Here is a 57,671-nt window from a genome sequence, read left to right on the forward strand (position 1 = left end):
GGTATTAAGTCCCATGGACTCCTGTATCAGCATCCGGTTACTTAAGCTGATTCTTTTTCCTAACAAAAAAAACATTCCTGCAGTAATGGTAACTACACCTAATCCTCCGATCTGGATCAGCACTGCAATGACCAGCTGACCGAAAAAACTCCAATGGGTCATGGTGGTTTCTACAACCAGTCCTGTTACACAGACAGATGTTGTTGCTGTAAAAAGTGAGTCGATATATGGTGTCATCTGACCGCTTTTTGAAGAAACAGGGAGCATTAAAAGTACGGATCCAATCAAAATCGTCAATAAAAATCCCAGTAAGATTATCTGTACCGGTTTCAAACGTTTCATTCTTAAACCCCTTTCTTACCTTCTTTTGTATTCTTACAGAAAATCCACCCAAATTTCCTGTAAGAATACAAAAGAAAAGCAGACTCCTTCTCTGCAAAGGAGCCGTACTTTTCTCTTAATTTTTCTTTTCTTTTATTTTCCTAACAGATGTGCAATCTGTAACTGATAATCATCAATATGTTTTTCCATAGAAAGACCTTCCATGATATCCATATCCATGAATTTACCATTCTGGTATCCTACGACACGATTTGTTTTTCCTGCACAAAGAAGATCCACGGCATAGGCACCCATCATAGATGCATATACACGGTCTTTTGCAGTTGGGCTTCCACCACGCTGCATATGTCCCAGAATTGTTGCTCTTGTCTCGATACCTGTTGCAGACTCGATTCTCTTAGCCATGCTGTAAGAATGTCCAACACCTTCTGCATTGATAACCATATGGTGTGTTTTACCACGAGCTCTGTTACGAAGCAGATGTTCAATGATCTGCTGTTCAACTTTAGGAAGATTTCCATCAAAACTTTCAGGAATCAGAATATCTTCCGCACCTGTTGCAATACCGCACCATAATGCGATATATCCTGCACCACGTCCCATAACCTCTACGATACTGCATCGTTCATGAGATGTAGATGTATCACGAATCTTATCGATTGCTGACATGGCTGTATTGACAGCTGTATCAAAACCAATGGTATATTCTGTGCAGGCAATATCCAGGTCAATGGTTCCCGGAACACCGATTGTGTTAATTCCAAGCTCAGCTAATTTTTTAGCTCCCTGGAAAGAACCGTCTCCACCGATTACTACCAGACCTTCAATACCATGTGCCTTACAAATTTCAGCACCTCTTTTTTGTCCTTCTTCTGTTTTAAATTCTTCACAACGAGCTGTGAAAAGGATTGTACCACCTCTTGAAATACTATCGGCAGTTTCTCTTGGTGTCAGATCAATAATATCTTCATTTAACAATCCATTATATCCCTTACGGATACCTTTAACTTTCAGTCCTCTTTCCAGACCGATTCTTGCAACTGCACGTACTGCTGCGTTCATTGCTGGTGCATCTCCACCACTGGTCAATACACCAATTGTTTTAATTTTTGGTTTTCCCATACGAAATATCCTCCAAATTTTACTCACACAATTCCTAACTAGGCTTATTCTAATCTATTTAGTCAAGTTTTTCAATAGTCTTTATTATAATCCTAACGAACGAAGTCGAATATTTTCTTTTCCATACCTTTTTTCCAGCTGATAGATCATATCCTGATCTGTTTCCACCATCCAGTCATGTCCAAGACGGTTCACCGCCTTTTCTGCCTTACAATATACAATGACCGGACTTTTTCCCGGATAAACCTTTAATTCTTCTTTTAGCCACTGTTCTTCCCGGAAATAAGTGTTTTTATCAGGAAACTGTATCCACAGCTCTTTTGCCACTTCATAAAAAGGTACAATCTGATTGCATATCAATTTGCTTTCTTCTTCAGATACAGAAGCAATTCCTTTTATAAAAACTTTTGCATCTTCCTTTAAGATTGACTGACAGGATGCATACTGACGCGGAAAAACAATAACTTCCACAGTTCCTCTTAGATCTTCCAGTGTTAAAAATGCCATATTCTGATTCTTTCTTGTCAATTTAACATTAATATCACTGATGATTCCACCAATGATACAGCTTTGCTGATCATGAATCACAGTTTTTCCTGTTTCCTCATCTATAACAAAATCAGCAGTACTTGCATTGGTGTTTCTCTCCAGCATTTCCATATCATCATCCAAAGGGTGTCCGCTTACATAAATACCAAGGACTTCTTTCTCCATCGCCAGCAACTGTTCTTTTTCATATTCACCTACATCAGGATAATGAATCTGGAAAGTCTCCTGATCCTCTTCTGACAGCAGATCCATCAGACTCATCTGACCGGCAATTTCATTTTTGCGTTCCTTTTGTATATTGTCCAGTACTCCGGCATAAACAAACATCTGTTGTTTTCTTGTGACACCAAAACCATCTAAAGCTCCTGATTTTATGAGATTTTCCATAGTTCGTTTATTCATCTCCCTGCTGGATAATCTTTCTACCAGGTCATTAAGATCTCTGAAAGTCCCATGTTCCCTGCGTTCTTTTATAATAGCTTCAATAACAGGCTTTCCAAGACTTTTTATAGCTGTCAGTCCATATCTGATATTTCCATGATCAACAGAAAAAGAACCTTCTCCCCTGTTAATATCCGGTGGCAGAATCTGTATTCCCATTTTTCTGCAGGCATAACTATATTCTGCGATTTTTGAAGTATTTCCAAGAACAGAAGTCAGCAATGCTGCCATAAATTCCACCGGATAATGACATTTTAAATACGCTGTACGGTAAGAAACCACCGCATATGCTGCTGCATGGGATTTGTTAAATGCGTATTTTGCAAAATCCAGCATTTCATCCCAGATATGGTTAGCAGTTTTTTCATCGATTCCATTATGAATGCAGCCGGGAATTCCTTCTTCTTCATTTCCATAAACGAAATTCTGACGTTCCTTCATCATAACGTCACCTTTTTTCTTGGACATGGCACGCCTTACAAGGTCACTTCGTCCTAAAGTATATCCAGCCAGTTTCATTACGATCTGCATAACCTGTTCCTGATAAACAATACATCCATAGGTCGGTTCCAGAATCTCTTCCATTTCCTCACATTCATAATGTATGCTCTCTGTACTGTTTTTTCCTTCAATATAACGAGGAATAAAATCCATTGGACCTGGACGGTAAAGAGAAATCCCAGCTATGATATCCTCCATATTGGTTGGCTTTAATTCCTTCATGAAACTTTTCATTCCGGAACTTTCCAGCTGAAATACCCCCTCTGTATGACCGTTTCCAATCATCTCATATACTTTTCTGTCATTTGGATCAATGGTACTGATATCAAAATCCGGTTTTGACCTTTTGACCAGTTCCACTGCATCCTGAATAACCGTCAAAGTTCTCAGCCCAAGAAAGTCCATTTTTAAAAGCCCCAGTTCTTCGATGGTGGTCATGGTAAACTGGGTAGTCACTGCATTATCTGCTCCTGTCGCCAACGGTACATATTCATCAATAGCACGTTTTCCAATAACGACACCAGCTGCATGCATGGATGCATGTCTTGGCAGTCCTTCCAAACGTCTGGACATCTCAATCAAATGTCTGGTTTCCTCATCTTCCTCATACACCTTCTTCAGATCTGAACTGATTTTTAACGCCTTATCAATGGTAATATTCAATTCATTAGGAATCATTTTGGCGATACTGTCAACCTTGGCATATGGAATGTCCAGTACTCTTCCTACATCACGAATAACCATTCTTGCCGCCATGGTTCCAAAAGTAATGATCTGTACAACCTGATCTTTACCATACTTCTTAACCACATAGTTAATAACTTCCTGTCGTCTTTCATAACAAAAATCCACATCAATATCTGGCATAGATACACGTTCCGGGTTTAGAAAACGTTCAAAGAGAAGCTGATATCGTATAGGATCAATATCTGTTATCTCCAGGCAATAGGCGACTATACTTCCTGCAGCAGAACCTCGTCCCGGACCCACTGCAATTCCATGCTCTTTGGCATAATGAATAAAATCCCAGACAATCAGAAAGTAATCTACATATCCCATATTTTCAATGGTTGTCAGCTCATAATCCAGACGTTCTCTCAACTCATCTGTAACCTGATGATATCTCTGCTGAATTCCTTCCTGACATAGATGCTTCAGATATGATACTGCCGTAAATCCTTCAGGAACATCATATTTAGGTACTTTCTGTTCTCCAAATACGATTTCAACATTACAGCGTCCGGCAATCTTTTCTGTATTTTCAAGGGCCTTTGCAGCATACGGAAACAATCGTTTCATTTCCTCTGGTGATTTCAGATAATACTGTCCTCCCTCATACCTCATTCTATCTTCATCCTGAACTTTTTTACCTGTCTGGATACATAAGAGAATATCATGAGCTTCCACATCATCCTTGTATGTGTAATGTATATCATTGGTAGCTACCAGATCAATTCCTGTTTCCTGAGACATTTTCAGTAAAGCAGTATTTACTTTTGTCTGCTGGCTGATTCCATGATCCTGAAGTTCCAAAAAGAAGTTACCTTCTCCAAAAATCTCCTGAAGTCCTAAAGCAGCTTTTTTTGCTTTTTCATAATCATCCTGACAAATATAGGATGCCACTTCTCCTGCCAGACATGCACTTAATGCAATTAATCCTTCACTATATTTTCTCAGAACCTCATAATCCACTCTTGGCTTATAATAAAATCCTTCTGTAAATCCTCTGGATACGATTTTCATCAGATTATGATACCCTTGATCATTTTCTGCCAGAAGGACCAGATGATAGTAACGATTCTCTCCCTGCTTTGTGTCCTTATCAAACCTTGAACCTGTGGTTACATATATCTCGCATCCAATGATTGGCTTAATTCCTTCTGCTCTGGCTGCCTTGTAAAAATCAATCACTCCGTACATGGCACCATGATCTGTAATTGCAATACTGTCCATTCCCAGTTCTTTGGTCTGATGGACAAGTTCCTTAATCTTACTGGACCCATCCAGCAGACTGTATTCTGTATGAACATGTAAATGTGTAAAACTCATGAAACTATTTAACTCCTATCGGCTGATCATAAACTTGGGGTCCTGCTTCCCTTTCTTATCTTTTGATTCTATTTACCCTCCTGATTCTTCTTATGATAATTTTAACATATTCCTTATTCTTATGCTATAATCTCATTATAGAACAATCTGAAGAAAAAAGAAAAAAAGCATTTTGCTTGGAATTGAGGTTTTAAATGGAAAATATGACAATAAAAGACATTTTAACTGCTACCGGTGGCACACTTTTGTGCGGTGATCCTTCTATGGTTATTGACAGAATCAGCACAAATTCTATGGAAATGGGCCCTAACACCTTATTTGTTCCAATTATCGGTGAACGGGTAGATGCACACATTTTTATATCCAGTGCCCTGAAAAACGGAGGTGCTGCCCTGACTCAGGAACATGAAGAAGCCTCAGGTGAAGCCCCTTATATTAAAGTTCCTGATACATTAACAGCTATGCAGCAGATTGCCGCTTATTATCGTAACAAAATGTCTCTTCCAATTGTGGGGGTAACCGGAAGCGTTGGTAAAACAACAACCAGAGAAATGATTGCCCATGTCCTTCGCGGCAGCTTCAAAGTATTTGAGACCATTGGAAATCAGAACAGCCAGGTAGGAGTTCCTTTAACTTTAGATCACCTTTCCTCAAACGATGAAATTGGTGTTCTTGAAATGGGAATGAGCGAACCGGGACAGATTACGATTCTCGGAAATATCATTCATCCTAATGTTGGCGTAGTGACAAATGTGGGGGTATCTCATATTGAAATGATGGGCTCCAGAGATAATATCTGCCGTGAAAAACTGGATATACAAAACGGTCTTCCTGAAGATGGTATTTTATTCCTGAATGGAGACAATGACATGATCCGGAAACACCTGGATTACGTGAAAAAACCTTATGAATTCTATGGTTTTGCACCTGATTGTACCTATCGTGCAGAAAATATTACAGAAAAAGACGGACAGACCATTTTTGATTTTTGTTATGATAAAATACGTGAAACAGTTACATTGAATGTCCTGGGTGAACACAATGTTTCCAATGCTTTGGCTGCCATGGCAATTGGTCTTCGCTATCATGTACCAATGGAAAAAATCAAACAGCAGTTATCCACATTTTCCGGTCAGCGTCAGAACATTATCAACAAAAACGGTTATACCGTCATTGATGATGCTTATAATGCAAGTCCTGATTCCATGAAAGCAAGCCTTAAAATCCTGTCCAGCTTCCAGACAACAGGAAGAAAAATTGCTGTTTTATCGGACATGCTGGAGCTTGGACCTGATTCACCAAAATATCACCGGGAAGTAGGAGATTTCCTTGTTACAACCTCTGTTACCGATCTTCTTATCACCGGAAATTTATCTCTGGAATTTATAAAAGCAGTGGAAGAAAGTGATTCTCCTATTCATGCAAAACATTTTGCATCCAACCAGGATTTAATTGCATATCTGAAAGAAAATCTAAAAGAAAATGATGTGATTCTTGTAAAAGGATCCAATGGCATGAAATTAAAAGAAGTATCTGCCGCACTGATTTAAGAAACAATCTGATATAGCCGATTTGTATCAGCCGTGTACAAAAAAATGTACACGGCTTTCTATTGACAATTAAAAATCACTGGATTAAACTAAGTTTCAACAAAATACAGTATGCAATGAGCAGGACACATTGATGAATGTACACTTCTTCCAGAGAGCTGCGTTTGGTGTGAAACAGCAGAAGCCATTCATGAACATCCCCTGTGAGCAGTCAACTGAACATGGACTTACCATTAGTAAGTGAGACCGGATTTCTACCGTTATCAGGAAACACATTCACAGGATGTGATAGAGAGATTATAATTTATGTAATAACATGAAGTGGTACCGCGGAATATTTTTCGTCTTCTAAAATGCAAAAGCATTTTGGAAGACGTTTTTTTATTTCAATCAAAAAATGTTCTATTGTATAAGATTGTATTTTGTGTTTTGAATTGTAGTTATATTTTTAGAGGAGTGATTAAAATGAATAGTTTAACAATCGTAGCTATCGCTATCGTTGCACTGGCTGCCGGATATGTTCTTTATGGACGCTGGCTTGCTAAATCATGGGGTATTGATCCAAAAGCAAAAACCCCTGCTTATACACATGAAGATGGGGAAGATTATATTCCAACACCAAAACTGGTTGTTTTCTCACATCAGTTTTCATCTATCGCTGGTGCAGGACCTGTTACCGGACCGATCATCGCAGCAATGTTCGGATGGGTTCCAGTCCTTTTATGGCTGATTATCGGAGGAATTTTCTTCGGAGCTGTTCAGGACTTTACCGCCTTATATGCTTCTGTAAAGAACGAAGGAAAATCCATGGGTATTTTGATTGAAAAATATATCGGAAAAACAGGAAGAAAATTATTTCTCCTATTTTCATGGTTATTTACACTGCTGGTAATTGCTGCATTTACCGATATGGTTGCCAGTACATTTAACGGATTTACCGATACAGGTGTAAAAAGCTCACCAAATGCAGCTGCCGCTTCTATTTCTATGCTGTTTATCGTAGGTGCCATTGTATTCGGTCTCTTTACAAAATACTTTAAGCCAAATCAGGTTGTAGAATTTGTGATTGGTATTGTTTTATTGATTGCCATGCTTGCATTGGGAATTGCTTTTCCACTGTATTTTGGAAAGGCCACATGGACTGGTGTAGTTATGGTTTACTTATTCCTGGCATCTGTAATGCCAATGTGGTTATTAATGCAGCCTCGTGATTATTTAAGTACTTTCTTGTTGGTCGGTATGATTGCCGGTGCTGTTCTTGGTGTTTTTGTTGCTCACCCTGCAATGAATTTACCTGCTTTCAACGGATTTAATGTGGCTGGAAAGAGCTTATTCCCAACATTGTTTATTACCATTGCCTGCGGCGCTGTTTCAGGATTCCACAGTCTGGTATCTTCTGGAACATCATCTAAAACAATTAGCAATGAAAAAGACATGCTTTTTGTCGGATATGGTTCAATGATGGTAGAATCTCTGCTTGGTGTCATCGCTTTAGTTGTTGTTGGAGCAGCCGCAGTCGGTGGAAAAATGCCTGCCGGAACTCCTTTTCAGATTTTCTCTGGAAATGTTGCAGGATTTCTGACATTACTTGGTATTCCAAAACATGTGGCTGTATGCTTTATGACAATGTGCGTTTCCGCACTGGCATTAACATCTTTAGACTCTGTTGCACGAATTGGACGTATGTCTTTCCAGGAATTGTTCCTTGGTGAATCAGCAGATGGATCTGACCTGTCAGGATTCAGAAAACTCTGTACTAACAAATATTTTGCTACTGTTATTACCTTATTCTTCGGATTCCTGTTATGTCTTGGTGGATACAATAACATCTGGCCTTTATTTGGCGCTGCCAACCAGCTGTTAGCTTCATTAGTTCTGATTGCATTATCTGTCTTCTTATTGACAACAGGAAGAAAAGGATGGACACTTTACGCTCCAATGTGCATTATGCTGATCGTTACATTCACTGCATTAATCCAGGCAGTTATTGGTATCTTTACAAAGATCTTCGTAACTGGAGGATTTGTATTTATGATTGACGGACTCCAGCTGATCGTTGCCTTACTGTTAATGGCACTTGGATTTATGGTTGCCGTCTCCTGCTTTAAAAAGCTGATTCATAAAAAGGAGAAAGATACAACTCATACAAACTTCCATAAAACAGCTGATGCAAAATAAATTTTATTCCATAGAAAAAAGTGTGTAAGCTCTGATTCGCTTACACACTTTTATTTTTTTAAAAGAACTTATCAATATATCCCTGTACAAAAATAAACACTACGATCAATGGCAAAATATATGTCACATAAATTCTTGTCCATTCCGGGAATCTGATTCCTTCTCCTTCATTGGCTTCTTTTGTAAAGTTCTTCCAGCCCCATCCATACTTTGTTACACAAAACAGAAGATATATCAAAGATCCCAAAGGAAGAATATTATTGCTGACAATAAAATCTTCCAGATCCTGTATAGTAGTTCCTGATCCAAGAGGCTCTATAAAGCTCCACACATTGAATCCTAACGCACAAGGCAAAGATAATACAACAATTGCCACTGCATTAAAGGCAATTGATTTCTTTAGACTCCATCCCCACAAATCCTGTGCAAAGGAAATAATATTCTGAAATACTGCAATAATCGTTGATAATGCTGCAAAACTCATAAACAGGAAGAATAAAGCACCCCATAAACGGCTTCCAGGCATTTCATTAAAAACATTTGGTAAAGTAATAAATACCAGATTAGGACCACTGTCCGGTCTTACACCAAATGCTGAACATGCAGGAAAAATAATTAACCCAGCCATCAATGCTACCAATGTATCCAGTATAGCTACATTGATTGCCTCTCCCGTCAATCGACGGCTTTTATCAATATAACTTCCGAAAATCGCAATGGCACCTATTCCAAGACTCAATGTAAAAAAGGCCTGTCCCATTGCTGCAGACACAACAGTCATTATCCCCTGTTTTTTCATTGCGCCAAAATCAGGAACCAGATAAAATTTTAATCCTTTAGCTGCTCCAGTTAAGGTTACACTTCTTACAATTAATATAAGGATTACCACAAACAGACATGACATCATTACAGTAGTGATCTTTTCCACACCCTTTTCAAGTCCCATGGAACATACAAGAAATCCCAGTACAATTACCACCAGCATCCAGAAAATCTGAGTCCCAGGTTTTGAAAGCATAGTAGCAAAAATCCCTTCTACCTGTGCTGGCGTTTTTGCAACGAATTCACCTTTTATCATCTTAATGAAATAACAGATCATCCACCCTGCAACAGTTGTATAAAACATCATGAGAAGATAATTTCCTGCCATTCCAATATAACTGTACCAATGCCATTTACTGCCCTTTGGTTCCAGTTTCTGAAAAGATGCAGCAATACTTCTCTGACTGGCTCGTCCTACAGCATACTCCATTACCATAATCGGCAGTCCCAATACAAAAAGAAAAAACAAGTAGACCAATACAAATGCCGCACCTCCGTATTGCCCTGCAATAAACGGAAATCTCCAGACATTACCCAATCCTATGGCACATCCGGCAGAAATCAGAATAAATCCGATTCTTGATGAAAACTTTTCTCTCTTTTCCACAATTCTCTCCTTACATTTTCATTATAATTCATAAAGCCATATTATACTCTATCTCACATAGACCGTCCAGTATCATTCCCATAACTTCCAGATGTTTACAATGCCGGAAGCCAAAAAGAAAATACTGTACCTTCTCCGAAGGTACTTTCTACTTTTATTTCTCCACCATGAAGTCTTACGATCCATTTTACCATAGACAATCCCAGTCCGGTTCCCTGAGAACTACTTCTGCTTTTATCTACCCGATAGAATCGATTCCATATTTTATCTAAAAACTCAGGTTGTATACCGATACCATCATCTGCAATCTGTCCTTCCACCCGATTTTCATTTCTTCTTAAATCAATCCATATATGTCCTTTTTCTTTTCCATATGAGACAGCATTTTGAATCAAATTCATCATCATTCGCATTAATAGTGTCTGGTCACCCTGCACCATAAGCTGTTCTTCCCCATGAACGGAAATAGATATACATTTCTGCTGTGCCTGTCCTTCCATCTCTTCTGCTACTATCTCTGTCAGCATACTAAAATCCACAGTTTCAAACTGACTGGCATTCACAGTTTTTTCTTCTCTTGCAATCATCAGCATTTGAGAAACCAGACGTGACATTTTCTGCGCCTGCCGTAAAAGAATCTCTACCTCTTCTCTTTGTTCCTGACTGAGATCTTGATTATCTAAAAGATATTCACACTCAGAAATCATCACCGCCACCGGAGTCCGCAATTCATGAGATGCATCAGCAGTAAATTGTTTTTCATTTTCAAATGATTCTTGAAGTCTCTCAAACATCTGATTAAAACGCTCTGTCAAATGGTATATTTCATCCCTTGCCTTAGGTAAAGATAATCTCTGGGATAAGTCATCTCCACTGCTTATCCTATCTGCCTCCCCGCAAATAACATCTACTGACTTTAGTGCATGTTTTGTCATAAAATATCCAATCAGACCAATGATAAAAATTAATCCTGGAAACAGAAAAATGATAATATGCTTTGCTGTCTCCACAAATGTTTCCATGTTATGAATAGAAGTTATCCCTCGGATCCATAGAGCCTTCCCCTGTCCATAAGTTTGAATACTGTCATATACCATCCACTGCTTCTGCCCCGTTTTTACAATTCTTGGCTGGCTGGATATCAAAGTCGTCTGTTTAGGAAAATCAACCGGCATGCTTCCATATAAAAGCCTTCCAGTTTCATCATACACACAAAACATAACTCCATCGTTATAAAATTCTGCATCACTGCTCATATAGTAGGTATCATCCTGAAACTTTATGTTTCCTGTAAATCCGGTCACCGCTCCCTGTACTTCTTCCTCTGTCGCAGACAAACCTGTTTTATTAACAAAAACTAGCGTCACAGAAAAAACAATCCCAAGAATTACCGCCACAATTCCTGTATACCACAATGTGACTTTCATTTTAATTGAACATCTTTTCATTCCACATCCCTCAGCACATATCCGGCTCCTCTGACTGTATGAATCAGTTTCCTTTCAAATCCTTCATCAATTTTTTTCCTAAGATACCGAATATAAACATCTATCACATTGGAACTGCCTTCAAAGTTAAAATCCCATGCATTTTGCTCAATCTGATTTCTGGATAACACAACATTTTTATTTCTCATAAGACATTCTAATATCATAAACTCTTTGGCAGAAAGAAAAATCTCTTTTCCATTTCTCCAGACCTGTTTTGTATCACGATCCAATATAAGATCTGCTACTTCCAGCCGATTAGAAGTAAAACTAGGTTTCCGCCGCATCATGACCCGGATTCTTGCCAAAAGCTCATCAAAAGCAAAAGGTTTCACCAGATAATCATCAGCCCCCAGATCCAGTCCTTTTACTCTGTCTTCAATCCCGTCTTTCGCTGTCAGCATCAGAATCGGTGTGTCCTTTCCCTGATTTCGAACTTCCTTTAAAATCGATAAACCATCCTTTCCCGGCACCATAATATCCAGAATCATTCCGTCATAAGAAGTCATGTCAATATAATCCATGGCTTCCAGTCCGTTTCCACAGGCATCCACACTGTATTTTTCTTTCACCAGCCTCTTTTTCAATATTTCCCTTAAATCTTTTTCATCTTCTACTATTAATAATCTCATAATGTATTCATTATAATACAATTCAGAAATATCTGAAATAAGTTTTTCTTTTTAATGTTATTTTAATTTTTGGGTATTATGATATATATAAGCTAAAAGAAATAACGAAAGGAGATTTTAATTATGAAAAGAAAATATTTTTTATTGATTACTGCTCTTATAGCTGTATTCGCATTTACTGGATGTTCTAACACATCCAAAGATTCTACGGAGGCTACTACAACACAGGAGATTGCTACAGAGCAAACTAATAATCAGGCAACAGATAACCAGGATGATGACAGTCAGACAGATGATAACACAGCAAATCAGAAAAATGATGATGCATATGACTTTTCTTCCTATAGCAAACGAATCAATGCAATAACCAAAAAAGTAAACAATGCTAAAACCAGTTCCAATAAACAGACAAATGCAAAACGTTTTTATTCTTTAAAAAAGCAAATTGACGCTATTGAAGATGATTTAGACAAATTGGATGACTCTTTCGAAAATGCCTATGAAAATAATAAAATAACTTTTGAAACCTATGAAAAAAGAGAACGTTCTATTGATAAACTGGAAGATCAGCTGGAAATGGCAGAAGATGCTCTTGAAAAGAAATTTGGAATTGATGACTAAACAAAAAGGTGGATTTCTAAAAATCCACCTTTTTATCATTAATAGCAAGCCGAAAACCGGACTTGAACCGGCGACCCCTTCATTACGAGTGAAGTGCTCTACCAACTGAGCTATTTCGGCATATATGAAAGCATACCTTACGGTGTAATTCACTATATATTACGGTATGCTCTATGAGAATAGACTGAAATCTATGCTCCTTTTGTTAAATAATTTTCAATCTGGGCTACTGCCTCTTCTTCGTCAGTTCCATCTGCAACAACTGTTAGATCATCAATCTGATACAGTCCCAGACTCATCATTCCCATGATACTTTTTACATTAACCTGCTTATTTCCAGCTTCAAATAAAATCTTACTTTCAAACTGGCTTGCCATCTGTACAAGAAATGCAATCGGCCTGTCTTCTTCCTTTAATTCTGCCTGCACTTTAACCTTTTTAGAAATCATCCTTTTCCTCCTAATCTCATCTCTTCTGCCATCTTACTTATTTTCTTTAAACGATGATTGACTCCGGATTTTCCAACCGGAGGATTTAGCATGTCCCCAAGCTCCTTTAAGGTAGCTTCCGGATTCTCTAAACGCAAATAAGCAATATCTTGTAAACCCTGATTCAAATGATGAAGACCTTTGTGCTGCATGATATATTCAATATCTTCAACCTGCTTAACAGCAGCAGAAACTGTCTTATTAATGTTTGCCGTCTCACAATTCACACGGCGATTTACTGTATTACGCATTTCTTTGAGAATTCTTACATTCTCAAGCTCCATCAATGCAATATGTGCCTCCATAATATTAAGTACATCAACAATTTTGGCACCTTCTTTGATGTATACAACATAATATTTTTTCCGCAAGACAATTTTAGCATCCAATTCAAAAAAATTCAACACGTCTCGCAGCTGTTCTGCAATTTCTTCATCAGTCGAAACAACTTCAAAATGATAGTTTTTTTCTGGATCACTCATGGATCCTGCCGCTTGAAATGCTCCACGAATGTATGCCCTTTTACAGCATGTATTCTGCAGAACCATTCCTGATTCACCAGCTTCCATAAGTTTTACCGCCTTCAATATTAAAACAGAATCAGGATGATTGTCAACACTTACTGTATAATTTCGACTTCTTTTGAGAAAATCATTGCGGCTTACATGTATTTTTGCATGGATATCAAATACATCTTTTAGAAGAGTATAAAAACGTTTGGCTACAGATACTGTTTCTGTATGAATCTGAATATGATAGTTTCCTTCTTTCTCTGTCACCTCTCCACAGAACCGCACAAAAGCAGCCAGTTCCGCTATTTTACAATGTCTGGCACTTGTTTCATTTCTAGATAATTCTTCTTTCACGTTACTTGAAAACGACATTTCCTACCTCATTATATCTCTATGCTCCACCTTAACAAAATATGGCAGATGTGATAGTTTTTCTGCCAGCGCATTGGTAATTGTTACCGAACGATGCTTTCCACCTGTACATCCGATTCCTATGACCAGATTATATTTTCCTTCTTTTATATAATTTGGAATCAGAAATTCCATCATGTCATCCAGTTTCTCCAGAAACTGAACCGCTTCATCATATTTCATAACAAAATCCTGAATCGGTTTATCATTTCCCGTCAATGGACGCAGTTTCAGATCATAATATGGATTTGGCAGGAATCTTACATCAAACACAAGATCCACATCTGCAGGAATTCCATATTTAAATCCAAAAGATACAACAGCAATCTGAAATCTTTCGTTTGTTTCTCCATCCACATAAATATGATCGATTTCCTCTTTCAGTTCACGGATCAGAAGGTGACTGGTATCAATCACATAAGTAGCCTGCTTCATAAGGAATTTCATTGCTTCCCGTTCTTTTTCGATTCCATCTTCCACCCTTCCATCTCGTGATAAAGGATGATTTCTCCTTGTTTCTTTGTATCTCTTTAATAAAATGCGATTACTTGCATTCAAATAAAGAATCTCTGGAGAAATGCCAAGATTCCTGATCTTATCAAGCATTGTCTCCAATTCTCCAATTCCCTCACCATTTCGAACATCGATTCCCAGGGCAACATTGTGTATTTTTGCTGTTTTATCCAATGTCAGTTTTGCAAATTTATCCAACAGAGCTACTGGAAGATTATCTACACAAAAATATCCTATATCTTCCAATGTTTTCAATGCACTGCTCTTTCCTGCTCCTGACATTCCTGTTACAATTACAAATCTCATTTGCTCTTCCTCTTTAGAAACGTCCAACTCTTTTCACTTCCGGCTCCATATTAACACCGAACTGTTCTTTTACTTTCTTTTGTACATCTGCAATCAGCTGCATAACATCTGCTGCAGTTGCATTTTCCTGATTGATCACAAAACCACAGTGTTTGTCTGAAACTCTTGCACCACCTACCTGATAACCTCTAAGACCTGCATCCTGAATAAGTTTCCCTGCGAAATAGCCTTCAGGACGTTTAAAGGTACTTCCTGCACTTGGATATTCCAATGGTTGTTTTGTACGTCTTGCAAGGGAATATTCATCCATTTTAGCCTGAATTTCCTCTGGATTTCCTTTCTTCAAGACAATGGTTCCCTCTAGAACAATATATTCATTTTTCAAAATATTACTTGTGCGGTATCCAAGTTCCAGTTCCTGTGCCGGTATTGTTTTAACATCGCCTTCTTTTGTAAGTACAGTCACCTCTTTTAGGACCTGTACTATTTCTCCTCCGTAAGCACCAGCATTCATCACTACTGCACCACCAAAAGTTCCCGGAATGCCGCCTGCAAATTCAAAACCAGTCAGTTCTTCTGAGAGAGCTACCTTGGCTGCAGTACTAAGAAGCGTTCCTGCCTTAATTGTAATCTCATTTCCATTTACTGTAATGCCGCTAAAATTCTTATATATCTGAAGAACAATTCCATCCATACCCTCATCTGCCACCAGAAGGTTACTTCCATTTCCAAGGACAAAAACCGGAACTCCCTGTTTTTTTGCTGCTTCACAAACAGTTTTAATTTCTTCTATCGTATCTGGAACAATAAAAATATCAGCAGGTCCTCCAATACGAAATGTTGTATGATTTTTCATAGGCTCATTCAAAAGAATTTTTTCTTCTGAAATCACTTCTTTTAACTGATTGATCACCTTATTCATGATTCCTCCAATGATTGCTTTTCTCTCTTTAATAATATCATTCTTTATCTATGACAGCACCAGGCTTGCCGCACCAAAAATTCCAGCATCGTTTCCCAGTGTAGCAATAACAAATTTTCCATCCTGTACTTTACCAAATGTATATGTAGAATAGTACTTTTTAATAGCATCCAGTAAAATCTGTCCGGCTCTTGATACTCCGCCTCCGATTACAAAGACCTCAGGATCAACCATCAGGGCAATATTTCCAAATGCCAATGCAAGTTTCTGTCCAAGATGATCTACCTGCTCCATAGCAAAAGCATCTCCTTCTTTTGCCAGATCAAAAATGTCTTTTGCTGTAATATCTTCCATATCTTTTAAAGCTGTGGCTTCACTGGTTTCTTTTAATGCCTTTTTTGTTTCATATACAATTCCTGTTGCAGAAGCATATAACTCAAGACATCCTGTCTTTCCACAATTACATACTCTGTCATCTGCAGGATCTACCGTCATATGTCCAATTTCTCCACCGTATCCACGGCTTCCGTCAATAATCTTTCCATCCACGATAATTCCGCCGCCAACTCCTGTTCCAAGAGTTACCATAACAGCATTAGAATAATCAGCTGCTGCACCTGTCCATAATTCACCTAATGCTGCTGCATTGGCATCATTGGTTACCTTTACAGGGCAATCCAGCATAGCAGATAATTCCTTTCCTACATTGACACTTCCCCATCCAAGATTTACACATTCATTTACTTTTGTAAATTCTAGAACAGCACCAGGAACTCCCACTCCTGCTCCTGCTAAATCTTCTTTACTGATATTATGAGCGGCTATATTATCCTTAACAGAAGCTGCAATATCTGTTAAAATATTTTTCCCATTTTCTTCTTTTCTGGTTGGTATTTCCCATTTTTCCATCAGTTTCCCATCTTCAGAAAAAAGTCCCAGTTTAACCGTAGTTCCTCCAACATCAATTCCATATAAATATTTCATGTTTATACCTCCATTTGTCCAGTTACACGTTTATATAATTCTTCAGCAGCATTATATCCCATCTTCTTCTGTCTGTGATTAATTGCTGCAGTTTCCACGATAATTGCCAGATTTCTTCCCGGACGAATCGGAAGTGTGTGGGCTGCAACTTTATTTCCAAGATACTCCACATATTTTTCTTCCAATCCCAGTCGGTCATAATCTGTATCTTTGTTCCAGTCTTCCAGCTGGATGACCAGATCAATATCCTGTTCCATCTTCACACTTTCTACACCAAACAGATTTTTTACATCAATAATACCAATTCCACGAAGTTCAATAAAAAATCGTGTAACATCAGGTGAAGAACCTATGAGAGTCTTTTTACTGACACGCTTAATCTCCACCACATCATCAGAAACCAGCCGGTGTCCACGTTTGATCAGCTCTAAAGCTGCTTCACTTTTACCAATTCCACTTTCACCTGTAATAAGAATCCCTTCACCAAAAACATCAACTAAAACCCCATGAATTGAGATTCTCGGTGCCAGCACAACACTTAACCATTGAATTACTTCTGCCATAAATTCAGAAGTTGTATCCTGAGAAATCAAAATTGGTACTTTATATTTTTGGGCAACTTCTATCATCCTGTCACAAGGAACTAAATTACTGCAAAATACCAGACATGGAATTCCTGCTGAGAAAAATTTTTCAAAAATAGATGTAACCACCATATCATCTTTCTGAATCTCCTGAAGATACAGATATTCTACATTTCCGATAATCTGTAAACGATTACTGTCAAAATGTTCAAAATATCCCGCCAGCTGCAATGCCGGACGATTAATTTCTGCCTGTCTGATGTATATCTCTCTTGTATTGATTTCAGGAAGAACTTCTTTTAAATTCAGTTCTTTCATCATGTCATATACTGAAATCTTATGTTCCTGATTCATAATAGATGCTCCCTTCTTTTATACCTTTTCATTACGTTATTTTATCATATTTTCTATCTTAAAAAAAGGATTGATAGATAATCCATGTTTATCTACCCTCCTGATGGAAAAACAGGTAGATTTCTCTGGCCGTTTTCCGATCCATACCAGGAACCTTAAGCAGTTCCTCTTCTTCCGCAGTTTTTATGGATGATATATCCTTAAAATATTTCATTAATGCTTTTCTTCTCTTTGGTCCTACACCTTTTATATCATCCAGAACGGAATGAACCTGTCCTTTTGCTCTTAACGAGCGATGGTACTCAATAGCAAAACGATGGGCTTCATCCTGAATTCTCGTTACCAGAAGAAAAGCCTCACTATTCCTTGGAAATATGATTTCCTCATTATTATAATACAATCCTCTCGTTCTATGATTGTCATCTTTTACCATTCCACAAACCGGTATCTGAAGATCAAGTTTTTCCAGTACTTTATTCGCTATATTAACCTGCCCTTTTCCACCATCCATTAAAAGCAGGTCTGGAAATTTTGTGAAACTTCCAAGTTCCAGATCTTTCCCTTCCTGTAAAAGTTCATCCAGCTCTCTCTGTCCATGGCGAAATCGTCTGGTCAGGACTTCTTCCATACTTGCATAATCATCAGGACCTTCTATTGTTTTTAATCGGAATTTCCGATAATCCCGTTTTCGCGCCTTTCCGTTTTCAAAAACTACCATGGATGCCACTGTCTGAAAACCACTGATATTGGAAATATCAAATGCTTCCATTCGTTTTAATCCTTCTATCCCTAAAAGTTGTTCGATCTCATGGACAGCACCTATGGTCCTTTTTTCTTCCCTCTTTATTTTTTCACGATCCATTCTCAAAATGTTCTCTGCATTTTCTTTCGCCATTTCCACCATTCGATGCTTTTGCCCTTTAACTGGAACTTTCAGATGAACCTTACTGCCTCTTTTTTTACTTAACCATTTTTCTATAATCTCCATGTCCTCCACCGGATATTCCAAAAATATTTCTCCGGGAAGATATGGAGTTCCCGCATAAAACTGTTTGATAAAAGCACTTAGAATTTTTTCGTCTGAGTTTTCTTCATTTAAATCCATATGGAAATGCTCTCTTCCAAGAAGTTTTCCCTGCCGAATAAAAAATATGGCTACAACTGCATCTTTTTCATCCTTTGCCATTGCAATCATATCTCTGTCTTCAAATCCCTGAGTATTGATTTTCTGACGATCCATAATTTTTTGTATGCTTCTCAGCAGATCTCTGTATTCCATTGCCTGCTCAAATTCCAGTTCCTTAGATGCTCTTTCCATCTTTTCCTGAAGATTCCTTGCAACTTCCTTGTAATTGCCATTTAGAAAATTTAATGTCTCTTCAATCTTTTTTCCATAATCTTCTTTAGAAATATATCCCTGACATGGACCATTACATTGCTTGATCTGATAGTACAGACACGGACGATCCTTTCCTATATCTTTAGGTAACCTGCGATTACATGTCCGTATCTTAAAAATCTTTCGAAGCAATTCTATTGTATCATTTACAGCACCTGAACTGGTATATGGTCCAAAATATCTGCAGTGATCCGGTTTCATCTTTCTTGCAAGCATAATCCTTGGAAAATCCTCATTGGTAGTCACCTTAATATACGGGTAATTTTTATCATCCTTTAACATGGTATTATATTTAGGACGATGTTCCTTGATCAGATTACTCTCCAGTACCAGCGCTTCCAGTTCAGAATCTGTAATTATATATTCAAACCAGGATATATTCTGAACCATATGCTGAATTTTTACAGACAGATTCCGACTATCCTGAAAATACTGACGCACACGGTTACAAAGCTTAATTGCCTTTCCCACATATATAATTTCATCTTTTTTATTATGCATTAAATAAACTCCTGGCTTAGCCGGGAGCTTCTTTAATTCTTCCTGAATATCAAACATTATGAACCTCCGTTTCATCATTCTAACAAAAGCTGGCAATCAAGTCTATAGCAGATGGATACAATGTAACAAGGTCTTTTCTATGTAATTAAGAACAAAGCGGACAAGTCTGCTTCAACTCCCTCTATCCCTCACTCATGAGGGACTTGCTCCGCTTTGCGCGCCAGATGCTATTGCGTAAGCAATTATCACCTTATGCATCTGGTCGCATCTTTTGCGGAGCATTTTTTATTACATAGGAAATTCAAAGGAATTTCCTATGTAATAAAAAATCCCGCCATCATCTGGCGGGATTTCTTTTTATCAAATGAAAAGAGAGGATTAAAATATATGAAAAACTATGTTTTAAGTATATCAAAATTCCTTTCTAATACAATGTAACAAAAATAAAAAATTATAAACACTTTCTAAACAAATCTAAAGATTTAAATTTCTACTGGCAGTGAAGAATGAGCCGATCTTCTTTTAATGATTGTTTTACATCAATCACCCGCTGGTTACTACTTCCTCTCCAATGAATCTTTGGATCTCGTAATTCCTCTATGTATGGTCCGTCTATCAGCACATCAATATTTTTAATTACTTCCAGTGTAGAAATTTCTTCCCAGCAAAATCCTGTATACATCCAGATTGTCTTTTCCGGAAATTTTTCTTTAATTTCTTCCACAAGAATGGTAATATCTCTGCAATTTGCCGGATGAAGAGGATCTCCACCACTTAATGTAATACCTGAAACATACGGTTTATCCAGTGCTTCAAATAATTCCTTTTTTGCCCCTTCATCAAACTCGAGTCCGCCTTTAATATCCCAGGTGACCGGATTATGACAGTTTTTACATTTGTGAGTACATCCAGAGACCCACAAAACCACCCGGAGACCGTCTCCGTTGAGCATATCATCCTTGGTTATATTATGGTAACGCATTACATGGATTTCCTTTCTGAAATTTCTGCCATTTTGGCATCATTTAGTCTCGTATCTCCTTTTACTCTGGAATAAGATAGATATCCGTTCATTCGATCAATTTTGGTGAGATTATGACTTCCACATTTTGGACATACATCCATTTCCAGTTCTTCATGTCCACAGTCATCACAATAAGCCAGAGATAAATTAACTCCTTCGTAATATCCAAGATCCATTGCACGACGCACCAGAGTTTTGATTGCCTCTTCATTATAATCGATTGGATATTTTACATATTGAATCTTTCCACCGTTGCTTAATTCCCAGAATCTTCCTTCAAGATCCTGTTTTTCTATTGGAGTAATATCTTCTGCCACATGACAATGGAAAGAATTGCTGACATATTCTCTGTCAGATACATTTTCAATAACTCCATATTTCTTACGGAACTGTTTCACCTGCAATCCACAGAGATTTTCTGCCGGAGTTCCATAAATAGCATACAAATAACCATCTTCCTTTTTAAACCTGGCTACCTGCTCATTAATATATTGTAATGTTTCCAGTGCAAACTTTCCGTCTTCCACCAGGGATTTATGGTTATAAAGCTGCTGCAGCTCATTTAATGCCGTAATTCCAAAAGATGCTGTTGCAGATTTTAACAATGGTTTGATTTTGTCATGAAGATCCAGATGTCCCCCAAGGAAACCACCTTCGCAGTACGCCAAAGGATTGGTGGACGCCTTCATCTCTCCCAGATATTCATAGGTTCTGATATGAAGCTGACGAATCAGATTCAGATAATAATCTAAAACTTCATGAAAATCTCTGCTTTCCTGTTTTGCCTTGGCATAAATCATTGGAAGATGCAGGCTGACTGCTCCTATATTAAATCTTCCTACAAATACCGGAACATCTTCCTCATCTGCCGGCTCCATTCCACCTCTCTCATACCACGGAGATAAAAATGCACGACAACCCATGGGACTGATAATCTTTCCGTACTTTTTATACATGCTGGAAATATACCCTTCTCCCGTAAGGCTCAGCCAGTCTGGATACATAGTCTTGCTGGAACAACGGATTCCTGCTTCAAACACATCTTCCAGTTCTCCTCCTGGTCCATGGAGGTTCTTGTCATATAAAAATACAATTTTCGGAAACAGAACAGGTTTTTTATGTCCTTCCTTTCCCTGACCTTGTCTTCTTACATCCAGCATGGAAATTGTAGCCATCTTTGCAAATCGCCCGGTTCCAGTTCCTGCCGTAATGGTAATAAACGGATAATCTCCTCTGCTGGAAGAAACACTGTTAAACTTATATTCCAGTCCCTGAAATCCCTGCTCAAATTCTCTCTTTACATCCTTTAATGCTTCCGCCTCAGCTTTATCTTCAAGCAGACCCAGTTCCAGATATCTCTTTATGGCTTTATTATAGGATTTCTCTGCATAAGGCTCCAGAATCAGCTCAATATTCGGTACAGTAAATCCGCCATACTGCTGACTGGCAGCACTTAAAACAATATCTCCAATAACGTCAAAAGCTACATCCAGTGTCTTTGGCTCGTTATACCAGAGATTTCCCATTTCAAAACCGCCTTTTAACACTTCCTGCACATCAAACAGACAGCAGTTCATAGTGTCTCTGCGGGCAGACATATCATGAATATAAATATAACCATCTCTGCATGCCTGTATTTCTTCTGTAGTTAAAAAGAATTTCTTATATAACTCCTTATTTAATTCATTAAATATCAGACTTCTCTTTGTAGATACCAGTGCACTGTCTGTATTACTGTTTTCTTTGTCTCCAATATACATAATAGACTGACTTTTTTTATAAACTTCATCCAGCATCTGAACAAAATCCTGTTTATAATTTCTGTAATCGCGATAGCTTTTAGCGACCAGAGGATTCGTCTGCTCCAGAGCTCCTTCTACTACATTATGCATCTCCGAAATATGAACTTCATCTTTATGCATCTCCTGTACTTTTTTCGTTACAAAGTCACAAATAAAATCCAGTTCTTTCTGAGAAAATTTCACCAATGCACGATAAGCAGATTTATTAACTGCTACCACAACCTTCTGCACATTGAAATCCTCTCTTGTACCATCTTTCTTTACTACTTTGATCATTTAGCTCTTTCTCCCCTTTCGGCTATATCGTATAATCTTTTCTATATTCAAGACTCGCTCGCGAGTCTTGGCGCGGAATTCGGGTCTGCATAGCAGACATACTTCCAATCCGAATTCCTGCGCATCCTCGCGGAGCGTATATCAGATGGGGGATTGAAACCCGCCACTGATACATAATTGTTGCTCACCGCCTACAGAGGCGGGAGTCATCCCTCATCCGATATACTATATATAGTGTTTATTCGAAATCCATTCCACAACATAATGTGAAGTATTTCAATATTATCATTGGTCAAATAGAAAGTCAATACATTATCCGTCCTAAGGTATAATTTTTAGGTAAAGTAATTTCTTCAGAATTTTCAATAGATTTTGCCACATATTCTCCAAAAGAAATGCTCAGATTTTTTTCTTTTGAAAAAACATCAGAAATACTTTTATCTGTTTTTAGCACAAAAACAGATTTGGCAATTTGCGGATGCCTGAGCAATTCTTTTATAATCTTTGGATCTTTCACTCCATTACCAAAAATAATTACCTTTAAATGTCCAAAATTTAAATTTTTCATCTGATATTTTTCCCATTTTTTGTTGGCATCAGCAAAAGAGTCTGCCAGAAAGGTTATGGATTTTGACGGTATCTTTGTTCCTGAATTGCTTTTTTCATTATCAAAATCAGCATAAGAATATCGTACCAGGTATTGATCACCGTTTTTTTCAAATCCCATAGCCAGGATATAACTACTGTCTTCAATATCTTTCTGATTTTTGCATCCGCAGCAGCCGGTAAATATTGTCAGCAAAAGCAGAATCAGAAAACATTTAGCTGTAAATTTCATTCTTTTTTCTCCTTCTTCTACTCAGAAACAGTACCAGCGGAAAAATCATTCCAATAATCAGATTTCCATAGATGAACCACAAAAAATACTTTTGAAAAAGCGGATAAAGATCAAAAAGGAAATCAGTCATAAACAATATTCCTCCATAGGACAGCCACGCTGCTATTTTCCCTCCGTTTTGAAAAGTATTCCTAATGCTCTCATTTCCATAAAACAAATATCCGCTGAAAACACAGAAAACTCCTACGATCCAGAAAGCAATAAGAAAAATATCCAGACGGGCCATTAAACCTCCAGGCATTGCCGCTCCCTGTGCCATGGACATTACCGGATTTTCATCATACAAAATCATTTTTCTTCCCAGTGAGCCTGTCACTGCACAGAAAATTCCCATAAGAAGGATTCCCAAACCTAAAAAAGATGAAACTGTCATATTTCCTTGATTTATATTTCCTCTGTAAAACCACGCCAGTTCCATTGGATGAAGCAACGCTACTGCCCCAATCATTCCATTAACAAAGTGATTCCATGAAAATGTTGTTACACTGAGTTCCCCTAACGATAAATCTGTAAGACTTAATAGTAAAACAAAGATAACCGGAAGCAGCACAAACCAGAAAATTCCTTCCATAACCCTTCCCCGTCCTCTTAATCCACTTCTGTTAATCATCCATGCAAGAATCATCAACAGTACTCCTGCAAACCATGGCTTTCTGCCTGGAAGAAGGTAACGGGATACCATAAAAAGGATATAAATATAAAAAAAGACTCCATTTATCCAGAAACGCATATAATAAAAAACAGCCGCCAAGGGATGTCCTTTTAACATTTGCTCCATTGATATGCCCCTGGTCATTTTTTCTGTTATCAAAAAATATATTCCCGCCAGAAAGCAGGCTCCTGCTACTGAAAGGATTCCACTTTCCGCATTTTTCCCTAAAACCACCTGTGGCAGAAATAATGCCGAAGCAGAAAAAGTTTCCAGTATAAAAATCCTGTTCCCCTGCCTTTCTGTAATTACCTGATGCTTATTTTCCATGGCGTTCCTCCTTTTGCCTGATTCTTGCATCATTTTTTGTAAACTCCGGCCGTAATTTCATACTTTTCAAAGGTGCCCTGATTACATAATCCTGAAAAGCCGTGGATACACCGTGCTCTTTTGCCGTTGTAGGATACATGTAAGGAACTCCGTAATTTTCCATTTGAAACAAATGAATAAAAATTGCCAGGCATCCAAGAAAAAATCCATAAAGTCCCCAAAAAGTGCAAAAGGCGATGAGCATAAACTTCAACAGACGAAAGGCTCCTGTGAATATTTCATTGGGAATAGAAAAAGATGCAATGGCTGTCAATGAAACCACAATAACCACAATTGTACTGACAATATGGGCATCTACTGCTGCCTGTCCTACAATCAGTCCTCCAACGATTCCTATAGTCCCTCCAAGCTGTCCCGGCAGACGAATTCCTGCTTCCCGAAGAAGTTCAAAAGAAAGCTCCATCAGCAGCACTTCCACAACTACCGGAAATGGAACCCCTTCTCTGGCCGATACCAACGCCAGTAAAAAAGGGGTTGGCAGGACTTCCGGATGATAACTGGCAAGGGCCACATAAAATCCAGGCAGTCCTACAGCTAAAAAAGCTGAAATATATCGAAGTATTCTTGCAAATGTTGCTGTCTCCCATCGATTATAATAATCATCACTGGCCTGAAAAAAAACATTCAAAGTAACAGGAAGCAGCAACGCCTCAGGAGAATTATCCACAATAACAGCGATTCTTCCTTCAAGTAATCCACTGGCAGTTTTGTCAGGACGCTGTGTCAACTGATATGTTGGAAAAGGAGTTTTTGTATTCTTCTCTAAGAACTGCTGAAGCATACTGCTGTCAAGCACTCCATCCACACACATCTCCTCTATCTGTGCTTCAATTTCTTCTAATATATCTTTTTTTACCAGATCATCTATATACATTATTGCATAATCTGTTTTACTTCTGGTACCTACCTGTTTTTGGATTACTTTCAAACGAGTGTCACGAATACGACGCCGCACCAGTGCTGTATTGGTTCTCAGACTTTCATTAAAACTGTCCTTTGGACCAACCATAGCTACTTCCTGATCCGCAGTCTGAACTCCCCGTGTCGGCGGCATTTTACTGGAAATAAGAATTGCCTGTCCCTCTCCATCAATAAATACTACTGTATTTCCAGAAAGAATTGCTGTGAAAGCTTCCTCCATAGTTGTAATCCATTTTCGATCCGCACTTTCAATCACCCATTGATCAACAGCCTGCCTTTTCTCCTGCACAGGTTCAATCAGCATAGGTTTGATCACTGATTCCTGAATCATTTCTGTATTTACCAGACCATCCATATAAACAACATAAATTCGTATATTCCTTCGTCTTCCTATATGAAACTCTTTTTTTATCAAATCATTGCAATCAGCCATCACTGCTTCTACATACTTTATATTGTTTTGAATATCCTGGGAAATCTTCCCTTTTAATTTATGATCTCGTCCATGAAACTCATCCATATCCATCGGCCTTTCTGTTTTTAATTATTATGAGAGAAAAACCGTTTTTTTATTCTCAGGAAGAGATTTTACGCTCTAACGTAAGAACAAAGCGGACAAGTCCGCTATCAACTCCCTGTATCCCTCGATCATGAGGGACTTGCTCCGCTTTGCGTGCCGATGTGCAGCAGTTTTAACTGCTTTCCTTTGCACATCGTGCACATCCACGCGGAGCGTTTTTTATTACATAGGAAATTCAAAGGAATTTCCTATGTAATAAAAAACGCCACAGGAATACAGAGAAATTTTTTTCTCACTACGGTTCCTGTGACGTTTCTTTTTATTATGTTAGTTTTCTTCTTTTATATTACGAATTACTGTCATTTCCTGATTATAAAGATGATTCTTCATAATCTCTTTGGCCTCTTCTTTTTTCCCTGAGAACATGGCTTTAGCCATTGCCTTATGTTCCTTCAGAAGACTTGCATGATATTCTGTATCTTTGATATATTCCAGACGATAACGATACATCTGTTCCCTCAGATTGTTTAAAATCTGTATCAGTCTTGCATTCCCTGTGGAATCAAAAATGGTATCGTGGAATTCCATATCACTATCTGCAATGGCAGCATTATCTCCTGATTCAATCGCTTTTTCAAATTCTGTCAGTGCCTTCTCAATTTTGGCTCTGGATTCATCATTCATCCTCTCTGTTGCCAGTTCTGCCGCTAATTCTTCCAGTGAACTGCGAACCTCCAGAACATCTCTTAAATCTTTCTCTGTAATTCTTGCAACTTCCGCACCTTTTCTAGGAATCATTACAACAAGACCTTCCAGCTCCAGCTTACGAATTGCCTCTCTGACTGGTGTACGGCTTACTCCAAGTCGATTTGCCAGGGCGATTTCCATTAATCTTTCTCCCGGTGCAAACTCTCCTGTAATAATTGCCTGACGAAGTGTGTTAAACACCACATCACGCAATGGAAGATATTCATTCATATTTACTTTTAATTTATCACTCATTGTTACTCCTCCTGCTTCTCTTATTGTATTGGCCTAACTACATAAGCCTGCTTTATGTCTTTGATGCTTCTCAGGGATTTTAATGCCTGATCTGCCTTTTTCTTATCAGAGAAAATTCCAAAAATCGTCGGACCGCTTCCACTCATCAGCGCTCCCATGGCTCCCTGCTCCATCAGATGCTCTTTTACCCGGGCAATCACCGGATACTCTGGTATAGTTACTGTTTCCAGAACATTTTCCAATCTGTCACATATGCCTTTTAAGTTATCACTTTTCAAACATTCTATCATCCCGTCAATATCAGGATGTTTTTCTAAACTGTCCAGTTTTAAATTCTTGTATACAAATGCCGTTGACACACTGATACCAGGCTTTGCAACCAATATATAACAATCCGGCATTGGTGCTATCCGTGAAAGCTTCTCACCAATACCTTCCGCTAATGCAGTTCCTCCCCAGATGCAATACGGGACATCCGCTCCTAATGCTACACCGCACTCACAAAGCTCATCTGTTGAAAGTCCTAACTGAAACATCTGATTCATTCCTTTTAATGCCGCCGCGCAATTGGAACTTCCTCCGGCCATACCAGCCGCTACAGGAATTTTCTTCTCTAAATGAATTTTCACTCCCGTTGTAATATGATATTTTTCCTTCATCAATGCCACTGCACGATACACCAGATTTTTATCATCTGTTGGAAGAAATGAAAGATTACAGTCCATAACGATCTTATCTTCTTTCATTTTCTCCATTGTCAAGACATCATAAAGACCAACCGTCTGCATAATCATCTTGACCTCATGATAACCGTCTGGGCGTTTTCCTAAAACATCCAGTCCCAAATTAATCTTTCCATATGATTTTAGAACAATATGATCCATTTATGCTCCTTTTCCCTGTCTCTCAGTATTTATCCTACTGATATATTTGTATACAATTTATTATAATATTGTTCTAAAAAAAATGCAATCCTTATTTACACCCTAATTCCTTAACAATGAGCAGTTTATCTCCTGGATTTACTTCTTCTATTCCATCATTTTGTTCTCTTATACTTTCAATGGTCGTAAAAAATGTTTTTGCAATGGACCAGAGCGTGTCGTCTTCTTTTACGATATATCCTACAATTCCTGGAATCTGCTGAATCATTTCATAGTCCAGCGGTTCTTCGTTTACATGAATCATAACTCTTTGCTGCTTTTTGCGAAAGGAAATAAAATCAAACACAATAGAAACTTTTATTTCTATTTCATCTCCCTCTGTTGGCATTCCAGTCATCTGATCCAATCTGACATCTACCTGGTAATCATCTCCTTCATTTAGCCCCCTTGCTTCTACAAAAAAAGTAAATGGCTCCATATAGGAATCACTCATAACCGGAGTCTGATCTTCAGAAGATAGATATAATACATCTGCAATCCAGACACCTTCAACATTAAGTCCCTGATCTGTCATTTCAATCTCATCAATATTACAGCTTCCTTTCACTGATAAAACCTGCAAAAGCTTCCCTGGTTCCTGTTGTATAGGAAATTTCTTCGCCGCTTTCATAATCGCCTGATTTTTGCCGATCAAAGTTTCGAAATCAAACATACGGTATTCCGGTACCAGTTTTGCATCCATTTTATAACCATCATCCACATAGGTCATTGTCTGATCTTCATATATTTTGATATCACAGTCCAGTGTTACATCCAAGGCAATAACCCGTTCCTCTCCATCCACATCCGGTCGTATTTCCATCTGCTGATTTCCCGTGGTCATTCCAACTTTTCCCACCATTCCAGGTGCACATTCATAACACTCCAGCTCAGTATGCACTGGAATTTCCCATCGTGCATACTGAACAGGCATCTGCTCATCTTCACCTATATATAGCAAAAAAACATGCATAATTCCCTGAATTTCTATTACATGATCCGCCAGTTTAGCCTGAAGATTTTCCATATCAATCTGGCTCCAGAGCATCTGATAAATATTGGCTTTATTTGCTGGAAGTACCAACTCTTCTTTTAGTCTTGCTATATCTTTCTTATTAACAATCAGATCCGTTACCTGAATTTCTTTTTTTAGAGTTGAAACACCATCATCCAGGATATCCGTAATAGCCTCTTCTTTGATTTCTTCACTTACCTGCAGGATAAATGTAAGAAGTACACGAATACTTAGCTTTCTGGAATTAATCAGAACTGTATTAATATCATCGATGGAATATTTCACTTTTACATAATCTGCCGGAAGCACCCCATCAATATGTATATATTCTTCAAAAGGCAGTGAATACTCCAGAGAATCCAAAAAGGTTCTTGGATCATTTGTTCCATACAGCCCCTGAAAATGTAATTCACCCTTCATTCTCACTTTATCTACCATCATCTCTGTTTCCTGCATAAGTACAGTTCCCTTGGTCTGTATTATCTTTTCAATATCAGGTTTTGTATCCGGGACATTACAATCCTGATCAATGGTAATTTGTACCTGTTTTCGTTCTTTGGCTGCAATTCCGTAAAAATCTTTTTTATTAAAATCCATAAAAAATTCCTCCCTGTCTGTATATACAAATATATTCTGACAGAAAGGAATCTATGCCTTCATCATTCAATTTAATTTTCCAGCAGCATCATTCGAACGTCCCTGGTAATTACGTCCTGATAGCTGAAAGTTACTGTTTTATTCTGATCTTTACCAGATTCATCTTCAAGTTCTACAAGGAAGATATTCGGATATGTCTCAGTAATCACTCCCTGTGCAGTTTCAAATTTATGTCTTCCTCTGTTTGCGCTGATTTTGATCCTGCTTCCAACCTGATTCTTGATTGATTGACGGACTCTCTGCAGGTCTAACTGTGTCATTCTCTCACCTCATTCCATATGCAGAATCGGAAATCATTCTGCATAGTTTCTGTTCTATTCTATCATTCTGCCCAGTTTTTGTCAAATTTACACATATTAAACTGCAAATTTCCGTCAATTTGCCAAATTTTAGATCAAGATATCATCTGCTCCAGAAGATTAACTGCTGCCATAGCATCCTCTGTATAATGATCTGCTCCTATATCCTTTGCAATATCTTCCGTAAGGACTGCTCCACCTACCCAGATTGGACAAGTACAGCCATCTTCCTTTAACTTCTGAATGGTTTTTTCCATGGAAACCACTGTTGTTGTCATCAGTGCACTTAATCCTATGGCTTTTGGCTGATATTTATGATAAGCTTCCACCACTTTTTCTATTTTCACATCTTTTCCAAGATCGATCACTTTATATCCATAGCTTTCCAGAACTACCTTCACGATATTCTTTCCAATATCATGAATATCTCCTTCAACAGTAGCTATCATGATTGGTCCCTTTTCTTCTCCTTCATTGGACGAGAATGATTCTTTTACGATTTCAAAAGCCTTTTTCGTTGTTTCTGCAGACTGGATCAACTGAGGTAAAAATATTTTTCCTGTTTCATAATCTTTTCCAACAACATCCAGCGCAGGGATAATCACCTGGTTGATCAAATCAAGCGGTTGTGTGTCCTCAAGGCTCTGTCGAACCGATGCTTCTACCTCATCCTTGAGTCCATGGATGATAATCTCTTTCAGATCAAATCCTGCTTTTGCCGGTGCTACCGTGGTTTTTGTTTCTGCCTGGGATTGATTCTTGATATACTGCTGGCTGTCAATATCTTTATAAAATAAAACATGAAAGGCATCAATGGTGCTCATCAGTTCCTGATCCAGCGGATTAATGATTGGAAGATCCAGTCCGGCCTCCATGGCCAAAGTTAAAAATGTCCTGTTTAACAGCGGACGATTTGGTAATCCAAAGGAAACGTTGGAAACACCCAGAACCGTATGTACGCCCAGTTCCTTTACCATCTTCATGGCTTTTAATGTTTCTTTTACTTCTTTCTGCTGTGCAGATGCCGTTAGCGTCAGACAGTCAATGATAATATCTTCTTTGCCTATTCCATAGGATTCTGCTTTTTTTATGATCTTCTGTGCAATCTCAAATCGTTCCTCTGCTTTAAGCGGAATTCCTTCCGCAAGTGTCAGTCCAATAACCACTCCCCCATATTTCTTTACTATAGGGAAGATTGCTTCCATAACCTCGTCTTTTCCATTGACAGAATTGATCAGTGGCTTACCATTGTAATAACGACAGGCTTTTTCAATTGCCTCCGGATTGGAGCTGTCAATCTGCAACGGTAATGTAATCACTTCCTGAAGCAGCCGGATCACCTGTTTCATTGTTTCCGGCTCATCGATTCCCGGAAGCCCAACATTTACATCCAGCACTTCCGCTCCTGCTTCATCCTGCTTTACTGCTTCTACAACCAGTTCATCATACCTTTCCTCCAGAAGAGCTTTTTTCATCTTTTTCTTTCCTGTAGGATTCAGTCTTTCTCCACAGACAATGACTTTATCTCCAAATGTCACTGTTTTTGTCTGACTGGATACTCTGGTTTTTTTTGTCACTATCCTGTCTGCCACTGTCTTTTGCGCAGCCTGTGCCAGTTTTTCAATAAACTCTGGTGTCGTTCCACAACATCCACCTACAATAGCTGCTCCTCTTGCCATATAGTCTTTCATGGCTTCTACATATTCATCTGCCGTTACATGATAATGGGTTTCACCATGTTCAAGACAAGGAAGCCCTGCATTCGGTTGGAGCATCACCGGTACAGAAGCACAATCCAGGATTTCATCGATGATTGGTTTTAATTCTTCAGGGCCTAAAGAGCAGTTCACTCCTAAAGCATCCACTCCCAGTCCTTCTGCCACATTGACAAAGGTTACAGGGTCATTTCCTGACAAAGTTCTTCTATTCTGTTCAAAGGTCATAGTGACAAAAACCGGAAGATCTGTATGCTCTTTTACCGCCAGTACCCCTGCTTTCACCTCGTATAAATCACTCATAGTTTCAAAAAGTACCACATCAACCTGGTCTTTTACGATTTCAACCTGTTCCAGAATAATATCATAGGCTTCATCAAATGTCAGTGTTCCCATAGGCTCAAGCAGCTGTCCTATTGGACCTATATCCAATACAATATAAGCATCTTCTTCTCTTCCTGCCTGTTTCCTTGCTTCCTTTGCATTTTCAACTGCAGCAAGAAGCATTTCTTTTACTCCATACTTTGCATGCTTCATTTTTAAACGATTACATCCAAACGTATTTATCGTAATAAAATCTGCTCCTGCCTCCAGATATTTTCTGTGAATAGATACCAGAAGTTCTGGACGTTCCACATTCAATTCTTCCGGTATCGCTCCTGCTGCCAGCCCGGCATTCTGAAGCTGGGTACCCATAGCTCCATCAAATATCAACAAATCTTTTCCGATCCGCTCTCGTAACATCTTTGTCCTCGCTTTCTAAAACAGCAATCTTCTCTCATAATGCATGTTCCACATTTCTTCTTTCGATTTTTATTCCCGATTCCAATCAGTCCCAACATGGATTTTTGAGGAATCAGAAGATTATCTGGTGTGATAGTAACCGCCAGATTTTTGTGAATATCCAGAAGCTGCGCAATTCTTCGATTAAACTTCAAAGGAAAATCACCATATCCCGGACATGCACGATAAGTCCGGTTTACATATCCAAGCTTTTCTTCATATTCATCACACACATCCTCCAGATACGCACTGGACACAGCATCCATAATAGCTGCTTTTGTCATATCAATTTTAGCATAATACTTTATCTTTCGTTCTATTGAAATTCCAAGGGTACAGCCGATCAGCAAACATTGATCACAGTTCTCCAGCAGTTCCTTCATTTGTTCTCCCGGAATCTCATCTCCTGTTTCTTCTATGCGAAGAGGATTCTGACCAAGAGTAAATAATCTACAGAAAATTCCCGGCTGGGCAGTTTCCTTTACCTCCTGAATACAGGAATCGATCAACTGTTCCATCTCTTCTGAAAGAATCTGTTTCTTATCATATCCAAGATATTTTAATGCTGTGTCTTTAATCATGGTTCAATTCCTTTAAAACCGTTGGAATACTATCAAAAATTCGATTGGCAATTTCCGGTTTATTCATAGTATAAATATGAATACCATCTACCCCATTGGTAATTAGATCAATAATCTGCTGGGCTGCATAATTAATTCCAATTTCCTGCATTGCTGCCGGATTATCGTAATATGCTTCAATCATAGTGGATAACTGGTACGGGATCGTACATCCACACATTTTTGTAGTACGAATCAAAGATTTTGCATTGGTAATCGGCATGATCCCAGCTAGAATCGGGACATTAATTCCAATTTTCCGTGCTTCGCGCACCAGTCGGTAATAATAATCGTTGTCAAAGAAAATCTGTGTAATCAGATATTCCGCTCCCGCATCTACCTTCTTTTTCAATGCTTCCAGATCCCTTTTAAATCCATCGGCTTCCTGATGGGTTTCCGGATAACATGCACCAGACAGACAAAACTGTCCTGGAAAATTCTCATGAATAAATTCATTTAATTCACTGGCATAATGAAATTCCAGCTTCTTTGGATCAAAATCTGTACTTTCTGCCGGATAATCGCCTCTCAATGCCAGTATATTATCAATATTTTCTTCTTTTAATCTATTACATTCTTTCAGAACATCTTCTTTGGTCGATGTAATACAGCTTAAATGAGCAACCGATTCTATTCCATATTCCTTCTTAATAGCAGATGCAATTTCTACTGTTTTACCTTTAGTAGATCCTCCTGCTCCATAAGTAACACTAATAAAATCCGGGGATAATTTTGATAATTCTTCAATTGTATAATATATAGAAGAAATATCTCCCTCCTTATTCTTTGGCGGGAAAACTTCAAAGGAAATGGTTGCCTTTTTCTTTAATATTTCTGATATTTTCATGGTTTGTTCCCCCTATTTTCTTTTGTAGCTTCAATTTTATCATGTTCATTTTTTCATGTCCATGAATTCCCGATTTATTGTGCTATCAAATTCTTATAGCCCGTAAGAGTTATTTCCTATAACAAAGCGGACAAGTCCGCTTCAACTTCCTCTATCCCTTACTCATAAAAAAAAGAGATGTTGGATATTTCATAATCAAACATCTCTTTTTCATCACCTTTTATTCTTCGTCATCTTCAACCCATTTTGCATAACCTGATTGAAAATCCGGTGCCTCAGTAGCTGTTTCTTCTGTCATCTGCTGCTGTGGTTCTTGTGTTTCAGTATCTTCTTTTTCCTCCGGTTTCGGATTCTTATATTTATCGAAAATTTCCATGAATTCTTTTCCTGTAATCGTTTCTCTTTTAATCAGGAACTGGGCTGCTTCATCTAAAATGTCCATATTATCACGAATATAAGTTAATGCCTTGGCATAGGCATCTTTTAATATCTTCATGACCACTTCATCCACTTTTGCTGCTGTAGAATCAGCACAGTTCATTACCGCACGTCCGTCCAGATAACGGTTGGTAATGGACTCCAGTCCGATCAATCCAAATTCATCAGACATTCCATACTGGGTCACCATAGCTCTGGCAATGGATGTTGCACGTTCAATATCATTGGATGCTCCTGTGGTAATAGTATTAAATTTAACCTCCTCTGCGGCACGACCCCCAAAGAAAGATACCAGATCTGCCAGCATCTCATCTTTCTTATTGAGATATTTCTCTTCTTCCGGACGCTGCATGGTATATCCTAAAGCTCCCATGGTACGTGGTACGATCGTAATCTTCTGTACCGGTTCAGACTCTTTCTGCAATGCCATAACCAATGCATGACCCACTTCATGATATGCAACAATCTGTTTTTCCTCGTCTCCAAGAATTCGATCTTTCTTTTCTTTTCCGGCAATAACCACTTCCACAGCTTCAAATAAATCTTTCTGGGAAACAGCTTTTCGACCTGCCTTTACAGCTCCCAAGGCCGCTTCATTGATCATATTTGCAAGATCAGATCCTACTGCCCCGGATGTTGCCAGAGCAATTTCTTCAAAATCAACCGTCTCATCCATCTTGACATCTTTGGCATGAACTTTCAGAGTCTCAATCCTTCCTTTCAAATCTGGCCGTTCTACAATAACCCTACGGTCAAATCGCCCAGGACGAAGCAATGCCTTATCCAGAACTTCTGGTCGGTTGGTAGCTGCAAGGATAATAATACCTTTAGAAGTATCAAAACCATCCATTTCCGCAAGCAATGCATTCAAAGTCTGCTCACGTTCATCATTACCTCCACCGTGAATTCCATTATCACGGCTCTTACCAATGGCGTCAATCTCATCAATAAAAATAATACAAGGTGCCATGGACTGCGCCTGTTTAAACAGATCACGTACACGAGAAGCTCCTACACCGACAAACATTTCCACAAAATCTGAACCGGATAATGAGAAAAACGGTACATTAGCTTCACCTGCCACTGCTTTTGCAAGCAATGTCTTACCAGTTCCCGGAGGACCTACAAGCAATGCTCCTTTTGGAAGTTTCGCACCAATTTCTGTATATTTCTGAGGATGATGCAGGAAATCCACCATCTCAGTTAACGTTTCTTTTGCTTCTCCCTGGCCTGCTACATCTGCAAATGTAACTCCAGTCTTTTTCTCCACATAGACTTTAGCATTTGATTTTCCTACACCCATCATTCCGCTGCTTCTTCGCATCATCATCACAAGAAAACCAAAGATCAGAATAGTTGGTATCAGATTCAGAACAACCGTCCAAAATGTATCCATAGGATCCTTTGGTTCTTTTTCAAACTTAACATCTCCTTTGGAAAGCCGTTCCACCAACTGATAATCTCCATCAATCCTTTCCACTTTATATGTGGTTTTATAAAATGGATTACCTGTTTTTTTCGGTGTCACTTTCAGCTGACTGTCTGTCACAACAACTTTTTTTACCTGTTTATTGTCCAGCATGGTAATAAATTTATCATAAGAAATGGTCGTTTCTGTACCATTTTTCCATTTGGAAAGAATCTGATTAAAAAAGAAAGTTCCCAAAATTGAAATTACAAGAAAAAAAGTCAGCATCTTGATTGTCTTTTTCTTATTTTCTTTATCGTTTTTATTATTACTATTATTATTCTGTTGATTATCCAAATTAGTTCCTCCTTTGATTCATAAGCACCATTATATGTTTTCTGTTTTTATAAATCAATAAAACTATTCTAAACTTTTTATAATTTTAGCGAAAAATTGCATCTTTTTCATAATATTGGCTTTTTAGAACCAGATATGGAAAAGATGTACCCCTTTTCTGATGCTCTTTCGTAACCCCAATCAAAGTGGTATCAATATAAATATGATCCTGATCCATGGAAAACTCCCTAACTCTAATTTTATATCCTTTTCCAGGCTGTCTTCCATATCCGATTACATAATAGGTAAAATCTCTGGTGGAATAAGTAAAATGAAAAACCTCTTCTTTCTCCTGATCAATCAGATTCATCAATTCTCTGGGCAATACACTTTTTTTACAAACCGCATAAGTAACATTTTCTCTTCTTCCCCGTACTTCTTTTTTTACACATCCTGTCATGAGAAAAACTGCTAAAAATAGAATCCAATATATTTTTTTCATATTGCTTCCTGCTTTTTTTATACTTTATGCCTTTTCTAAAAAAATAAGACGTCCTGGATCATAGACTTTTTTTCTGCTTTCTCTGTGGAAATAATAAAATTTTTATAGAAATGCTCTTTTGCTCTCTCAACTTTATCCTTATCATTTCCATGGATTTCTGCCAATACGTCTCCACGACATACAGCATCTCCAACCTTTTTATGAAGAACCAGGCCAACTGCCGGATCAATAATACTTTCTTTTGTTTCTCGTCCGCCACCTAGGATCAGAGAACAAATCCCCATCTCTTGTGTTTCAATACGATTAACAGTTCCCTCTTCCCCTGAATATATTTCTTCTATTATATGGGCCTTTGGAAGCAGCGATGGATTTTTTATTGCATTTATATCTCCACCCTGTGCTTCTACAAACTGCAGAAATTTCTCCATGGCTTTCCCGCTTTCCACAGCCTCCTTTATCTGACAGATTCCATCCTTAACATTTTCCGCTTTTCCAACAGAAATCAGCATATATGCTCCAAGATTATAAACCAGTTCCGTAAAATCTTCCGATCCCTTTCCCAAAAGAGTATCAATTGCCTCCTTCACTTCCAGAGCATTTCCAATGGCATTTCCCAATGGCTCATCCATATTGGAAATAACCGCTGTCATTTTTCTGCCGGCTTTTGTTCCAATTTCTACCATAGCCCTGGCAAGTACTTTTGCATTTTCCGGTTTTTTCATAAATGCACCGTTACCTGTTTTTACATCCAATACGATGGCATCGGCTCCTGCTGCCAGTTTTTTACTCATAATACTGCTGGCAATCAATGACATCTGATCTACCGTTGCCGTGACATCACGCAATGCATACAGCAATTTATCTGCCGGTGCCAGATCTTTTGTCTGCCCCATTAAAGCAATTCCGATTTGTTTCACCTGAGTTATAAACCGTTCTTCTGTAAGAGTTGTACAAAATCCTGGAATACTTTCTAACTTATCTATGGTCCCTCCAGTATGCCCAAGCCCTCGTCCTGACATTTTGGCAACCGGCACCCCCAGTGATGCAATTACCGGAGCCAGTACCAGGGAAGTTTTATCTCCTACCCCTCCAGTGCTATGCTTATCTACTTTCAGACCCGGTATAGATGACAAATCAAGAAAATCACCACTTTCTGCCATTGCCTGAGTCAGATTATAGGTCTCTGAAGGATTAAGCCCTTGAAAATATATTGCCATCATCATGGCTGACATCTGGTAGTCAGGTATCACTCCCCTGGTGTATCCCTCTACCATCCAGTCAATCTCCTGTTTGGTCAGATTCTCTCCATTACGTTTCTTTAAAATCAAATCATACATACGCATACCAGATACCTCCTTTTATTTATTATATCATAACCAGAAAACCATGCATATTTTCCCTTTTCCTGACTATAATATTCTTATCATACGGAGCAAAAAAATTGACAAATTGTATTTCAAGTGATATAATAATATCAGTAATAATTACTGTTTTTAAGGAGGTAATCAAATGGCAGATTTAAAAGGAACAAAAACAGAAGCAAATTTAATGGCAGCATTTGCCGGTGAATCTCAGGCAAGAAATAAATATGATTTTTACTCTAGTCAGGCAAAAAAAGATGGATATGTTCAATTTGCAAATATTTTCGCTGAAACTGCACTAAACGAAAAAGAACATGCAAAAATCTGGTTTAAGATTCTTCATGGCGGAAGTGTTCCATCCACAATCGAGAACTTAAAAGATGCCGCTGCAGGAGAGAATTTTGAGTGGACAGAAATGTATCCAACCTTTGCTAAAGAAGCAAAAGAAGAAGGATTTGATGAAATTGCCAACCTTTTCTCAATGGTAGCTGAAATTGAAAAGCATCATGATGAACGCTACCAGAAACTCAGTGCAAACCTGGACGAAGATATTGTATACAAACGTGATGTTGAAGTTGCATGGATCTGTACCAACTGCGGACATGTTCATTTCGGAAAAGAAGCACCAAAAGAATGTCCAGTATGTGCACATCCTCAGAAATATTTCAAAATTCAGATTCAGGATTATTAGTTAATTAAAGAACAAAGCGGACAAGTCCGCTATCAACTCCCTGTATCCCTCAATTATGAGGGACTTGCTCCGCTTTGCGTGCCGATGTGCAGCAGTTTTAACTGCTTTCCTTTGCACATCGTGCACATCCGCGCGGAGCGTTTTTTATCTGATTCCCCTGTAAATTATTTTCTCTCTTTTAGCTTGTTATTGCGGCTTTTTTTCTTCAATACCGCTACCATCCCAATAATTACAATCATATCAATTGCAAATAAAATTTTACGCTTAAATCCTGTTGAAACACTTCCCAGTACTCTGGATTCCCTAATATGTGCTTTCTGATCCATAGCTTTCAATTTTTCTTCATTTCTAATTTCTTCTATTGTCAGATATTTTTTCAATTTCCACCTCCTGTCATAAATTTTTGTTTTATTGTTATATATTTCTCTACTATTATTTTTTGCAGAGAAACTTTTCATCTGACCATCTGAATTAATAAAATATTTCAATGCAGTTTTTTTGAAAGACAATTCATTATGAAAAGGTTCAAAAGATAAGGTCTTATAATCATCTGTATCTACTTCATAAATACCATTGCCAATCTTCCAGTTCTGCTTATCCTTTTTTAATGATGCTACAACATTATCCCCTTCTTCCAATATTTCCTTTTCATGGTACGACCATCGATAAGAAATATATCCTGATTTATCTACCACATAGCGATGATTCTCTTCCCTTTTTGCAATAGTATCATCACTTAAATCCACATTAATATAATCTGTCACCTTTAACACAATATAATCTTTTGAAGTGTGACTGACTTTTCCTACAAACAGTACATCCTGATTTTTATTCTGCATTATCATTTCTTCCGGATCAGAGGCAAATATATTTACAGAGCAGGAAAAGATCGTTAGTATCACTCCCATGACAACCAGATATTTTTTCATCTGACACCTCCTCCTCTTGTCCTTTATATTATATACAAATAAAAAGCTAAATTTATGACGAAAAAACTGAATAAATCTTAATTTTTTCTATAGAAGAGCGGCGCGCTTTTTTGTTACATGGGAAATTTAAAAAAAGGACCGGATACTGCTTTTGCAAAATCCAATCCTTTTGTTATGATACTTTCTTTTTTATTTTACAGATAAAATCTGCATATTAGCCTGTCCCGCTTTGGCTCCATATGTAAATGTTATCTTGCTTCCTTCTCCCTTATCATTCAGAGCCTTTTTCACATCTTCGTTATACACAAAAAAGGTTTTGTATTCACCGTTGGCCATCTCTACTTCAACAGAACTTGAATCTACCCATCCGTTAAATGTTCCTGTTCCTGTTTCAGGTTTTGCTTCTTCATCTTCTTTTGTCGCAACATCATCACTGTCTACTGGCTCTGTTGTTGCTTCTGTTGTTTCAGAAGTTGCAACTGTTGTCTGTGCATCTTCTGTTGTTGCCTCTGTATCTTTACTTTCTGTTGCTTCTGTTGTTACTTCAGACTCCGGACTGCTTGGGCTCTTTTTCCCGCATGCCACCAATGAAACGGCACCAATGAGTAATATACCTGCTATCAATAAAAATCTCTTTCTCATGATTCATACTCCTTTCTGAATTTATAATCAGTATATCCCATTTAAAGTTGAATGACAAGATAATATCATATTCCAGCTTTTACCATCATATCATTAGAGGTAGAACTTTGAGGAGGATATATGTTGAACGAGAAATATCAAATGTTATTGGACCAATATGATATTTGTACTGATTACCTGAAACGGGGTCGTGGCGGAGTCCTGTGCCATACCAGTCACGGAATTTATGCCCTGGCGCAGACTTCACTCTCAGAAGAACGGCTTTTTGCTGTATCTCAGTGGACAAAAATGCTAAAAGATGCAGGATTCCTTTATACCGATCAGTACATTTTAAATAGAAATGACTGTTTTCTTACTTACGATAAATATTATGAGACCTATACTCTGCGAAAAACATTTACCGGATCTGAATGTGACATTCATTCTTTAAAAGATCTTCAGATTGCAGCATCCAATCTTGGAATGCTTCATCGAATTTCCCTGAATCTTTCTTTTCCAATGAAAAATATCAAAAAATACCTTTCGATTCCAAAACAATATCAGCAAAAATATTCAGAAATGAAAAGTATTTACCGCTTTATCCGCAACAAAAAAAATAAAGGAACCTTTGAGTATCTTTTCATAGAACAAACTGGTGATTTCTGGAAACAAATGGAAAGTTCTCTTAGCCTTCTTGAATCTTCTGCACCTTCTCATTCCGGATGGTGCCATGGTTCTTATAACCACCATAACGTACTGATTACTGATCATTTTCCTGCAACCATTCATTTTGAGCATTTTTATTATGGATATCCTATTTTGGATTTGTACTATTTTCTGAGAAAAGTTCTTGAAAAAAATAATTACCGTTTTACCTATTGTGAAGCTGTTTTAAAAAATTATAGCAGAGAACTTCCTTTGTCTTCCAATGACTATTCCTGTCTTTACGGGCTGTTTTTATTTCCGGAAAAATTCTGGAAAATCTCAAATCAGTATATGAGTCACAAAAAACACTGGGTTTCTCCACGATATATTGACAAATTGGAAGAATTTGTTTTATCAAAAGAGCTTCGAACAATTTTTCTCGAAAAATATGTACAAATTTATAATGTATTTTAGTTCATTTTAAGGTATAATTAAACAAAGGCATTTAAAATAACTTAAAGGAGGAGTTAATCTTATGAATTACAAAGAAACATACCAAGAATGGCTGAGCAACCCTTATTTTGATGAGGCTACAAAAGAAGAGCTGAAAGCCATTGAAAATGACGACAATGAAATCAAAGAACGCTTTTATGCAGACCTGGCATTTGGAACTGCCGGACTTCGTGGAATTATAGGTGCTGGTATCAACCGTATGAATATTTATGTTGTCAGAAAAGCTACACAGGGATTGGCTGATTACATTCTGGAACAGAACACAGATAAAAAACGTGTTGCCATTGCATTTGACTCCAGACATATGTCTCCGGAATTTGCAGATGAAGCAGCAAGATGTCTCGCAGCTAACGGAATCAAAGCATATATCTTTGAATCTCTCCGTCCTACTCCTGAATTATCCTTTGCCGTAAGACATTTGGATTGTATCGCAGGAATCAATATTACAGCCAGCCATAATCCGCCTGCATATAACGGATACAAAGTATACTGGGAAGATGGTGCACAGTTTACAGATCCTCACGCATCAGGAGTTACCGCAAAGGTTAATGCCATTACGGATATTTCCACATGCAAGACAATTTCAAAAGATGATGCTGTTTCTGCCGGATTATACGAAGTAATTGGCAAGGAAGTTGATGATGCCTACATCTCAGAAGTTGAAAAACAGGTATTTAACCAAAAAGCAATCGATGAAATGGCATCTAAATTAAAGATCGTTTACACTCCTCTTCACGGAACTGGAAACCTGCCGGTACGTCGCGTACTTGACGATTTAGGATTTAAAAATGTTTATGTTGTACCAGAACAGGAATTACCAGATGGTGACTTCCCTACTGTCAGCTATCCAAACCCGGAAGCAAAAGAAGCTTTTGCACTTGGTCTTGCTCTTGCTAAAGAAAAAGATGCTGATCTGGTTCTGGCTACAGACCCGGATGCTGACCGTCTTGGTGTTTATGTAAAAGATTCAAAAACAGGTGATTACATTCCATTGACAGGAAATATGTCCGGTTCTCTGTTATGTGAATATGTATTAAGCCAGAAAAAAGCAATCAATGGTTCCCTTCCAGAAGATGGTGCAGTTATTAAATCTATCGTAACAACAAATCTGGTTGATGCTGTTGCTGCCGGATATGGCGTGAATTTAATTAAAGTATTAACTGGTTTTAAATGGATCGGAAAAGAAATTCTTGGATTTGAAAATACTGGAAAAGGAACTTATCTCTTTGGATTGGAAGAAAGCTATGGATGCCTGATCGGAACCTATGCCAGAGATAAGGATGCCGTATCTGCAACAGTTGCTCTCTGTGAAGCTGCTGCATACTACGCAACCCAGGGTAAAACATTATGGGATGTTATGATTGATATGTACGAAAAATATGGATACTATCTTGACCGCATCACTGCTATGGACTTCCCGGGATTGGAAGGAATGGACAAAATGAAGACTATGCTGGCTGATTTCCGTGAAAATCCTCCAAAAGAAATCGCTGGATTTAAAGTTGAAAAAGTTCGTGACTACGGAAATGATACAATTCTTGACGTTGCTACTGGAGATATTTCTCCAATCGGACTTCCGAAATCTGACGTTCTGTACTATGAATTAGAAGGTGGTTCCTGGTTATGTGTACGTCCATCCGGAACAGAACCTAAAATCAAATTCTACTATGGTGTAAGAGCAGACAGCATGGACGCAGCTCAGGCAGACAGTGATAAACTGGATGCATGGGCAAAAGCTCAGGCATAATCTGATTTCTTATTGAAACGGTAAAAAAATTAAAAGAGGCAGTGAAATTTATTCACTGCCTCTTATTAAATTCTTTAATAGCTCTTTTATATTCTATTTACTGCTTTCTGTTGTTGTTGCTTCTGTAGTAGCTGTTGTAGAAGCTGTCGTTGCTTTATAAGAGAATTTTACTTCTTTCCAGAGATCCTGATTTACAGATTTTTCATCATCCCACTTTTTATCAGCTTCCTTTGTCCATTTTTTATAGACTTTTTCATAAGCTTCCTGCTGTTTTTCCTGAAGCAGTGTTGTTTTATTGGATGCTGCTGCAGATGTATCATTTGGATTCAGCATTTTAATAATAACGTAACCGTCATCTGTTTCAACAATTCCACTTACCTGATTCTTATTTAATTTAGCTGCTGCCGCCTCAAACTTATCTCCAAGCGCAGATTTACCTTTTGTATAAGATTCTTCGTTATCTGTGTTTACTCCATACTTTTTAGCTACTGTGCTGACACTTTGTCCACCTTTAATCGCTTTTAATGCAGACTTTGCTTTTGTATACTGAGCTTTCTTTTCTTTTGCTGTCATGTCTTTTTCTTTTCCAGTCTTACTGTCTGTAGTTTTAGTCGTAAACAACAGCTTGTATACTTTAACTGTTTTGGCTTCTTCGTCTGTTACTGTTACATTTGCCTTTTCAATGATTGCCTGCATTACTTTTGTGGCAATCTGGCTTTCCTCATACAGCTGTTTGATCATGTCCTTATCTGCTTCTGTTTTCTTCATAACCTTCTTGCCTACGTCATCTTTTACAAAAGCATTTACATTCTCATTTAACTGACTCTTTTCGTCTTTTGTTAATTTTACATCATAATCGTCTTTATGCGCTACCAGTACTTTAATCTGTTTTAACTGTTCAATAACGCTGTTTTTTACAGACTGCTGCATGGTAATCTTTTTGCCATCACTATCTGTTCCAACCTGCATAGACCACATGTCATCTCCGAAATATGATCCATACTGTGCTTCTGCCTGATACTGCATGATTCTGGCATAAACATGCGCTTCCTGAAATGTTACTTTCTGCCCCGCATATTCAAACAATGTTTTCTTGTTTTTATCACATCCGGTCAGAAGAGATAAACTTAAAGAAACCACTGCTGTCAGGCAAAACAGTTTTTTCATTAACTTTTTCATATTATTTGTCTCCTTTAATTTTAATCTAAATACTTCCCGAAGTATTATACTATAAAACTATCGCATTATCAATGAATTCAAAGAGTTCACACAATGTTCAATTTTTCCAAGACGTTTTACTTTTTTTATCTTTTCCAGATTCAGAACAAACGTAGGGATATTTCCTGCTCGGAAAGACAGTTCACCTTTATGTTCATTTAGAACTTCCGGTATTCGATCCACATCTACTTTGGCATCTGCTTTCATCTCAAAAAACACCTTCTCATCTTTTTGCTTCACATCTGTCATATATGCTTTATGGGCAAGTGCCTTTAAATAAGCTACATAAAGCAGATTATGCACAGCTTTTGGCAATTCTCCAAAACGGTCTATCAGCTCATCCGTCATATCTTCCATTTCATCCTTTGTTTCAATAGATGAGATACGCTTATAAAGCTCCAGTTTCTGATACTCATTTCTTACATAGGCTGCCGGAATAAATGCATTGATATCAAGATCCAGTGTAGTTTCAAATTCATCTTCCTCTGTAAGTTCTCCCTTCAGACGCATCACCGCATCGTTGAGCATCTTACAATATAAATCATAACCTACTGCTTCCATATGACCGGATTGTGCCTGACCTAAAAGGTTGCCTGCTCCTCGGATTTCCAGATCCCTCATGGCAATTTTATAACCCGAACCAAGATCCGTAAACTCACGAATTGCCTGCAATCGTTTTTCTGCCGTTTCCTTCAACAATGTATTTTGTTTATACATTAAAAATGCAAAAGCATTTCGATTAGATCGTCCTACCCGTCCTCTGAGCTGATATAGCTGCGACAGCCCCAGCTGATTGGCATCATGAATTATCATTGTATTTACATTTGGAATATCCAATCCTGTTTCAATAATTGTTGTAGAAACCAGTACATCGATTTCCTTATTCATAAACTGCATCATAATCTGTTCCAGCTCTCGCTCTTTCATTTGTCCATGGGCAAATGCTACCTTGGCATTGGGCAGAAGCTTCTGAAGCTGGGCAGTGATTTCTGCAATATTATTTACCCGGTTGTACACATAATAGACCTGTCCACCTCGAGTCATTTCACGATAAACAGCCTCCTTTACCAGTTCCTCATTGTATTCCATAACATAGGTCTGAATAGCACGCCGGTCGTGAGGCGGTTCTTCCAGCAAACTCATATCACGAATTCCAATAAGACTCATATGCAATGTTCTTGGAATCGGTGTTGCAGATAGGGACAATACATCCACATCTTTCTTCATGGTTTTTATTTTTTCTTTATGATTGACCCCAAATCTCTGTTCCTCATCGATGATCAGCAGTCCCAGATTCTTATACTGCATATCTTTTGATAACAGCCGATGGGTTCCAATGACAATATCCACTGTTCCATTTTTCAATCCTTCGATAGTCTCTCTTTGTTCTTTTGGTGTACAAAATCTGGACATTACCCGTACAGAAATAGGATACTGTGCAAATCTCTGGACAAAGGTATTAAAATGCTGCTGTGCAAGAATCGTCGTCGGCACCAGATAAGCTACCTGTTTATTATTATCCACCGCCTTAAATGCTGCACGAATAGCAACTTCTGTTTTTCCATACCCCACATCTCCGCAGATCAGACGGTCCATAATCTTTTTGCTTTCCATATCCCGCTTTGTATCTTCTATGGCATTTAGCTGATCCTGAGTTTCATCATAAGGAAACAATTCTTCAAACTCTTTTTGCCATACACTGTCCTTATCATATACATATCCTTCTTTTGCCTGACGGATTGCATACAATTCTACCAGCTCTTTTGCAATATCTTTCACCTGGCTCTTTACACGGCTTTTCGTCTTTTTCCATTCAGTTCCGCCCAGTTTATGAAGTTTGGGCTTTCTTGCATTTGCACTGGCATATTTTGCAATCTGATCCAGTGCAGATGCCAGTATAAACAGGTTATCGCCACCTTGATATTCAATGCTTATATAATCCTTCTCAACACCGCCAACTGTGATTTTTTCTATTCCTCGATAAATTCCAACTCCATGCTTTTCATGAACAACATAATCGCCAATATTAATATCAGCAAAACTTTTAATTTTCTCTCCTTTGGCTTTTCCGGAAGTTTTTTTCCTTTTCTTTTCTTTCCTTCCTTTAAAAATATCACTTTCAGAAATCAGTACCCATTTTGTCTCGGGATACTCAATACCTGTTTTTAATTTTCCAGCAGTAATCACAACCTGCCCCGGACAGATTTCTTCGGATAAATCTTTATCATAGGTTACCACCAGGTCATTTTCCCTCATATCTTCTGTCAGCCGTTTGGCTCTGGTCACAGATGGAGATGCTACAATTATTCTGTAATCTTTTTTCTGGTAGGCTGATAGATCCTTTATCAGTTGTTCAAAACTGTTATTATAGGACTGAATAGATTTTGCCTCTATAAAAAAAGTTTTATATATTGAAAATTCCTCAATCTCTGTGGACAATGCAGCAAAACAAACCATAGGATGCTTTTCTATCTGTCTGGATGCCTGTGAAAATTCCACTACTGTATTCATCTGTTTTGGAAAAAGATATCCGCTTTCCAGACGGCTTTTCATACTTTCCATAAACTCAAGAAAGAACCCATTGGCACGTTCCTTTACATGTTTAGGCTCATCCAGATATACCATACTGTTTTTTGGAAAATACTCAAGAATGCTAACGAGATTCTCATAAAAATATGGCAGGTATCCTTCCGCCCCAATGAGCATATGCAGTTCTGAAAGTTCTTCACGAACCCGATTCATTTCTTTCTTTAATCGAACTTCCTTTTCTGTTTCATATTTTTTATGAAACTCACCAGATAGTTTTTTATAATCTTTTTCCAGTGCTAAAAGTCCCTGGGAAATTCTCTCATCTCCCAGAATAATTTCCGTTGCCGGATAGATTGTCAGACTTGGAACTTCCTCAATAGATCTCTGGCTTTCTGCTTCAAAACTGCGAATAGAATCTATTTCGTCACCCCAGAGTTCTATTCGATAGGGACAATCTCCTGTATATGGATAAATATCTATAATTCCGCCACGAATGGCAAACTCTCCCGCTGCCTCTACAAATCCGGTCTTTTCATAGCCCAAAGCCACCAGATTTCCGGATATTTTCCCTTCTTCCACCGTATCACCTGTTTTCCATGTAATGCGATGTTTTTTTATTTCTGCCAAAGGCACCACTCTATCCATAACAGCATCGATGGACATAACATAAACTCCACCTTGTCCTTTGATGATTCTCTCAATACAATTCATTCGTTCCCTGGCAATTGCATTTCCATGTACATCTGCACTGTAAAACAGTGGATCTTTTGCCGGAAGATAATAAACTTTATCTCCAAAAAACTGATAGCCTTCCACCCATTGTCTTGCTGCATTTTCATCCGATACAATAATGATTTTATATTTACTTTGATTTCCCAGCAGACTGGTCAAATGCCATTTAGCTGTATCGGTACATCCTGACACGAAAACAGGACCCTGATTCTCTTCAAGGCCTGCCTTCATCTGCTGATATACACTATCATTTTTTAATACCTGTTCTAACACTTTGCTTCCCTACTTTTTCTTATTATGACGATTCATAGCTTCCGTAATGTTATCTTCTACAATCAGTTTCACAGCATCATACACATCTTCAAATCGTTCTGATAAGATTGCCTGATCCTCTTTTCCAAAATGTCCTAAAACATAATCTGCCAGATCATATCCTTTCGGTTTTGCTCCAACACCAATTTTAACCCTTGGGAATTCCATGCTCCCCAGATGACTGATGATACTCTTGATACCGTTATGCCCCCCTGCACTTCCCTTTTTACGGATTCGAAGTCTTCCCACATCCAGATCAATATCATCAAAAATCACCAGAAAATCTTCCGGATCTAATTTGTAAAAATCCATAATAGGGCGCAGGCTTTCTCCGCTTAGATTCATAAACGTCTGAGGTTTTACCAGAAGAACCTTTTCCCCTCCCATATACCCGGATCCTACCAATGCTTTATGCTTTCCCGTATTTATATTTATGCCTTCTTTGTCTGCAATATAATCAAGAGCTGCAAATCCTATATTATGCCTTGTATTTTCGTATTTTTTCCCTGGATTTCCCAGTCCAACGATTACTTTCATGGTTTTCTCCTTTCACGCACTTTAGACCCGGGATTCCGAAGATTCCCGGGTTATATTGTCATTTCTCTTATTGTTTTATTATTTTAGCAATAATATTTGATTTCGTCTACAAAGTTTCAAAAAATTCTCTTGTTCTTGTTACCTTTTCCATTAACTCTTTGAAAGATTCCGGTGTCAGAGACTGAGGTCCGTCGCATAATGCTTTTGCCGGATTATTGTGCACTTCGATCATTAATCCGTCTGCACCAGCTGCCACAGCTGCCAGAGACATTGGTTCTACCATGGCACGAATTCCCGTTGCATGAGAAGGATCTACGATAACCGGCAGATGTGATTTCTTTTTGATCATTGGAATCGCAGATAAATCCAAAGTGTTTCTCATGGCGGTTTCATAAGTTCGAATACCTCTTTCACAAAGTATTACATTTTCATTTCCTCCTGCCATAATGTATTCTGCACTCATCAGCCACTCTTCAATGGTACTGGCCATTCCCCTTTTCAGCAGAATCGGTTTATCAATTTTTCCTAATTCTTTCAGCAACTCAAAGTTCTGCATATTTCTTGTTCCAACCTGAATAAGATCCACATCTTCAAACAATGGCAAATGGCTGGCATCCATAATTTCTGTTACAACGGGAAGACCTGTAGCTTTCTTTGCTTCTAAAAGAAGCTTCAATCCATCCCCATGTAATCCCTGAAAAGAATATGGAGAAGTTCTCGGTTTGAAAGCACCTCCTCGAAGCAGTCCTGCCCCTGCTTCTTTTACCTTTTGAGCCACTTCCACCATCTGTTCTCTGGATTCAATGGAACAAGGTCCTCCGATTACCTGAAAATGTCCTCCACCGATTTTTACATTTCCAACTTCAATCACAGAATCCTCCGGATGGAAATTGCGGTTTGCTTTTTTATATGGTTCCTGAATTCTCTGCACATTTTCAACAATATCATTTGCCATAATGTGACGCATATCAACTACAGAAGTATCTCCGATGAGACCTAAGATCCGGGTATTTTCTCCCTCAGATTCATGAATTAAAAGCCCCTGTTCCACCATCTCCTGTTTTAATGCTTCAACCTGTTTTTCCTCTGCCTGTTTCTTCAAAATAATAATCATAATAATTTTCTCCTTTATCCATCTGGTCATATCCTCGCGGAACGTTTTTTATTACATAGGAAATTCAAAGGAATTTCCTATGTAATAAAAAAAGGACATGCATTCCTGCTACAAGAACGCATGCCCTATGATATCCGAAATTCTACTTAAAGTTATCTGTTCACAGGAGATGATTCATTGTAGCACAAACAGCCAGGATAAAAATAATAACCCTGGAAATAAAAGCAATATGCACAATTTGTCATCTTCTTTGTTAACATTTAATAACTCCTTTATTTACTATGTATTTAACATACCCTAGTTTTTTCTTTCTGTCAATTATTTTATAGATAAAATTTATGATTTTCATAAATTGATTTTATGATTTTCGTGTCACAAAAAACGCTGCAAACAAAGCTGTAATAGGAACTGTAAGAACAACCCCAAGACTTCCTGATAATCCCTGCATGATCTCAATACCTATGATATAGGAATTGGCCAGCTGACGATAGCTTAGATCATAAGCATAATTGGTAATCAAAGTAGTTAATGAACCACCTACATAGGCAAAGATTAAAGTATTGGTCATGGTTCCCATCATATCTCTTCCAACACGAATTCCAGACATGAATAATTTGGATGCAGGCAGTGCCGGATCTGTCTCATGAATTTCCTGAATAGTGGAAGCAATGGACATTCCCACATCCATCACCGCTCCAAGAGCTGAAATAATAATCCCTGCAAACAGTAATTGTCCTATTTTAATAGAAGAATTTTGTGCCACATAATTTAGTGTTTCAATATCTGATACATTATACCCTGTAATTCCTGCTGCTTTTCCAAACAATATTGCTGCAACAGCTGCAATAGCGACTCCACAGGTTGTTCCTATGATAGCTGATAATGTTTTTGTGGTATATCCGCCAAGAAGTCCCAGTGTTACAACAGTCGTAAATGCAGCAACAATAATGGACATTAAGATTGGAGATACCCCCTGATACATCAGAGGAAACATAAGATATACGATACATACAAATGCAAATCCAAGACTTGCTATAGCTTCCACTCCTTTTTTCCCTCCAATCAGACATACAACTGCTGCAAAAATCAGAGCAAATCCATAAATTGCCATAGTACGATCCTGACTATACACCGTAACACTTGTATTTGCATCTGCTGTATTTACAATGACAATGACCTTTGTACCAATTTTACAATTTGCTCCAAATAAAGTTCCGTCAGGATTAATGGCATTCATTTCTTTTCCGGAATATGTTCCGGTTTTTATTTTAACCATAACTTCCTGGGTTCCATAGCGGTTCCCATCTTCTGCCAGATTATCCTTGGTAATTTGAGTAACAACTGCTTTTTCATATGTCTGACCTTTCGTTGATACCATCTGCTTTTTTTCAAATTGATTGCATCGGATCAAAACAGCCACAAATATAATCCCAATGATAATTCCTATTACAATCTTTTTCCAATTTACTGTTATCTTCATAAATAAACTCTTCCTTCATGTTATATATGTTAGAACAAAGCGGACAAGTCCGCTATCAACTCCCTATGTAATAACAAAACCTGAACCCGACATAAAGGATGTTCAGGCCCAGGCAATGTATATATTTTATTATTTATATTATTATCTTACAGTAACTTTTTTTGTTGTGCTGTAAGAACCATAATAACGTTTTCCGCTAACTGTCTTAAATGAACGAGCTTTTACATAATATTTTTTGCCCTTCTTTAATTTGCTTAATTTCAAAACAGATGTATGTGTATTCTTACTTACAACTTTTTTATTGCTGAATTTACTGTTTGTTGCATAAACAATTTCATATCCGGAAGCCTTGGAATCTTTCTTCCATTTAATTGTCAATGCTTTCTTTATTTTGTTAGATACAGACACAGACTGTTTCTTTGGAACAACCGTGATTGTAATGTTCTTTGTAGCAGATTTGTACTGGCTAGTTACAGAAGCTTTGACTGTAATAACAGCCTTTCCTGTACCTTTGATTGTCACATTTCCTTTGCTGTCAACTGTAGCTACATTCTTGTTAGATGTTGTATAGCTTAATTTTCCATTACCGTTTGTTTTTGCATTTAATGCAAATGGTTTAGACCCATAAACTTTTGTATAAGAAGATGTACCTGTAATCTTCTGTTCCTTAAGTTCCTGTTTTGGTTCTTCTGCTTTCTTTACGATTTTATAAGTAGATGATCCTTCTAATTCTTTTCCTGTTGTTGCATCATATACTGTTACTTCAAAAGAATCATCTGTTACATTTACTACAGAATAAGTTGGTGTCCATGACTGGCTTCGTTCAGAAATAAAATCCTGCTGTGTTGGAATTAAGTTATAGAATTTAGAACCTGTTGCAGAGTTTGCTTCTAAATATACTGTTCCTTCTGGATTTACAACAGTTCCGCTCTTTGTATTATTTACGATTTCATAGCAGTTGTTCTGATTTGCAAAATCTGCAGATCCGGTATTTGCTGTATTATTATATGCTGTATGATTCTTTCCATCTCCCTGCAGCTGATAAGTTCTGGAGTATGTATGATCATGTCCCTGAAGAACTACATCGATATCATATTTATCCATCAATGGTGTTAACTGGGTTCTTAAAATCATACCGTCAGAATCTGAATGGTCATAACCAGATCCATAAATATCCTGATGGAACATAACAACTTTCCATTTTGCATCTTTATTTTCTTTCACTGCCTTACGGATAACATTTTCATGAGTTGCACAGTTATAATTGTTTGTATCTAATACAATGAAAAGTGTATTTCCATAAGTGTAGTAGTAGTCTGTTCCTGCCGCTGTCTTTCCTTCTGTATACTGTTTTGGACTCTTTGTTGATGTTGTATCATTTTCATCGAATGAATTTGGATTATTATAATGTAATGAATACTGATTAGAGCTTGAATCATGGTTACCGATGGTTGTAGCAACAGGAAGAGATCTCAATGCTTCTGCCCCTAAATATCCTGCATACTCTCTTTCATTTGCACCATAGTTTACCTGATCCCCTGCTGACGCAATAAAACTTACATTAGAATGATTAGCTACCGCCTGATTTAACACCTTATTCCAGTTGTAACTGTCATTTCTTGCTGCAAGATTTGCATTTGCATCTGAAGTAACTTTGTTACCTGCATTACTCATTGAATCCCCTTCCGTACTGGTCTGTCCTTTAGAGGCTCCAATCTGAGGGTCTCCTACATATAGGAAAGAGTAATTTTTAAAGGATTTTACAGAATATTTCTGTGCATCCTGCCACTGACCGTTCTGAAATACCTGATAGTAGTAAGTGGTATTTTCTTTTAAATCTTTTACCGTTGCCTTATTGGAATAATACTGGACATCAGAAATTACAACTGATTGTGTCTGCTTTCCTTCGTATTCTACAGCTGCTGTCATATCTTTATTGTCCGCAATACGAACCTTTGGAGTTTCTTCAGTTTTGCTATACCATGCAAAGTTAAGCTGGCTTTGATTTACACCTGGTGTCAATGATACATTTTCATAATTGCTGCTGTATGCTTCCCAGTTATCTTTCCATGTCTTCCAATCTGCTGATGTGGAAGCATCATTCCAGTGTTCTGTTGCTGCCTGAACATTAGATGTATTTGGAACTGCAGCGAAACATCCGCCTGTAAGCATCATAGCTGAAAGAGCAATAACCGCAGTACGTTTCATGCTTCCACGTTTTATACTTCTTCTAATTGTTCGAATCATAACAATAGTTCCTCCTTTTCAATCGTTGTCTATGATCTATCCTTGCTTAAAAGGATAGCCTTTTTCCATTGGAGGTTCTATCATGAAAAGGAAAACCTTATGTTAAATTTTTTTAATATATAAAACTTAATAGATTCGCAGTAACTGCCATTTTCCTTTTATATATCTGACCATAAACATAATGGCACGCACTACCCAATCCAGTGTCATTGCAACCCATACCCCAAAGACTCCCATATGAAGCCAGTTCCCAAGTACTATACTTAAAAATATTCGGAAGATCCACATGGATACAATCGCTGTAATCATACAGTAACGCACATCATTAGCAGCTCTCAGGGTATTCGGAAGGGTAAAGGAAATCGGCCATATGGTAATACAGCACAATGTATGATAAATCATAAGTTTCTCTGTAAGTGCCGCTGTTTCCGGTGATAAATGATAGGCTTTGATGATAATTGGAAGAGCAAGAACAATCAGTGCATTTGATATAAGCATTGTTCCATAAACGATTTTCATCAGTTTCTTTGTATAATATCTGGCATTTTCATAATCTCCTGCTCCAACACATCTGGAAACTACCGTCAGCACAGCAAAACCAATGGCCAGTCCTGGAATAATCTCAAACTGTGCAATCAGATTGCTGACCGCATTTGCAGTAATGGAAGATGTACCGTATCCTGCAATTAGACTCAATACAAGGATTTTTCCCAGCTGAAACATACTATTTTCAATTCCATTAGGTACACCAATATGTAAGATTTTCTGAATCAGGTAACCTTTAAAAGCAAAGTGAAAATGATGGCTTAAATGTACTGCCTGATTTCTGTTCTTAATTAATATCAGCATAATTACAGCCGCAATGATTCTTGAAACAAGTGTGGGAATCGCAGCTCCTTCCACACCCATTCCCATTCCATATATCATAATAGCATTACCTGCAATATTAATCCCATTCATTAACATAGACATATTCATGGCAACTTTTGAATTTCCCATTGTACGAAATAATGCTGCACATCCATTATAAACAGCTATAAACGGAATAGATGCTGTTACGATCAAAAGGTATATTCTGGCATTATACATAACATCAGGTTCAATCTGTCCAAAGACTCCATGAAGAATAAAATTCCGTAGTAAATATATTACTGCCATGATAATAACAGACAATGCTGTAATAAACATGATCAGCTGATCTGCTGTCTTACATGCCATCACATGTTTTCTCTGTCCCAGATACTGGCCCGTCACCACAGCACCTCCTGTAGCCAGTGCAGCAAATACATTAATCATCAGCACCATAACACTATCTACCAGCGATACTCCGGAAACAGCTGCTTCTCCAACACTTGCTGTCATAATTGAATCGGCAAGTCCCACTGTAACTACCAGAAGCTGTTCAATAATCAGCGGAATAATTAACTGTTTTAAATCCTTGTTCGAAAATAATCTGTTTTTTTGATTTTCTGCTTTTTCCATTATTTTTCTTTATTCCCCCTCTTTTTCAAACAAATAATCTTTGATTTCCAAATTTCTGTTTTTATGTTAAACCCATTTATTTTTTTATTCAAGAGAAAAACCCTATAATTTATGTTTTCTCTGATTTTGCAAAAAAATATACAGGCTGTATATAACAACCTGTACATTTTGCACATTCTTGTTTATGAATTAACATAGTCTATGATCACTTTGACTGCTTTTTCCATATCCATCCGTACCATATTAATAATTATGATATTTGATGATATCCTGCTAAAAATTCATCCAGCCCTTTACATGCCTTTTTCAGCTGATCTATATTAGGAAGATATACGATTCGGAAATGATCCGGTTCTTCCCAGTGGAATCCTCCTCCATGAGTCAGAAGAATATGTTTCTCTTTAAGGAAATCCAAAACAAATTTTTCATCATCCGTAATGTTAAATTTCTTTATATCGATCTTAGGGAAAATATAAAATGCGGCTTTCGGTTTTACCGCACTGATTCCCGGTATCTCATTTAACGCCTCATAAATATAATTACGCTGTTCGTATACACGACCTCCCGGAAGCAAAGCTTCATCCGTTGTCTTCGGTCCTCCTAAAGCAGTCTGAATAATAGACTGAGCTGGTACATTGGCACAAAGTCTCATGGATGACAATAAATTCAAACCTTCTATATATCCCTGAGCACGGGATTTATCTCCACTTAAACTCATCCATCCACAGCGATATCCCGCAATTCTGTGAGATTTAGACAATCCGTTAAATGTTACAACCATCAAATCCGGAGCCAGTGATGCTATGGAAACATGCTCCAGATCATCCATGACCAAACGGTCATAAATTTCATCTGAAAAAATAATCAGTCCATTTTCTCTGGCAACCTTAACGATATCCAGCAAAACTTCCTTTGGATACAATGCTCCTGTAGGATTGTTTGGATTAATGATGACGATACCTTTCGTATTTGGTGTTACTTTCTTCCGGATATCTTCAATATCAGGATACCACTCTGCTTCCTCGTCACAAATATAATGAACTGCAGTTCCTCCTGCCAAAGTTACAGATGCTGTCCAAAGAGGATAATCCGGTGCAGGCACCAATATTTCATCTCCCGGATTTAATAATCCCTGCATGGACATGGTAATCAATTCACTGACACCATTTCCTGTATAAATATCATCCACCCCCACATTTGGAATATTTTTATACTGACAATACTGCATAATCGCTTTCCTTGCCGAAAATAACCCTTTGGCGTCAGAATATCCTTCTGTGTCTCTCAGATTCATCATCATATCCTGAACAATCTCATCTGGTGCCATAAATCGAAATGGTGCCGGATTTCCAATATTCAATTTTAGGATATCCTTTCCCTCCCGAATCATACGATTAGCTTCATCCATAACCGGCCCTCTGATATCGTAACATACATAATCTAATTTTGATGATTTTTCAAACTTATCCATACTATCCTCCTACATCTGTTTTCTGACAATTGCATATTCATCATCCATCTGAAAATAAGGACAATCCCAATCACTGCTGCTCATAAATCTTGCCATTTCATCCTCATCCAGGTTTACTTCACACACATAATATTCATATTCTTCATCATACACATAATTACTGCAATATTCGCAGCCTGCACTTTTTCTTTTCTTTCCCAATTTCTATTCCTTCCATAAATTCTTTTCCAGCTCTTTAGCAAAATCCAAAAGAGACTTATATTTTCCAAATAGTAAATTATCTACCAAACTGGTATCTTTGACAAGGTCAGGAATAATGACCGGCATCATTCCTGCTCTATAAGCAGCGCGTATTCCATTGGCTGCATCTTCCAGTGCAATAGCTTTCTCTGGTGCAACATCCAGTCCCTTACAGGCAGTCAGATAAATTTCCGGTTCCGGTTTTCCGCGTTTTACCATGTTTCCGGTAACTACCATCTGAAAATAATCTCTGATACCCTCTCTTTTCAGATTCCCGAAAGCATGTTCCTGGCTGGAAGATGTTGCCACTGCCATCTTGATTCCATGTCTTTTTAAAAGATTTAACAGTTCATGTAATCCTTCCTTGGCTGGAACCCCACTGTCTTTTGACATTTCATAATAAGCATTCCTATATGTATCCATGAATTTCAGAAACGGAAACTCCTGTCCATAGTGTTTTTTAAAATATTTTTCCCTGTCATCACGATTAAGTCCCATGGTATTGACTATGTTATGTCCAAGAGGCCCATATCCCAGAATTTCTCCTGCCTGATCCCATGATTTCTGAACATATCTCTCACTGTCAAACATAAGACCATCCATATCAAATACAACAGCCTGTAATTCTTTTAATTTATGTAAATCCATTTGTCATACCTTCCCTGACTTCATATTTAAACTGTCAATTAAATATATTATAAGTCAAAAATATCAGGAGTACAATATAACCATAAAAACCTCCAAACTGATATAAGACAAAAAATTACTCAGTTTAGAGGTTTTTATTTTATTCTATGAACAAGTTATACTTTCAAATATTTGATCTACTGTCTGCAACATGCTTATTTTCTTTGCATTTCCCTGCTTTTTTCCTAACTGGACAATAGCTTTTAAGATTTCCA

At 37.9% G+C, this 57,671-nt stretch carries 47 protein-coding genes, 1 tRNA gene and 1 other annotated feature (2 of these 49 running past the window's edge); of the genes, 6 read left to right on the plus strand and 42 right to left on the minus strand.

Annotated elements, in window-relative coordinates; genetic code table 11:
- The 3 genes from KTB61_RS04790 to KTB61_RS04800 all read right to left on the minus strand — a co-directional run.
- A protein-coding gene (locus KTB61_RS04790; RefSeq protein ID WP_216696930.1) for a TrkH family potassium uptake protein crosses the window boundary here: on the minus strand, positions 1 to 342 show its 5' end (the start). The gene continues 1,020 nt to the left of window position 1, outside the view; only the first 342 of its 1,362 coding nucleotides appear in the window; its start codon is at positions 340 to 342; its stop codon lies off the left edge, out of view.
- A gap of 132 nt (positions 343 to 474) precedes the next feature.
- Complete coding sequence (gene pfkA, locus KTB61_RS04795; RefSeq protein WP_075759501.1) at positions 475 to 1,464, minus strand: 6-phosphofructokinase; 990 nt, start codon at positions 1,462 to 1,464, stop codon at positions 475 to 477.
- An 84-nt stretch (positions 1,465 to 1,548) separates the two neighbouring features.
- Positions 1,549 to 5,004, minus strand: coding sequence for a DNA polymerase III subunit alpha (locus tag KTB61_RS04800; RefSeq protein ID WP_216696931.1), 3,456 nt, complete (start codon positions 5,002 to 5,004; stop codon positions 1,549 to 1,551).
- Positions 5,005 to 5,198: 194 nt separating this feature from the next.
- On the opposite strand from KTB61_RS04800, the gene KTB61_RS04805 reads away from it, so the two are divergent.
- Together KTB61_RS04805 and KTB61_RS04810 are read left to right on the plus strand one after the other, a co-directional pair.
- Positions 5,199 to 6,554, plus strand: coding sequence for a UDP-N-acetylmuramoyl-tripeptide--D-alanyl-D-alanine ligase (locus KTB61_RS04805; RefSeq protein WP_075759503.1), 1,356 nt, complete (start codon positions 5,199 to 5,201; stop codon positions 6,552 to 6,554).
- A gap of 107 nt (positions 6,555 to 6,661) precedes the next feature.
- Positions 6,662 to 6,906: a binding site (T-box leader), on the plus strand.
- Positions 6,907 to 7,019: 113 nt separating this feature from the next.
- The gene (locus KTB61_RS04810; RefSeq protein ID WP_216696932.1) at positions 7,020 to 8,732 is read left to right on the plus strand and encodes a carbon starvation CstA family protein; all 1,713 of its coding nucleotides are present in this window, start codon (positions 7,020 to 7,022) and stop codon (positions 8,730 to 8,732) included.
- A gap of 58 nt (positions 8,733 to 8,790) precedes the next feature.
- Here KTB61_RS04810 and KTB61_RS04815 read toward each other — a convergent pair whose 3' ends face one another.
- The 3 genes from KTB61_RS04815 to KTB61_RS04825 form a co-directional block, all read right to left on the minus strand.
- Positions 8,791 to 10,161: a sodium-dependent transporter gene (locus KTB61_RS04815; protein ID WP_075759505.1), complete on the minus strand. Its 1,371-nt coding sequence runs from the start codon at positions 10,159 to 10,161 to the stop codon at positions 8,791 to 8,793.
- A 95-nt stretch (positions 10,162 to 10,256) separates the two neighbouring features.
- Positions 10,257 to 11,588 (minus strand): sensor histidine kinase, encoded by a 1,332-nt coding sequence (locus KTB61_RS04820; RefSeq protein WP_230973613.1) that lies wholly within the window; start codon positions 11,586 to 11,588, stop codon positions 10,257 to 10,259.
- A 17-nt stretch (positions 11,589 to 11,605) separates the two neighbouring features.
- The gene (locus KTB61_RS04825; protein ID WP_075759507.1) at positions 11,606 to 12,280 is read right to left on the minus strand and encodes a response regulator transcription factor; all 675 of its coding nucleotides are present in this window, start codon (positions 12,278 to 12,280) and stop codon (positions 11,606 to 11,608) included.
- Positions 12,281 to 12,403: 123 nt separating this feature from the next.
- On the opposite strand from KTB61_RS04825, the gene KTB61_RS04830 reads away from it, so the two are divergent.
- Positions 12,404 to 12,901: an entericidin EcnA/B family protein gene (locus tag KTB61_RS04830; protein WP_216696933.1), complete on the plus strand. Its 498-nt coding sequence runs from the start codon at positions 12,404 to 12,406 to the stop codon at positions 12,899 to 12,901.
- Positions 12,902 to 12,948: 47 nt separating this feature from the next.
- On the opposite strand, the gene KTB61_RS04835 is transcribed toward KTB61_RS04830, so the two are convergent.
- The 23 genes from KTB61_RS04835 to KTB61_RS04945 form a co-directional block, all read right to left on the minus strand.
- A tRNA-Thr gene (locus tag KTB61_RS04835) sits at positions 12,949 to 13,021 on the minus strand.
- Between the two features lie 71 nt (positions 13,022 to 13,092).
- The gene (locus KTB61_RS04840) at positions 13,093 to 13,350 is read right to left on the minus strand and encodes an HPr family phosphocarrier protein (protein WP_075759509.1); all 258 of its coding nucleotides are present in this window, start codon (positions 13,348 to 13,350) and stop codon (positions 13,093 to 13,095) included.
- A complete protein-coding gene (gene whiA / locus KTB61_RS04845) occupies positions 13,347 to 14,273 on the minus strand; it encodes a DNA-binding protein WhiA (RefSeq protein WP_075759510.1) in 927 nt (308 codons plus the stop codon). Before whiA ends, KTB61_RS04840 begins: the two co-directional genes overlap by 4 nt.
- 3 nt (positions 14,274 to 14,276) lie before the next feature.
- On the minus strand, positions 14,277 to 15,131 hold the full coding sequence (gene rapZ / locus KTB61_RS04850; protein ID WP_075759511.1) for an RNase adapter RapZ: 855 nt from the start codon (positions 15,129 to 15,131) through the stop codon (positions 14,277 to 14,279).
- A gap of 13 nt (positions 15,132 to 15,144) precedes the next feature.
- A complete protein-coding gene (murB, locus tag KTB61_RS04855; protein ID WP_075759512.1) occupies positions 15,145 to 16,053 on the minus strand; it encodes a UDP-N-acetylmuramate dehydrogenase in 909 nt (302 codons plus the stop codon).
- Positions 16,054 to 16,101: 48 nt separating this feature from the next.
- Positions 16,102 to 17,037 carry an ROK family glucokinase gene (locus KTB61_RS04860; protein ID WP_216696934.1) on the minus strand — a complete coding sequence of 312 codons (936 nt, stop codon included), beginning with the start codon at positions 17,035 to 17,037 and terminating at the stop codon, positions 16,102 to 16,104.
- Positions 17,038 to 17,039: 2 nt separating this feature from the next.
- Positions 17,040 to 17,975, minus strand: coding sequence for an HPr(Ser) kinase/phosphatase (hprK, locus tag KTB61_RS04865; protein ID WP_216696935.1), 936 nt, complete (start codon positions 17,973 to 17,975; stop codon positions 17,040 to 17,042).
- 88 nt (positions 17,976 to 18,063) lie between these two features.
- Positions 18,064 to 19,932 (minus strand): excinuclease ABC subunit UvrC, encoded by a 1,869-nt coding sequence (uvrC, locus tag KTB61_RS04870; RefSeq protein WP_216696936.1) that lies wholly within the window; start codon positions 19,930 to 19,932, stop codon positions 18,064 to 18,066.
- A 433-nt stretch (positions 19,933 to 20,365) separates the two neighbouring features.
- A complete protein-coding gene (nrdG, locus tag KTB61_RS04875) occupies positions 20,366 to 20,857 on the minus strand; it encodes an anaerobic ribonucleoside-triphosphate reductase activating protein (protein ID WP_075759516.1) in 492 nt (163 codons plus the stop codon).
- Positions 20,857 to 22,977, minus strand: coding sequence for an anaerobic ribonucleoside-triphosphate reductase (nrdD, locus tag KTB61_RS04880; protein ID WP_075759517.1), 2,121 nt, complete (start codon positions 22,975 to 22,977; stop codon positions 20,857 to 20,859). The genes nrdG and nrdD overlap by 1 nt, the downstream gene beginning before the upstream one ends.
- 304 nt (positions 22,978 to 23,281) lie before the next feature.
- Complete coding sequence (locus KTB61_RS04885) at positions 23,282 to 23,815, minus strand: Ger(x)C family spore germination protein (RefSeq protein WP_075759518.1); 534 nt, start codon at positions 23,813 to 23,815, stop codon at positions 23,282 to 23,284.
- The gene (locus KTB61_RS04890) at positions 23,799 to 24,854 is read right to left on the minus strand and encodes a GerAB/ArcD/ProY family transporter (RefSeq protein ID WP_075759519.1); all 1,056 of its coding nucleotides are present in this window, start codon (positions 24,852 to 24,854) and stop codon (positions 23,799 to 23,801) included. The genes KTB61_RS04885 and KTB61_RS04890 overlap by 17 nt, the downstream gene beginning before the upstream one ends.
- Positions 24,844 to 26,361 (minus strand): spore germination protein, encoded by a 1,518-nt coding sequence (locus KTB61_RS04895; RefSeq protein WP_230973614.1) that lies wholly within the window; start codon positions 26,359 to 26,361, stop codon positions 24,844 to 24,846. The genes KTB61_RS04890 and KTB61_RS04895 overlap by 11 nt, the downstream gene beginning before the upstream one ends.
- Before the next feature lie 321 nt (positions 26,362 to 26,682).
- Positions 26,683 to 27,357, minus strand: coding sequence for a GntR family transcriptional regulator (locus KTB61_RS04900; protein WP_075759520.1), 675 nt, complete (start codon positions 27,355 to 27,357; stop codon positions 26,683 to 26,685).
- A gap of 20 nt (positions 27,358 to 27,377) precedes the next feature.
- Complete coding sequence (ispE, locus tag KTB61_RS04905; RefSeq protein WP_216696937.1) at positions 27,378 to 28,241, minus strand: 4-(cytidine 5'-diphospho)-2-C-methyl-D-erythritol kinase; 864 nt, start codon at positions 28,239 to 28,241, stop codon at positions 27,378 to 27,380.
- Between the two features lie 91 nt (positions 28,242 to 28,332).
- On the minus strand, positions 28,333 to 29,892 hold the full coding sequence (locus KTB61_RS04910) for a DUF3794 and LysM peptidoglycan-binding domain-containing protein (protein ID WP_075759522.1): 1,560 nt from the start codon (positions 29,890 to 29,892) through the stop codon (positions 28,333 to 28,335).
- A 71-nt stretch (positions 29,893 to 29,963) separates the two neighbouring features.
- A complete protein-coding gene (locus KTB61_RS04915) occupies positions 29,964 to 30,212 on the minus strand; it encodes a Veg family protein (protein WP_075759523.1) in 249 nt (82 codons plus the stop codon).
- Positions 30,213 to 30,346: 134 nt separating this feature from the next.
- Entirely contained in the window at positions 30,347 to 32,710 is a 2,364-nt protein-coding gene (locus KTB61_RS04920) for a homocysteine S-methyltransferase family protein (protein WP_216696938.1), read from the minus strand.
- The gene (locus KTB61_RS04925) at positions 32,677 to 33,330 is read right to left on the minus strand and encodes a Vitamin B12 dependent methionine synthase, activation domain protein (protein WP_075759525.1); all 654 of its coding nucleotides are present in this window, start codon (positions 33,328 to 33,330) and stop codon (positions 32,677 to 32,679) included. Before KTB61_RS04925 ends, KTB61_RS04920 begins: the two co-directional genes overlap by 34 nt.
- Entirely contained in the window at positions 33,323 to 34,216 is an 894-nt protein-coding gene (gene metF / locus KTB61_RS04930) for a methylenetetrahydrofolate reductase [NAD(P)H] (protein ID WP_216696939.1), read from the minus strand. The genes KTB61_RS04925 and metF overlap by 8 nt, the downstream gene beginning before the upstream one ends.
- Before the next feature lie 220 nt (positions 34,217 to 34,436).
- The gene (gene ftsH, locus KTB61_RS04935) at positions 34,437 to 36,419 is read right to left on the minus strand and encodes an ATP-dependent zinc metalloprotease FtsH (RefSeq protein WP_216696940.1); all 1,983 of its coding nucleotides are present in this window, start codon (positions 36,417 to 36,419) and stop codon (positions 34,437 to 34,439) included.
- 85 nt (positions 36,420 to 36,504) lie between these two features.
- Entirely contained in the window at positions 36,505 to 36,900 is a 396-nt protein-coding gene (locus KTB61_RS04940) for a protease complex subunit PrcB family protein (RefSeq protein WP_075759528.1), read from the minus strand.
- 35 nt (positions 36,901 to 36,935) lie between these two features.
- Positions 36,936 to 38,243, minus strand: a complete 1,308-nt coding sequence (locus tag KTB61_RS04945; RefSeq protein WP_075759529.1) for a pyrimidine-nucleoside phosphorylase — start codon at positions 38,241 to 38,243, stop codon at positions 36,936 to 36,938.
- 166 nt (positions 38,244 to 38,409) lie between these two features.
- Here KTB61_RS04945 and rbr point away from each other — a divergent pair, with 166 nt between their 5' ends.
- Entirely contained in the window at positions 38,410 to 38,952 is a 543-nt protein-coding gene (gene rbr / locus KTB61_RS04950) for a rubrerythrin (RefSeq protein ID WP_075759530.1), read from the plus strand.
- A gap of 164 nt (positions 38,953 to 39,116) precedes the next feature.
- Here the strand turns inward: rbr and KTB61_RS04955 are convergent, their stop codons facing one another.
- Positions 39,117 to 39,881 carry a hypothetical protein gene (locus KTB61_RS04955; RefSeq protein WP_216696941.1) on the minus strand — a complete coding sequence of 255 codons (765 nt, stop codon included), beginning with the start codon at positions 39,879 to 39,881 and terminating at the stop codon, positions 39,117 to 39,119.
- Between the two features lie 189 nt (positions 39,882 to 40,070).
- Complete coding sequence (locus KTB61_RS04960; protein ID WP_216696942.1) at positions 40,071 to 40,523, minus strand: nucleolar protein 3; 453 nt, start codon at positions 40,521 to 40,523, stop codon at positions 40,071 to 40,073.
- 120 nt (positions 40,524 to 40,643) lie between these two features.
- Between KTB61_RS04960 and KTB61_RS04965 the strand changes: the two genes are divergently transcribed.
- Together KTB61_RS04965 and KTB61_RS04970 are read left to right on the plus strand one after the other, a co-directional pair.
- Positions 40,644 to 41,621, plus strand: a complete 978-nt coding sequence (locus KTB61_RS04965; protein ID WP_230973615.1) for a phosphotransferase — start codon at positions 40,644 to 40,646, stop codon at positions 41,619 to 41,621.
- A gap of 61 nt (positions 41,622 to 41,682) precedes the next feature.
- On the plus strand, positions 41,683 to 43,407 hold the full coding sequence (locus tag KTB61_RS04970; RefSeq protein ID WP_075759532.1) for a phospho-sugar mutase: 1,725 nt from the start codon (positions 41,683 to 41,685) through the stop codon (positions 43,405 to 43,407).
- A 93-nt stretch (positions 43,408 to 43,500) separates the two neighbouring features.
- Here KTB61_RS04970 and KTB61_RS04975 read toward each other — a convergent pair whose 3' ends face one another.
- From KTB61_RS04975 to KTB61_RS05025, 11 genes are all read right to left on the minus strand, one after another.
- A complete protein-coding gene (locus tag KTB61_RS04975) occupies positions 43,501 to 44,586 on the minus strand; it encodes a peptidylprolyl isomerase (protein ID WP_075759533.1) in 1,086 nt (361 codons plus the stop codon).
- A 57-nt stretch (positions 44,587 to 44,643) separates the two neighbouring features.
- Positions 44,644 to 48,159, minus strand: a complete 3,516-nt coding sequence (mfd, locus tag KTB61_RS04980) for a transcription-repair coupling factor (protein WP_216696943.1) — start codon at positions 48,157 to 48,159, stop codon at positions 44,644 to 44,646.
- Between the two features lie 9 nt (positions 48,160 to 48,168).
- A complete protein-coding gene (pth, locus tag KTB61_RS04985) occupies positions 48,169 to 48,735 on the minus strand; it encodes an aminoacyl-tRNA hydrolase (protein WP_075759535.1) in 567 nt (188 codons plus the stop codon).
- A 106-nt stretch (positions 48,736 to 48,841) separates the two neighbouring features.
- Complete coding sequence (gene aroF / locus KTB61_RS04990; RefSeq protein ID WP_216696944.1) at positions 48,842 to 49,849, minus strand: 3-deoxy-7-phosphoheptulonate synthase; 1,008 nt, start codon at positions 49,847 to 49,849, stop codon at positions 48,842 to 48,844.
- Between the two features lie 358 nt (positions 49,850 to 50,207).
- Positions 50,208 to 51,329, minus strand: a complete 1,122-nt coding sequence (locus tag KTB61_RS04995) for a YibE/F family protein (protein ID WP_075759537.1) — start codon at positions 51,327 to 51,329, stop codon at positions 50,208 to 50,210.
- 141 nt (positions 51,330 to 51,470) lie between these two features.
- Complete coding sequence (locus KTB61_RS05000) at positions 51,471 to 53,576, minus strand: metallophosphoesterase (protein WP_330390881.1); 2,106 nt, start codon at positions 53,574 to 53,576, stop codon at positions 51,471 to 51,473.
- A 126-nt stretch (positions 53,577 to 53,702) separates the two neighbouring features.
- Positions 53,703 to 55,058 carry an MATE family efflux transporter gene (locus KTB61_RS05005; RefSeq protein WP_075759538.1) on the minus strand — a complete coding sequence of 452 codons (1,356 nt, stop codon included), beginning with the start codon at positions 55,056 to 55,058 and terminating at the stop codon, positions 53,703 to 53,705.
- Between the two features lie 250 nt (positions 55,059 to 55,308).
- Positions 55,309 to 56,529: a pyridoxal phosphate-dependent aminotransferase gene (locus tag KTB61_RS05010; protein ID WP_216696945.1), complete on the minus strand. Its 1,221-nt coding sequence runs from the start codon at positions 56,527 to 56,529 to the stop codon at positions 55,309 to 55,311.
- Between the two features lie 9 nt (positions 56,530 to 56,538).
- Entirely contained in the window at positions 56,539 to 56,730 is a 192-nt protein-coding gene (locus KTB61_RS05015) for a DUF6472 family protein (protein ID WP_075759540.1), read from the minus strand.
- A 3-nt stretch (positions 56,731 to 56,733) separates the two neighbouring features.
- Positions 56,734 to 57,417: an HAD family hydrolase gene (locus tag KTB61_RS05020; RefSeq protein ID WP_075759541.1), complete on the minus strand. Its 684-nt coding sequence runs from the start codon at positions 57,415 to 57,417 to the stop codon at positions 56,734 to 56,736.
- Between the two features lie 144 nt (positions 57,418 to 57,561).
- Positions 57,562 to 57,671: the final stretch of a BglG family transcription antiterminator gene (locus KTB61_RS05025; protein ID WP_216696946.1), read on the minus strand. The gene runs 1,933 nt beyond the window's last position; 110 of the gene's 2,043 nt are visible here — the last part of the coding sequence; its start codon lies off the right edge, out of view; the stop codon is at positions 57,562 to 57,564.

Origin of the sequence: Anaerostipes faecalis (assembly GCF_018982945.1) — a bacterium.
In the GTDB taxonomy this organism is placed as follows: domain Bacteria; phylum Bacillota; class Clostridia; order Lachnospirales; family Lachnospiraceae; genus Anaerostipes; species Anaerostipes faecalis.

Excerpts from the sequence above, each read along its gene's own strand:
- pfkA (WP_075759501.1), bottom strand. The coding sequence starts at position 1,464 with ATGGGAAAACCAAAAATTAAAACAATTGGTGTATTGACCAGTGGTGGA.
- KTB61_RS04800 (WP_216696931.1), bottom strand. The coding sequence starts at position 5,004 with ATGAGTTTTACACATTTACATGTTCATACAGAATACAGTCTGCTGGAT.
- KTB61_RS04805 (WP_075759503.1), top strand. The coding sequence starts at position 5,199 with ATGGAAAATATGACAATAAAAGACATTTTAACTGCTACCGGTGGCACA.
- KTB61_RS04810 (WP_216696932.1), top strand. The coding sequence starts at position 7,020 with ATGAATAGTTTAACAATCGTAGCTATCGCTATCGTTGCACTGGCTGCC.
- KTB61_RS04820 (WP_230973613.1), bottom strand. The coding sequence starts at position 11,588 with ATGAAAGTCACATTGTGGTATACAGGAATTGTGGCGGTAATTCTTGGG.
- KTB61_RS04825 (WP_075759507.1), bottom strand. The coding sequence starts at position 12,280 with ATGAGATTATTAATAGTAGAAGATGAAAAAGATTTAAGGGAAATATTG.
- KTB61_RS04830 (WP_216696933.1), top strand. The coding sequence starts at position 12,404 with ATGAAAAGAAAATATTTTTTATTGATTACTGCTCTTATAGCTGTATTC.
- KTB61_RS04840 (WP_075759509.1), bottom strand. The coding sequence starts at position 13,350 with ATGATTTCTAAAAAGGTTAAAGTGCAGGCAGAATTAAAGGAAGAAGAC.
- whiA (WP_075759510.1), bottom strand. The coding sequence starts at position 14,273 with ATGTCGTTTTCAAGTAACGTGAAAGAAGAATTATCTAGAAATGAAACA.
- rapZ (WP_075759511.1), bottom strand. The coding sequence starts at position 15,131 with ATGAGATTTGTAATTGTAACAGGAATGTCAGGAGCAGGAAAGAGCAGT.
- murB (WP_075759512.1), bottom strand. The coding sequence starts at position 16,053 with ATGAATAAGGTGATCAATCAGTTAAAAGAAGTGATTTCAGAAGAAAAA.
- KTB61_RS04860 (WP_216696934.1), bottom strand. The coding sequence starts at position 17,037 with ATGAAATATTTATATGGAATTGATGTTGGAGGAACTACGGTTAAACTG.
- hprK (WP_216696935.1), bottom strand. The coding sequence starts at position 17,975 with ATGAATCAGGAACATAAGATTTCAGTATATGACATGATGAAAGAACTG.
- uvrC (WP_216696936.1), bottom strand. The coding sequence starts at position 19,932 with ATGTTTGATATTCAGGAAGAATTAAAGAAGCTCCCGGCTAAGCCAGGA.
- nrdG (WP_075759516.1), bottom strand. The coding sequence starts at position 20,857 with ATGCGTTACCATAATATAACCAAGGATGATATGCTCAACGGAGACGGT.
- nrdD (WP_075759517.1), bottom strand. The coding sequence starts at position 22,977 with ATGATCAAAGTAGTAAAGAAAGATGGTACAAGAGAGGATTTCAATGTG.
- KTB61_RS04885 (WP_075759518.1), bottom strand. The coding sequence starts at position 23,815 with ATGAAATTTACAGCTAAATGTTTTCTGATTCTGCTTTTGCTGACAATA.
- KTB61_RS04890 (WP_075759519.1), bottom strand. The coding sequence starts at position 24,854 with ATGGAAAATAAGCATCAGGTAATTACAGAAAGGCAGGGGAACAGGATT.
- KTB61_RS04895 (WP_230973614.1), bottom strand. The coding sequence starts at position 26,361 with ATGGATATGGATGAGTTTCATGGACGAGATCATAAATTAAAAGGGAAG.
- KTB61_RS04900 (WP_075759520.1), bottom strand. The coding sequence starts at position 27,357 with ATGAGTGATAAATTAAAAGTAAATATGAATGAATATCTTCCATTGCGT.
- ispE (WP_216696937.1), bottom strand. The coding sequence starts at position 28,241 with ATGGATCATATTGTTCTAAAATCATATGGAAAGATTAATTTGGGACTG.
- KTB61_RS04910 (WP_075759522.1), bottom strand. The coding sequence starts at position 29,892 with ATGGATTTTAATAAAAAAGATTTTTACGGAATTGCAGCCAAAGAACGA.
- KTB61_RS04915 (WP_075759523.1), bottom strand. The coding sequence starts at position 30,212 with ATGACACAGTTAGACCTGCAGAGAGTCCGTCAATCAATCAAGAATCAG.
- KTB61_RS04920 (WP_216696938.1), bottom strand. The coding sequence starts at position 32,710 with ATGTTACGAGAGCGGATCGGAAAAGATTTGTTGATATTTGATGGAGCT.
- KTB61_RS04925 (WP_075759525.1), bottom strand. The coding sequence starts at position 33,330 with ATGATTAAAGACACAGCATTAAAATATCTTGGATATGATAAGAAACAG.
- metF (WP_216696939.1), bottom strand. The coding sequence starts at position 34,216 with ATGAAAATATCAGAAATATTAAAGAAAAAGGCAACCATTTCCTTTGAA.
- KTB61_RS04940 (WP_075759528.1), bottom strand. The coding sequence starts at position 36,900 with ATGAAAAAAATATATTGGATTCTATTTTTAGCAGTTTTTCTCATGACA.
- KTB61_RS04945 (WP_075759529.1), bottom strand. The coding sequence starts at position 38,243 with ATGCGTATGTATGATTTGATTTTAAAGAAACGTAATGGAGAGAATCTG.
- rbr (WP_075759530.1), top strand. The coding sequence starts at position 38,410 with ATGGCAGATTTAAAAGGAACAAAAACAGAAGCAAATTTAATGGCAGCA.
- KTB61_RS04955 (WP_216696941.1), bottom strand. The coding sequence starts at position 39,881 with ATGAAAAAATATCTGGTTGTCATGGGAGTGATACTAACGATCTTTTCC.
- KTB61_RS04960 (WP_216696942.1), bottom strand. The coding sequence starts at position 40,523 with ATGAGAAAGAGATTTTTATTGATAGCAGGTATATTACTCATTGGTGCC.
- KTB61_RS04965 (WP_230973615.1), top strand. The coding sequence starts at position 40,644 with ATGTTGAACGAGAAATATCAAATGTTATTGGACCAATATGATATTTGT.
- KTB61_RS04970 (WP_075759532.1), top strand. The coding sequence starts at position 41,683 with ATGAATTACAAAGAAACATACCAAGAATGGCTGAGCAACCCTTATTTT.
- KTB61_RS04975 (WP_075759533.1), bottom strand. The coding sequence starts at position 44,586 with ATGAAAAAGTTAATGAAAAAACTGTTTTGCCTGACAGCAGTGGTTTCT.
- pth (WP_075759535.1), bottom strand. The coding sequence starts at position 48,735 with ATGAAAGTAATCGTTGGACTGGGAAATCCAGGGAAAAAATACGAAAAT.
- aroF (WP_216696944.1), bottom strand. The coding sequence starts at position 49,849 with ATGATTATTATTTTGAAGAAACAGGCAGAGGAAAAACAGGTTGAAGCA.
- KTB61_RS04995 (WP_075759537.1), bottom strand. The coding sequence starts at position 51,329 with ATGAAGATAACAGTAAATTGGAAAAAGATTGTAATAGGAATTATCATT.
- KTB61_RS05000 (WP_330390881.1), bottom strand. The coding sequence starts at position 53,576 with ATGATTCGAACAATTAGAAGAAGTATAAAACGTGGAAGCATGAAACGT.
- KTB61_RS05005 (WP_075759538.1), bottom strand. The coding sequence starts at position 55,058 with ATGGAAAAAGCAGAAAATCAAAAAAACAGATTATTTTCGAACAAGGAT.
- KTB61_RS05010 (WP_216696945.1), bottom strand. The coding sequence starts at position 56,529 with ATGGATAAGTTTGAAAAATCATCAAAATTAGATTATGTATGTTACGAT.
- KTB61_RS05020 (WP_075759541.1), bottom strand. The coding sequence starts at position 57,417 with ATGGATTTACATAAATTAAAAGAATTACAGGCTGTTGTATTTGATATG.